Source organism: Streptomyces sp. NPDC024632, assembly GCF_055559175.1.
Genome location: NZ_JBVHLD010000001.1, coordinates 635,563 through 682,302 on the forward strand (window position 1 = coordinate 635,563; position 46,740 = coordinate 682,302).

General features: G+C 70.4%; 45 protein-coding genes, 1 tRNA gene, 1 other RNA gene and 2 pseudogenes (1 of these 49 only partly in view). 24 read left to right on the forward strand and 25 right to left on the reverse strand.

Going from position 1 to position 46,740, the window contains the following annotated elements:
* Positions 1-400: the 3' portion of a universal stress protein gene (locus ACZ37P_RS02790; RefSeq protein ID WP_467344633.1), read on the forward strand. The gene continues 80 nt to the left of window position 1, outside the view; only the last 400 of its 480 coding nucleotides appear in the window; its start codon lies off the left edge, out of view; the stop codon is at positions 398-400.
* Positions 401-531: 131 nt separating this feature from the next.
* Positions 532-2,301: a S9 family peptidase gene (locus tag ACZ37P_RS02795; RefSeq protein ID WP_467344634.1), complete on the forward strand. Its 1,770-nt coding sequence runs from the start codon at positions 532-534 to the stop codon at positions 2,299-2,301.
* A 229-nt stretch (positions 2,302-2,530) separates the two neighbouring features.
* Here the strand turns inward: ACZ37P_RS02795 and ACZ37P_RS02800 are convergent, their stop codons facing one another.
* The 10 genes from ACZ37P_RS02800 to ffs all read right to left on the reverse strand — a co-directional run bounded on the left by ACZ37P_RS02800 (position 2,531) and on the right by ffs (position 13,183).
* On the reverse strand, positions 2,531-3,436 hold the full coding sequence (locus tag ACZ37P_RS02800; RefSeq protein WP_467344479.1) for an SURF1 family protein: 906 nt from the start codon (positions 3,434-3,436) through the stop codon (positions 2,531-2,533).
* 207 nt (positions 3,437-3,643) lie between these two features.
* Positions 3,644-5,047 (reverse strand): hypothetical protein, encoded by a 1,404-nt coding sequence (locus tag ACZ37P_RS02805; RefSeq protein WP_467344480.1) that lies wholly within the window; start codon positions 5,045-5,047, stop codon positions 3,644-3,646.
* On the reverse strand, positions 5,044-5,673 hold the full coding sequence (locus tag ACZ37P_RS02810; protein ID WP_355336423.1) for a SigE family RNA polymerase sigma factor: 630 nt from the start codon (positions 5,671-5,673) through the stop codon (positions 5,044-5,046). The genes ACZ37P_RS02805 and ACZ37P_RS02810 overlap by 4 nt, the downstream gene beginning before the upstream one ends.
* Positions 5,674-6,037: 364 nt before the next feature.
* Complete coding sequence (locus tag ACZ37P_RS02815) at positions 6,038-7,099, reverse strand: aspartate-semialdehyde dehydrogenase (RefSeq protein WP_467344481.1); 1,062 nt, start codon at positions 7,097-7,099, stop codon at positions 6,038-6,040.
* Positions 7,096-8,418, reverse strand: a complete 1,323-nt coding sequence (locus ACZ37P_RS02820) for an aspartate kinase (RefSeq protein WP_355335948.1) — start codon at positions 8,416-8,418, stop codon at positions 7,096-7,098. Before ACZ37P_RS02820 ends, ACZ37P_RS02815 begins: the two co-directional genes overlap by 4 nt.
* A 172-nt stretch (positions 8,419-8,590) precedes the next feature.
* Positions 8,591-9,256, reverse strand: a complete 666-nt coding sequence (locus tag ACZ37P_RS02825) for a DUF5063 domain-containing protein (protein WP_355336422.1) — start codon at positions 9,254-9,256, stop codon at positions 8,591-8,593.
* 91 nt (positions 9,257-9,347) lie between these two features.
* Positions 9,348-9,947: a recombination mediator RecR gene (gene recR, locus ACZ37P_RS02830; RefSeq protein WP_355335946.1), complete on the reverse strand. Its 600-nt coding sequence runs from the start codon at positions 9,945-9,947 to the stop codon at positions 9,348-9,350.
* A gap of 55 nt (positions 9,948-10,002) precedes the next feature.
* Entirely contained in the window at positions 10,003-10,335 is a 333-nt protein-coding gene (locus ACZ37P_RS02835; protein WP_391042507.1) for a YbaB/EbfC family nucleoid-associated protein, read from the reverse strand.
* 340 nt (positions 10,336-10,675) lie between these two features.
* Positions 10,676-13,030: a DNA polymerase III subunit gamma and tau gene (locus ACZ37P_RS02840; protein WP_467344483.1), complete on the reverse strand. Its 2,355-nt coding sequence runs from the start codon at positions 13,028-13,030 to the stop codon at positions 10,676-10,678.
* Positions 13,031-13,086: 56 nt separating this feature from the next.
* An RNA gene (gene ffs, locus ACZ37P_RS02845) (signal recognition particle sRNA small type) lies at positions 13,087-13,183 on the reverse strand.
* Between the two features lie 73 nt (positions 13,184-13,256).
* On the opposite strand from ffs, the gene ACZ37P_RS02850 reads away from it, so the two are divergent.
* The 3 genes and pseudogenes from ACZ37P_RS02850 to ACZ37P_RS02860 form a co-directional block, all read left to right on the forward strand.
* Positions 13,257-13,344: transfer RNA gene (locus ACZ37P_RS02850), tRNA-Ser, on the forward strand.
* A gap of 460 nt (positions 13,345-13,804) precedes the next feature.
* Positions 13,805-15,787, forward strand: a complete 1,983-nt coding sequence (locus tag ACZ37P_RS02855; protein WP_401850949.1) for an AAA family ATPase — start codon at positions 13,805-13,807, stop codon at positions 15,785-15,787.
* 80 nt (positions 15,788-15,867) lie between these two features.
* Positions 15,868-16,824 (forward strand): annotated as a pseudogene (locus tag ACZ37P_RS02860) (mobilization protein); the annotation flags it as partial.
* Between the two features lie 87 nt (positions 16,825-16,911).
* On the opposite strand, the gene ACZ37P_RS02865 reads toward ACZ37P_RS02860, so the two are convergent.
* Entirely contained in the window at positions 16,912-18,195 is a 1,284-nt protein-coding gene (locus ACZ37P_RS02865; protein WP_467344485.1) for a transcriptional regulator, read from the reverse strand.
* 229 nt (positions 18,196-18,424) lie between these two features.
* On the opposite strand from ACZ37P_RS02865, the gene ACZ37P_RS02870 reads away from it, so the two are divergent.
* The 3 genes from ACZ37P_RS02870 to ACZ37P_RS02880 all read left to right on the forward strand — a co-directional run bounded on the left by ACZ37P_RS02870 (position 18,425) and on the right by ACZ37P_RS02880 (position 20,037).
* Positions 18,425-18,937: an ATP-binding protein gene (locus ACZ37P_RS02870; RefSeq protein ID WP_467344487.1), complete on the forward strand. Its 513-nt coding sequence runs from the start codon at positions 18,425-18,427 to the stop codon at positions 18,935-18,937.
* Between the two features lie 289 nt (positions 18,938-19,226).
* Positions 19,227-19,715, forward strand: coding sequence for a DUF6907 domain-containing protein (locus ACZ37P_RS02875; protein ID WP_467344488.1), 489 nt, complete (start codon positions 19,227-19,229; stop codon positions 19,713-19,715).
* Positions 19,716-19,788: 73 nt separating this feature from the next.
* Positions 19,789-20,037, forward strand: a complete 249-nt coding sequence (locus ACZ37P_RS02880; protein WP_467344490.1) for a helix-turn-helix domain-containing protein — start codon at positions 19,789-19,791, stop codon at positions 20,035-20,037.
* Between the two features lie 140 nt (positions 20,038-20,177).
* On the opposite strand, the gene ACZ37P_RS02885 is transcribed toward ACZ37P_RS02880, so the two are convergent.
* The 3 genes from ACZ37P_RS02885 to ACZ37P_RS02895 all read right to left on the reverse strand — a co-directional run bounded on the left by ACZ37P_RS02885 (position 20,178) and on the right by ACZ37P_RS02895 (position 22,643).
* A complete protein-coding gene (locus ACZ37P_RS02885; RefSeq protein WP_401850962.1) occupies positions 20,178-20,603 on the reverse strand; it encodes a hypothetical protein in 426 nt (141 codons plus the stop codon).
* A 263-nt stretch (positions 20,604-20,866) separates the two neighbouring features.
* A complete protein-coding gene (locus ACZ37P_RS02890) occupies positions 20,867-22,045 on the reverse strand; it encodes a helix-turn-helix domain-containing protein (RefSeq protein WP_467344492.1) in 1,179 nt (392 codons plus the stop codon).
* Entirely contained in the window at positions 22,014-22,643 is a 630-nt protein-coding gene (locus ACZ37P_RS02895; RefSeq protein WP_401850967.1) for a hypothetical protein, read from the reverse strand. The genes ACZ37P_RS02890 and ACZ37P_RS02895 overlap by 32 nt, the downstream gene beginning before the upstream one ends.
* Positions 22,644-22,979: 336 nt before the next feature.
* Here ACZ37P_RS02895 and ACZ37P_RS02900 point away from each other — a divergent pair, with 336 nt between their 5' ends.
* The gene (locus ACZ37P_RS02900) at positions 22,980-24,548 is read left to right on the forward strand and encodes a restriction endonuclease (protein ID WP_355335908.1); all 1,569 of its coding nucleotides are present in this window, start codon (positions 22,980-22,982) and stop codon (positions 24,546-24,548) included.
* Positions 24,549-25,571: 1,023 nt separating this feature from the next.
* Here ACZ37P_RS02900 and ACZ37P_RS02905 read toward each other — a convergent pair.
* Positions 25,572-25,749 (reverse strand): annotated as a pseudogene (locus tag ACZ37P_RS02905) (site-specific integrase); the annotation flags it as partial.
* 204 nt (positions 25,750-25,953) lie between these two features.
* Positions 25,954-26,445, reverse strand: a complete 492-nt coding sequence (locus ACZ37P_RS02910; RefSeq protein WP_467344494.1) for a hypothetical protein — start codon at positions 26,443-26,445, stop codon at positions 25,954-25,956.
* A gap of 71 nt (positions 26,446-26,516) precedes the next feature.
* Here ACZ37P_RS02910 and ACZ37P_RS02915 point away from each other — a divergent pair, with 71 nt between their 5' ends.
* From ACZ37P_RS02915 to ACZ37P_RS02930, 4 genes are all read left to right on the forward strand, one after another.
* Positions 26,517-26,681, forward strand: a complete 165-nt coding sequence (locus ACZ37P_RS02915) for a hypothetical protein (protein ID WP_467344495.1) — start codon at positions 26,517-26,519, stop codon at positions 26,679-26,681.
* A 258-nt stretch (positions 26,682-26,939) separates the two neighbouring features.
* On the forward strand, positions 26,940-27,146 hold the full coding sequence (locus ACZ37P_RS02920) for a hypothetical protein (RefSeq protein ID WP_355335889.1): 207 nt from the start codon (positions 26,940-26,942) through the stop codon (positions 27,144-27,146).
* On the forward strand, positions 27,125-27,520 hold the full coding sequence (locus tag ACZ37P_RS02925) for a hypothetical protein (protein WP_467344498.1): 396 nt from the start codon (positions 27,125-27,127) through the stop codon (positions 27,518-27,520). Before ACZ37P_RS02920 ends, ACZ37P_RS02925 begins: the two co-directional genes overlap by 22 nt.
* A gap of 824 nt (positions 27,521-28,344) precedes the next feature.
* On the forward strand, positions 28,345-28,731 hold the full coding sequence (locus ACZ37P_RS02930; RefSeq protein ID WP_467344635.1) for a nuclear transport factor 2 family protein: 387 nt from the start codon (positions 28,345-28,347) through the stop codon (positions 28,729-28,731).
* A gap of 107 nt (positions 28,732-28,838) precedes the next feature.
* Here the strand turns inward: ACZ37P_RS02930 and ACZ37P_RS02935 are convergent, their stop codons facing one another.
* Positions 28,839-29,267 carry a MarR family winged helix-turn-helix transcriptional regulator gene (locus tag ACZ37P_RS02935; RefSeq protein WP_467344500.1) on the reverse strand — a complete coding sequence of 143 codons (429 nt, stop codon included), beginning with the start codon at positions 29,265-29,267 and terminating at the stop codon, positions 28,839-28,841.
* A gap of 119 nt (positions 29,268-29,386) precedes the next feature.
* Between ACZ37P_RS02935 and ACZ37P_RS02940 the strand changes: the two genes are divergently transcribed.
* The 5 genes from ACZ37P_RS02940 (at position 29,387) to ACZ37P_RS02960 (ending at position 33,759) form a co-directional block, all read left to right on the forward strand.
* A complete protein-coding gene (locus ACZ37P_RS02940) occupies positions 29,387-29,518 on the forward strand; it encodes a hypothetical protein (RefSeq protein ID WP_401850976.1) in 132 nt (43 codons plus the stop codon).
* An 872-nt stretch (positions 29,519-30,390) separates the two neighbouring features.
* The gene (locus tag ACZ37P_RS02945) at positions 30,391-30,816 is read left to right on the forward strand and encodes a hypothetical protein (protein WP_467344501.1); all 426 of its coding nucleotides are present in this window, start codon (positions 30,391-30,393) and stop codon (positions 30,814-30,816) included.
* A gap of 23 nt (positions 30,817-30,839) precedes the next feature.
* Positions 30,840-32,261, forward strand: a complete 1,422-nt coding sequence (locus ACZ37P_RS02950) for a tetratricopeptide repeat protein (protein WP_467344503.1) — start codon at positions 30,840-30,842, stop codon at positions 32,259-32,261.
* Positions 32,262-32,304: 43 nt separating this feature from the next.
* A complete protein-coding gene (locus ACZ37P_RS02955) occupies positions 32,305-32,649 on the forward strand; it encodes an effector-associated constant component EACC1 (RefSeq protein WP_467344504.1) in 345 nt (114 codons plus the stop codon).
* Positions 32,650-33,759 carry a caspase, EACC1-associated type gene (locus ACZ37P_RS02960; RefSeq protein WP_467344506.1) on the forward strand — a complete coding sequence of 370 codons (1,110 nt, stop codon included), beginning with the start codon at positions 32,650-32,652 and terminating at the stop codon, positions 33,757-33,759.
* 261 nt (positions 33,760-34,020) lie between these two features.
* Here ACZ37P_RS02960 and ACZ37P_RS02965 read toward each other — a convergent pair whose 3' ends face one another.
* From ACZ37P_RS02965 to ACZ37P_RS02975, 3 genes are read right to left on the reverse strand one after another with little or no spacing between them, the layout of a single operon-like run.
* Positions 34,021-34,404 carry a RidA family protein gene (locus tag ACZ37P_RS02965; protein ID WP_467344508.1) on the reverse strand — a complete coding sequence of 128 codons (384 nt, stop codon included), beginning with the start codon at positions 34,402-34,404 and terminating at the stop codon, positions 34,021-34,023.
* Positions 34,401-35,528, reverse strand: a complete 1,128-nt coding sequence (locus tag ACZ37P_RS02970) for a mandelate racemase/muconate lactonizing enzyme family protein (protein ID WP_401718391.1) — start codon at positions 35,526-35,528, stop codon at positions 34,401-34,403. Before ACZ37P_RS02970 ends, ACZ37P_RS02965 begins: the two co-directional genes overlap by 4 nt.
* A complete protein-coding gene (locus ACZ37P_RS02975) occupies positions 35,515-36,399 on the reverse strand; it encodes a creatininase family protein (RefSeq protein ID WP_467344511.1) in 885 nt (294 codons plus the stop codon). The genes ACZ37P_RS02970 and ACZ37P_RS02975 overlap by 14 nt, the downstream gene beginning before the upstream one ends.
* A 41-nt stretch (positions 36,400-36,440) precedes the next feature.
* Between ACZ37P_RS02975 and ACZ37P_RS02980 the strand changes: the two genes are divergently transcribed.
* Positions 36,441-37,412, forward strand: coding sequence for an ROK family protein (locus ACZ37P_RS02980; RefSeq protein WP_355335832.1), 972 nt, complete (start codon positions 36,441-36,443; stop codon positions 37,410-37,412).
* A 74-nt stretch (positions 37,413-37,486) separates the two neighbouring features.
* Here ACZ37P_RS02980 and ACZ37P_RS02985 read toward each other — a convergent pair whose 3' ends face one another.
* From ACZ37P_RS02985 to ACZ37P_RS03005, 5 genes are read right to left on the reverse strand one after another with little or no spacing between them, the layout of a single operon-like run.
* Positions 37,487-38,311: an ATP-binding cassette domain-containing protein gene (locus ACZ37P_RS02985; RefSeq protein WP_355335829.1), complete on the reverse strand. Its 825-nt coding sequence runs from the start codon at positions 38,309-38,311 to the stop codon at positions 37,487-37,489.
* Positions 38,308-39,204 (reverse strand): ATP-binding cassette domain-containing protein, encoded by an 897-nt coding sequence (locus ACZ37P_RS02990; RefSeq protein WP_467344513.1) that lies wholly within the window; start codon positions 39,202-39,204, stop codon positions 38,308-38,310. The genes ACZ37P_RS02985 and ACZ37P_RS02990 overlap by 4 nt, the downstream gene beginning before the upstream one ends.
* Complete coding sequence (locus tag ACZ37P_RS02995) at positions 39,201-40,109, reverse strand: ABC transporter permease (RefSeq protein WP_391126532.1); 909 nt, start codon at positions 40,107-40,109, stop codon at positions 39,201-39,203. Before ACZ37P_RS02995 ends, ACZ37P_RS02990 begins: the two co-directional genes overlap by 4 nt.
* Complete coding sequence (locus ACZ37P_RS03000) at positions 40,106-41,110, reverse strand: ABC transporter permease (protein WP_355335820.1); 1,005 nt, start codon at positions 41,108-41,110, stop codon at positions 40,106-40,108. The genes ACZ37P_RS02995 and ACZ37P_RS03000 overlap by 4 nt, the downstream gene beginning before the upstream one ends.
* Positions 41,107-42,681, reverse strand: coding sequence for an ABC transporter substrate-binding protein (locus tag ACZ37P_RS03005; protein ID WP_467344514.1), 1,575 nt, complete (start codon positions 42,679-42,681; stop codon positions 41,107-41,109). The genes ACZ37P_RS03000 and ACZ37P_RS03005 overlap by 4 nt, the downstream gene beginning before the upstream one ends.
* Positions 42,682-42,735: 54 nt before the next feature.
* Between ACZ37P_RS03005 and ACZ37P_RS03010 the strand changes: the two genes are divergently transcribed.
* From ACZ37P_RS03010 to ACZ37P_RS03030, 5 genes are all read left to right on the forward strand, one after another.
* A complete protein-coding gene (locus tag ACZ37P_RS03010) occupies positions 42,736-43,674 on the forward strand; it encodes an IclR family transcriptional regulator (protein ID WP_467344516.1) in 939 nt (312 codons plus the stop codon).
* Positions 43,675-43,778: 104 nt separating this feature from the next.
* Positions 43,779-44,789: a serine hydrolase domain-containing protein gene (locus ACZ37P_RS03015; RefSeq protein WP_467344637.1), complete on the forward strand. Its 1,011-nt coding sequence runs from the start codon at positions 43,779-43,781 to the stop codon at positions 44,787-44,789.
* 122 nt (positions 44,790-44,911) lie between these two features.
* Positions 44,912-45,427, forward strand: coding sequence for a hypothetical protein (locus ACZ37P_RS03020; protein ID WP_467344517.1), 516 nt, complete (start codon positions 44,912-44,914; stop codon positions 45,425-45,427).
* A 99-nt stretch (positions 45,428-45,526) separates the two neighbouring features.
* On the forward strand, positions 45,527-46,096 hold the full coding sequence (locus ACZ37P_RS03025; RefSeq protein ID WP_355336418.1) for a SigE family RNA polymerase sigma factor: 570 nt from the start codon (positions 45,527-45,529) through the stop codon (positions 46,094-46,096).
* Positions 46,093-46,596, forward strand: a complete 504-nt coding sequence (locus ACZ37P_RS03030; RefSeq protein WP_467344519.1) for a PASTA domain-containing protein — start codon at positions 46,093-46,095, stop codon at positions 46,594-46,596. The genes ACZ37P_RS03025 and ACZ37P_RS03030 overlap by 4 nt, the downstream gene beginning before the upstream one ends.
* Positions 46,597-46,740 lie beyond the last annotated feature (144 nt).

The window sequence follows — 46,740 nt, forward strand, 5'->3', positions numbered from 1 at the left end:
CTGGGCCGCGCGGCAGGCGGCCCTGACCGGCGCCGCGCTGGAAGCAGTCATCGCGTGGGAGATGCCGTCGGCGTACGGCTGGGCCGGGCTGCCGGGGCTGCCCGACGACGTCGATCTGGAGGCCAACGCGGACCAGATCCTGGCGCGGGCCGTCGAGGCGGCCCTCACGCCGGAACAGGCAGCGACCGTCACCCGCCGTACCGTGCTCGGCAACCCGGCCCAGGCCATCCTCGACAGCGGCGAGGGCGCCGACCTGATCGTGGTGGGCGTGCGCGGCCACGGTACCTTCCGCTCCACCCTCCTCGGCTCGGTCAGCCACACGGTCACCGTGCACGCCTCGTGCCCTGTCGTGGTCGTACGCGGCACGGCGGGCACGACCCCCGCGGGCGGCGCGTCGTAGCGGCGGGGCGATGATCCGCGGCGGCCGGGGCACGGAGTTATCCACAGGCTGTGAAGAGTGGGTGCCCGAATGTGGTCGGGGCGGAGCATCATGGGGGCATGAACGAGATCACCGGATCCCCGGCGGGGTCCATGCCGGAGTGGGAGAAGCGCTTTCGGGCGCCGCGGGTCGGGCTGCCCGAGTGGGCCGAGGACGCCCCGGACCGCAGCCTGTTCGTGTCGAACGTGACAGGGACGTACGAGCTGTACGCCTGGGACCGGACGACGGGCGGGCGACGGCAGGTCACCGACCGGCCGAACGGGACGACGGACGGCACGCTGAGCCGGGACGGCGCGTGGGTGTGGTGGTTCTCGGACACGGACGGGGACGAGTTCGGGATATGGATGCGGCAGCCCTTCGCGGGCGGTGAGGACGTACCGGCGGCGCCCGGCCTGGAGGCGTCCTACCCGGCCGGTCTCGCGCTGGGCCCCGGCGGCCTGGCCGTGGTCGGGCGGTCCACCGACGACGAGGGCACGTCGGTGTACGTGGTGCGGCCGGACAGCGAGCCGGTCGAGGTCTACCGGCACGCGGAGTCGGCGAGCGTCGGCGACCTCTCGGAGGACGGCACGCTGGTCGTGATCGAGCACACCGAGCACGGCGACGCGATGCACAGCGCGCTGCGGGTGCTGTCGGTCGCGGACGGCTCGACGGTCGCGGAGCTGGACGACACCGACGGCGGCCGGGCCGAGCTGGGCCTGGACTGCCTGGGATTCGCCCCCGTCGTCGGCGACACCCGCCTCCTGGTCGGACACCAGCGGTCCGGCCGCTGGCTGCCGATGATCTGGGACACCGCGACCGGCGTGGAGACGCGGCTGGCCATAGACCTGCCCGGTGACGTGCACGCCGAGTGGTATCCGGACGGCTCGGCGCTGCTCGTCGTCCACGACTACCAGGCGCGCGGCGAGATGTTCCGGTACGACCTGGCGGCCGGCACCCTGGCGCGGCTCGACACCCCGCCGGGTTCGGTCAGCGGCGCCACCGCCCGGCCCGACGGGACGGTGGAGTACCTGTGGTCGTCGGCGCAGCGCCCGCCCGCGGTGCGGTCCACGACCGGCGCCGTCGTGCTGGAGGCGCCGGGGCTGCGGGCGCCGGAGTCGGTGCCGGTGGAGGACGCGTGGGTGGAGGGTCCCGGCGGCCGGATCCACGCGCTGGTCCAGAAGCCGGTCGGCGAGGGGCCGTTCCCGACCGTGTTCGAGATCCACGGCGGTCCCACCTGGCACGACTCGGACTCCTTCGCGGCGGGTCCTGCGGCCTGGGTCGACCACGGCTTCGCGGTGGTCCGGGTCAACTACCGCGGTTCGACCGGCTACGGCCGGGAGTGGACGGACGCGCTCAAGCACCGCGTCGGCCTGATCGAGCTGGAGGACATCGCGGCGGTCCGCGAGTGGGCCGTGTCCTCGGGCCTCGCCGACCCGCGGCGGCTGGTCCTGTCCGGCGGCTCCTGGGGCGGCTATCTGACCCTGCTGGGCCTCGGCACCCAGCCGGAGGCGTGGACGGTGGGCATAGCGGCGGTCCCGGTCGCCGACTACGTGGCCGCGTACGCCGACGAGATGGAGGCCCTCAAGTCCCTGGACCGCACCTTCTTCGGCGGCTCCCCCGAGGAGGTCCCCGACCGCTTCGAGGCGTCCTCCCCGCTCACCTACGTCGAGCGGGTCGCCGCCCCCGTCTACATCAGCGCGGGCATGAACGACCCGCGCTGCCCGATACGCCAGATCGACAACTACGTCGAGCGGCTGCGGGAGCTGGACAAGCCGCACGAGGTGTACCGGTACGACGCGGGGCACGGTTCGCTGGTCGTGGAGGAGCGGATCAAGCAGGTCCGTCTGGAACTGGCCTTCGCGCTGAAGCACGCGGGCGGGTAGGCGGCAGGGCGGTAGGGCGGTAGGGGGCCGGTGGTCGGCCGGGGTTGGACCAGCGCGGGTCCGGCCCCGGGCCGGCCCCGGGCCTCCGGGCCTCCGGCCGGGCGAGCGGGCGGATGCGCGTACGGCCGGACAGCTGGACACGCGCCTCGGCGGACGAAAGGCATCCGGACAGTCAGCCGGGCCAGCGCGCGGCTGGACGTGCAGCCAGGGTGCGCCTCGGCGTCCGGCCCTAGGCGTCGGCGGACGCCGACGCGGTGACCACAGCGTCCGCCCGGTCCGCGCCGGAGGCGTCCGGCCCTGATTCCGCCTTCGGCGCGGACCTCGGCTCGTCGTCACCGTCGTCGGGGACGAGACCCAGCTCGGCGTCGGCGCGTGTCTCGGCCTCGCGGCGGGCCAGTCGGAACCACATGAAGACGACGAAGCCGGCGAAGACGAACCACTCACCGGTGTAGCCGAGGTTCTGGAACGCCTTGATGTCCAGGCCGCTGTTGGGGGCCGCCGCCGGGGGCACCGCCTTCAGCGGCGCGGCGGGGTCGCTCGCGGTGATCCAGCCGCTGTAGACGGGGTAGGGCAGCACATTGACCAGCGAGGCGGCGCTGATCATGCCGAGCTGTCCGGAGGGCAGCGCGCCGTTGGACTGCACGCCGTCGGTGCCGGTGCTCTCCGGGTACTGGAGGGCACCGGTCACGGTGACCTCGCCGGTCGGCGCGGCCGGTACGGCACCGGTACGCGCGGCGGCGGAGGCGTCGCCCGGCAGCCAGCCGCGGACGACGGGCAGGGCGGCGCCGTCCGCGCCGACCCGCAGGGGGGTCAGTACGTAGTAGCCGTCGTGGCCGTCGAGGGTGCGGCCGGGGACCAGGAGCTGATGGGAGGAGTCATAGCGGCCGGTCGCGCTCACCGAGCGCCCTGAGGCGCCGTCGGGCACCTGGGTGCGCGGCTGCGGCAGCAGTGTCGCCAACGGCACCGCCGCCTCGGCGACGGCCTTGCCCTGGGCGTGCTCGGCGCTCTTGTGGGAGTCGACCCGCAGCTCGAACCGGCTCAACTGCCAACTGCCCATGAAGACGCAGAACGGCACGGCGAGCAGCGACAGCACGCTGACCGCCAGCCAGCGCGGGGTGAGCAGGAACCGGTACACACCACAACGGTACGGGGGGCTGTTCGCGGCCCCGCAACCGGGGACCCGCACCGGCCCGGAGCCGACGCAGGGCGCGCGGCCAGGCGCAGGGCTCGGCCCCCGGTGACCAGGAGCGCCGGTCCTGGTCCCGCGAGGTGCGGGGAGGGGGTCAGGGAGAGTTCCCCGAAGTCGCCGCAGTACCCGCAATACCCGCAGTGCCCGAAGGCCCTACGAGCCGGAGCCGGTCGCTCCCGAGTCGGTTCCGGTGCCGCCGCTCGTCCCCGTACCGGGGGTGGTGCTGCCGCTGGTGGTGCCGGGGAGCGCGGCCGTCGTGTAGAGGGTGCCCGCGCAGGCGTTCTGGATGACGGGGCCGTCGACGACGGGGGCGCCCGCGGCCGGGGTGTGGTTGAGGGCGACGCTGCCGGGGGGCGGGCTGGTCGGCGGGTCACCGCTGCCCAGCTGGGTGGAGGCGCCGTTGCTGCCGCTGCCACTGCCCGTGCCGGTGCCCGGGTCGGAGCCGGTGGGGCCGCCGGTGGTCGCGGGGTCGCTCGACGTCGGCGTGGGTGTCGGGGTGGTCGGCGGCGTGGTGGGCGTCGTGGGGCAACCGCCGGTGCCGTTGCCCGCGGGGATCCACGCGAACTGCACCTCGTAGGTGTCACCCGGTGCGAGCACCACGGGTCCGTCGACGCCGGAGGGCAGCCTGCTCGCCGGGTCGCCCGGGGTGTGGCCGACGACCTGGATACGGGAGGGGTCGGCCGAGCCCTCGGCGAGGACCTGCACCTGCCCGCTGCCGGGGACCGTACAGGGGACGCCGGAGACGTTGGCGACGCGGAACCAGCCGTAGACGCGGCCGGAGGAGTCCGGGGAGTCGGCGGAGCTGGTGCCCTGGCCGAGCTGGACGCTGGAGCAGTCGGGCGCGGAGACCGCCGCCGAGTCCGAGGGGGTGGTGGTCGCGGGCGGCGGATCGTCGGTGGGGCTCTTCGTCGAGGTGCCCGCGCCGCCGGTGCCGGTGGCCGCCTGGCCCGAGGAGGGGCCGCCCGCCCAGTAGTTGGTGTGGCCGTCCTGGCCGGGGGCGGAGGCGTGGGTGCTGGAGACGTTCGCCGGGAGGGCGTTGGTGCTGCTGGAGGTGTCGGCGGCGTGGATCAGCGCGGGCACCGCCATGCCGGCCAGGACCACGGCCGCGGCGGCACCGGCCAGCGCCTGCCGACGGTGCTGCCTGCGGGCCGGGACCGCGCGCCGCAGGTGGTCGAGCGCCTCGGGGGACGCCTCTATGCCCTGGACGGCGTTGTGCAGCAGCGCCCGCAGCGCCGCCTCCTCCGGGGTGTGCTCGACGCCGTCGGCACTGTCGAGGTCGAGTTCGAGACTGGCGAAGTCGAAGCCGCCGTCGAGGCCGAAGAGGCCGTCGGTACCGGAGCCGTAGCCGGACGCACTGTCGGAGCCCGAGGCGGAAGTGCGGTCGGAGCCGGAGCCCGAGGCGGAAGCGCCGTCCGAGCCCGAGGCGTCAGCGGCGTCGGGGGAGCCGAAGCCCAGGTCGCGGCCCCGGCCCTCGCCGTGGTCCGCGCCCTTGCCCTGGTCCTGATCCTGGTTCTTGTTCTGGTCTTCCATACCGTGCGCGTCGTCGGGGGTGGTCATGCCGTCGCCTCCATCGCGACGCGCAGCGCCGCGATGCCTCGCGAACCGTACGCCTTCACCGAGCCCAGGGAGATACCCAGGGTCTCGGCGACCTGCGCCTCGGTCATGTCGGCGAAGTATCGCAGCACCAGCACCTCGCGCTGCCTGCGCTGAAGCGTACGCATCGCGGCCTTGAGCTGGTCGCGCTCCAGGATCTCGTACGCGCCCTCCTCCGCGCTCGCCATGTCGGGCATCGGCTTGGAGAGCAGCTTCAGGCCCAGGATGCGGCGGCGCAGGGCGGAGCGGGAGAGGTTGACGACCGTCTGGCGCAGATAGGCCAGGGTCTTCTCCGGCTCACGGACCCGGCTGCGGGCGGAGTGCACCCGGATGAACGCCTCCTGGACCACGTCCTCGCAGGAGGCCGTGTCGTCCAGCAGCAGCGCGGCGAGGCCGAGCAGTGAACGGTAGTGCGCGCGGTAGGTCTCGGTGAGGTGGTCGACCGTGGTGCCTACTGCCATCGCCGAGTCAGAGTCCTCGCCTTCCGCGGCCGTGACCCGCACGACCGGCCAGGGCGCGATCACCGGGATGCCACCGGAGAGCGCACCGGACGCCGACGTGCGTGGACGCGGCAGCCGGGGCGGCGTGATCGTCCCGTGCCGTCCGAATGCCGTCTCGATACCCAGTGCCTCCGCCACGACTGTTGGACACGCATCCCCCCCTCAGGGTTGTACGCGCAAGACACGCCGCTCGACGGAGCGTCAAATATCCCCATGCGTACCAGCTCTTCCTCAACGCCCTGTTTGCACCGACGCTTCCCCCCGGACCACGCTCGGTGTGCAGCACCTTAGGGACCAGACCATAGGGCAGTGCGCTGACACAAAGACGCTCCCCCGAGCGAGTCGGTTCCCGCGGGGGAATGCAAAGTCTCCAACGTTCGGGTACGTGAGTTCAAGTGGTCCAGACCAGCAACTTCGTCCCCGGGCACATTGCCGAGGACACGCCCGAGCGGCCTCAGACGGCGATGTCCGCCGCCACCACCTCGGCGATCTGGACGGCGTTCAGCGCCGCGCCCTTGCGCAGATTGTCGCCGCAGACGAACAGTTCGAGGGCGCACGGGTCGTCGAGCGAGCGCCGTACGCGCCCCACCCACGTGGGATCGGTGCCGACCGCGTCCGCGGGCGTCGGGAACTCACCCTGCCCCGGGTCGTCGGAGACCACGACACCCGGCGCGTTCCGCAGGATCTCGTGCGCCCGCGCGACCGTCACCTCGTTCTCGAACCGCGCGTGCACCGACAGCGAGTGGGTCGTGATCACCGGCACCCGTACGCAGGTCGCCGTGGCCCGCAGACGGGGCAGCCCGAGGATCTTGCGCGACTCGTTGCGTACCTTCATCTCCTCCGACGACCAGCCGTCGGCGCCCGCGAGCGAGCCCGCCCACGGCACCACATTGAGCGCCAGCGGCGCCGCGAACGGCCCGAAGTCGCCCACCGTGCGGCGCAGATCGCCCGCCTGCGTGCCCGCGTCCGTCCCCGCGACCTTCGTCATCTGGTCGCGCAGCGCCGCGATCCCGGCCTGCCCGGCGCCCGAGGCCGCCTGGTACGACGAGACGATCAGCTCGGTCAGCCCGAACTCGGCGTGCAGCGCGCCGACCGCCACGATCATCGACAGCGTCGTGCAGTTGGGATTGGCGACGATGCCGCGCGGGCGCATCCGTACCGCGTGCGCGTTGACCTCGGGCACCACCAGCGGCACCTCGTCGTCCATCCGGAAGGCGCCCGAATTGTCCACCACGACCACGCCCTTGGCCGCCGCGATCGGCGCCCACCGCGCGGCCACCTCGTCGGGCACGTCGAAGAGCGCGACATCGATCCCGTCGAAGGCCGCCTCGTCGAGCGCGACGACCTCCGCCTCGGTGCCGCGCACCAGCAGCAGCCGCCCGGCCGAGCGCGCGGACGCGACCAGCCGGATCTCCCCCCACACGTCCTGGCGCGTGCTGAGGAGTTCGCGCACCACCGTGCCGACCGCTCCCGTCGCCCCCACCACGGCGAGCGACGGTCGCGGCGCGGCGCTCATCGCCCGGTCCCTCCGTAGACGACCGCTTCGTCGCTGTCGCTGTCCAGGCCGAACGCCGAGTGCACGGCCTGCACGGCGGGCTTCACGTCGTCGACCCGGGTCACCACCGAGATACGGATCTCGGATGTCGAGATCAGCTCGATGTTGACGCCCGCGTTGGACAGCGCCTCGAAGAAGGTCGCCGTGACACCGGGGTTGGTCTTCATGCCCGCGCCGACCAGCGAGATCTTGCCGATCTGGTCGTCGTAGCGCAGCGAGTCGAAGGCGATGACCGTCTGCGCCTTGGTCAGCGCCGCCATCGCCTTCTGGCCCTCGGCCTTGGGGAGCGTGAAGGAGATGTCGGTGAGCGCGGTGGCCGCGGCCGACACGTTCTGGACGATCATGTCGATGTTGATCTCGGCGTCCGCGATGGCCCGGAAGATCGTCGCCGCCTCGCCCGGCTTGTCCGGCACACCGACCACCGTGATCTTGGCCTCGGACGTGTCGTGCGAGACGCCGGAGATGATCGCCTGCTCCATCGGACTGTCTCCCTGTGCTGACTCGTACGCGGCACGCGCTTGCTGCGGTCGCGGAAGGTTCGCGGGCCGTTCGCTGCTCACCCAGGTGCCGGGCAGCCCGGAGAACGACGACCGTACGTGGATCGGGATGTTGTAGCGGCGCGCGTACTCCACACACCGGTGCAGCAGCACCTTGGAGCCGGAACTGGCCAGCTCCAGCATGTCCTCGAAGGCGATCCAGTCCATCTTGCGGGCCTTCTTGACCACCCGCGGGTCGGCCGTGAAGACGCCGTCGACGTCCGTGTAGATCTCGCACACCTCGGCGTCCAGCGCCGCCGCCAGCGCCACCGCGGTGGTGTCGGAGCCGCCGCGCCCGAGCGTGGTGATGTCCTTCTTGTCCTGCGAGACGCCCTGGAATCCGGCGACGATCGCGATGTTGCCCTCGTCAAGCGCCGTACGGATACGGCCGGGCGTGACGTCGATGATCCGCGCCTTGTTGTGCACCGAGTCGGTGATCACCCCGGCCTGGCTGCCGGTGAACGACTGCGCCTCGTGCCCGAGGTTCTTGATCGCCATCGCCAGCAGCGCCATCGAGATGCGCTCACCGGCGGTCAGCAGCATGTCGAACTCGCGCCCCGCGGGAATCGGTGACACCTGCTCCGCGAGATCGATCAGCTCGTCCGTCGTGTCGCCCATCGCGGACACCACGACGACCACTTGGTGGCCCGCCTTCTTGGTGTCGACGATCCGTCGGGCGACGCGCTTGATGCCTTCGGCATCGGCGACGGAGGAGCCGCCGTACTTCTGCACGACAAGGCCCACGTGCGCTCCTCGCTCAGGGATTCCCAGGGGGTGCCGGGGGATTTCCAGGGGTTGTTGCGGTCGGCCCAGTTTAACGAGCAGGCACGATCCGCCCCGCACGTATCGCATGGTGAGATACGTCGCCCGAGGCGTGATCAGCCGCAAGTTTTACGGCCGGAGGCGCGGGGGCGTCCTACGTCGCCGGGCGCAGCCCCAGCGTCCCCAGCTCGGCCTCCATGACCTTGCCCGCCTCCTCGGCCAGCTCCTCCTCGTCGTCCCCGTCGCCGCCGGTGTCCAGGCCGTCCAGCTCGTCCAGCGGGCTGTCCAGCCGTACGTGGGCCACGAGCGACTGGAGCGCGCGCAGGCTGGCACTGGCCGTGGAGCCCCAGTTGGACAGGTACGAGAACTGCCACCACCACAGCGCCTCGGAGATCCTCCCGGCCCTGAAGTGCGCGAGGCCGTGTGTGAGATCGGCCACGACATCGGCCATGTCGTCGGAGATACGGCAGGCCACCGGCGTCGACCGCGGCACGTACGGGTCGAAGACCTCGGAGTAGACGTCGATCGGTTCGAGGAGCGCCGCGAGCCGCTGCCGCAGGTCGTCCTCGTCCGGCTCGGGACCGACGTCCGGCTCGTACCGCTCGTCCGGGACGATGTCCTCGTGCGCGCCGAGCCGGCCGCCGGCCAGCAGGAGCTGCGAGACCTCCAGCAGCAGGTACGGGACCGCGCTGTCCGGATCGTCGCCCTTGGCGACCTCGCGGACCGAGAGGATGAAGCTCTCGATCTGGTCCGCGATCTGTACGGCGAACTCGTCCGGTTCCTGCTCCGTGCCCGCCACGTCCTGTGCCCGACCCCGCATCTGGTCCTGCTTCTGCTTCCGGTCCTGCCTCTGGCCCTGCGCCTGAGCCTGCTTCTGGCCCTGGTCCTGGTCCTGCTTCTTCGTCACGGTCTCAGACATCCAGCAACCGCCTCCCTTCGAAGGCCCGCCCCAGCGTGACCTCGTCCGCGTACTCCAAGTCACCGCCCACAGGGAGGCCGCTGGCCAGTCGCGTGACCCGCAGTCCCATGGGCTTCACCATCCGGGCCAGGTACGTCGCTGTCGCCTCGCCCTCCAGATTCGGGTCCGTCGCGAGGATCAGCTCGGTGACGGTGCCGTCCGCGAGACGGCTCAGCAGCTCCCTTATCCGCAGGTCGTCGGGGCCGACGCCCTCGATCGGGCTGATCGCGCCGCCGAGCACGTGGTACTTCCCGCGGAACTCGCGGGTCCGCTCGACCGCCACCACGTCCTTCGGCTCCTCGACCACACAGATCACCGAGGGGTCGCGGCGCGGGTCACGGCAGACCCGGCACTGCTCGTCCTGCGCGACATTGCCGCACACCCCGCAGAACCGCACCTTCGCCTTCACCTCGGACAGCACGTGCGCGAGGCGCCGTACGTCCGCCGGATCGGCCTGAAGGATGTGGAAGGCGATCCGCTGGGCGCTCTTGGGACCCACGCCGGGCAGCCTGCCCAGTTCGTCGATCAGGTCCTGGACCACGCCTTCGTACACGCCGACGAGCCTTCCTCACGGTTTCCGCGGTTCTCCGGTGGGGTTTCCGGAGGGGTCAGAACGGGAGGCCGGGCATGCCGCCCAGCCCCTGGGCGAGCGGGCCGAGCTTGGCCTGCTGGATCGCCTGCGCCGCCTCGTTCGCGTTGTGCACCGCGGCGACCACCAGATCGGCGAGCGTCTCGGTGTCGTCGGGGTCGACCGCCTTGGGGTCGATGACCAGGCCGCGCAGCTCACCGGCGCCGGTCACCTTCGCGGTGACCAGGCCGCCGCCCGCGGAGCCCTCGACCTCGGTCTCGGCCAGCTCCTGCTGGGCCGTGGCGAGGTCCTGCTGCATCTTCTGGGCCTGCTGGAGCAGCGCCTGCATGTTCGGCTGACCACCGGGAATCACGGTTTCACTCCTGACTGGCGTCTGCGGTGCGGTGCCACCTTTTTCGTGACAGGGCGAGCCTACGTGTTCGTACGGCCCAGCGCCCTACGCCGTACGGAGGATCGGAACCGGACGGAGACCACCCGACGGGAGTACAACGCGTCCACCAGCGGTGGGGTGCCCGAATCCGGTGGTGAACTCGGCCGGGGACGGGTCGGGTCTTGGGCCGAGCCCTGGGCCGAGTCGTGGGCCGAGTCCTGGGCCGCGGACGAGGTCGGGCCCCGCGCCGTGCGTTCAGCCGTGCACCCGCGCCGTGCCCTGTGCGCCGCGCTGAGGGCGCCGCGCCCTGTGCGCCGCGCCCTCAGTCGTGCGCGATCTCCTCTATGACCGTGGCCCCCAGCTCCCGCACGAAGAGGTCGTGGCCGCTGAGCGCGGAGTCGACGAGATCCGGGTCGTCGTCCTCGGGGACGTCGTCCTCCAGCGGAGGCGGCATGTCGTCCATGGGGGGTGGCCCGGACTGGTAGGACGCGGACGGCGCCTGGGACGAGGAGTGGGACTGGTACTGACCTTGGCCCGGCCCCTGGTCGTGCCCGTATCCCTGTCCCTGGCCCTGGGACGAGGGGGGTCCGGCCTGGAAGTCCGGTCTCGGGGCGCCCTGGGGCCGGTCCTGCCCCTGGCGACCGGCCGGCGGCTGCGGCGGGCCCGAGGGGCGGGGGGCGCCACCGCCGCCTCCGTAACCGCCGCCTCCGCCCTGCCCGCCCGCGCTCCCGGCGCCGCCGCCCCCGTTCGGGGCCACGATCGCCTCGATCTTCCACTGCACGCCGAGCGCGTCGCTGATGGCGGCCTTGAGTACGTCCTCGCTGCCGCTGTTCGCGAAGCTGTTGCGGGCGCCGGGGTTGTCGAAGCCGACCTGGAGGGTCTCCCCGTCGAAGCCCGCCACCTGGGCGTTGTTGAACAGCAGCATCCAGGTCAGGCGGCGGCGGTTCTTGACCGCCTCCAGGATGTCCGGCCACATCTGGCGCACCCGGCTGGGGTCGCCGAGCGAGGCGGTCGGGGCGGGGGCCTGCGCCTGGGTCTGGGCCTGGGCCGGTGGGGTCTGCGGCGCGGCGGGCGGGGGCGCCTGAGCCGGGGGCTGCGCCGGGGTCCGGTTCTGCGGCTGGCCGGGCGAGGCGGCGGACGGCCAGGCGCCGGGGCGCTGGGCGGGGGGTGCCTGGGCGGGCGGCACCTGGGCCGGGGGTGTCTGGGCGGGGGGCGGCGGCACGGGCGGTGCGGCGGGCGCGGCGGCCTCGGCGCCGGGTGCCTCGGAGGGTACGTACGCGGGTACGGCGGGGGCCGGGGGCTGGGCCTGCGGTTGGACCTGGTGCGGGGGCGGTGCCTGGGCGGGGGCGTACGCCGTACCGTTCTCGCCCGAGGTACGGCCGCCGCCGAGTGCGGCTCTGGCGGCGGCGGGTCCGACGGCCTGCGGCGCGCCCGCAGCCGGACCCGTACCCGTACCCGTGCCCGTACCCGTGCCGCTGGACGGGCCGCCGCCCTGGGCGAATCCGGCGGAGACCCCGGCGGCGACGCCGCGCTCCAGCCGTTCCAGGCGGGCCTGCAACGAGCGCTCGTCCTCGTAGGCGGCGGGCAGCAGCACGCGGGCGCAGATCAGCTCCAACTGGAGGCGGGGCGAGGTGGCGCCGCGCATCTCCGTCAACCCCGTATTGACCAGGTCGGCGGCGCGGCTCAGCTCTGCGGCGCCCAGCACGGAGGCTTGCGCCTGCATCCGCTCCACCACGTCGCGCGGCGCGTCGATGAGGCCCTTGTCCACGGCGTCCGGGACGGCCGCGATGATCACCAGGTCCCGTAGCCGTTCCAGCAGGTCGGCGACGAAACGGCGCGGGTCGTGCCCGCCCTCGATCACCCGGTCGACGATCTCGAAGACCGCCGCCCCGTCCCCCGCAGCGATCCCGTCCACCACCTCGTCGAGCAGCGCGGCGTCCGTGTAGCCGAGCAGCGCGGTCGCCATGGCGTACGTCACGCCGTCGGCCGCCGCGCCCGCCAGCAACTGGTCCATGACCGACATCGAGTCACGTACCGACCCGGCCCCGGCCCGTACGACCAGCGGATACACCCCGTCCTCCACGGCGATGGCCTCGCGCTCGCACACCTGCGCCAGGTAGTCGCGCAGCGTGCCGGGCGGCACCAGCCGGAACGGATAGTGGTGCGTACGCGACCGGATCGTGCCGATGACCTTCTCCGGCTCGGTGGTCGCGAAGATGAACTTCAGGTGCTCCGGGGGCTCCTCGACCACCTTCAGCAGGGCGTTGAAGCCCTGCGGGCTGACCATGTGGGCCTCGTCGATGATGTAGATCTTGTACCGACTGCTGGCCGGGCTGAAGAACGCCTTCTCCCGCAGATCACGGGCGTCGTCCACACCGCCGTGCGACGCCGCGTCGATCTCGATCACGTCGATCGACCCCGCGCCGCCCCGCGCCAGGTCCACGCACGACTGGCACACCCCGCACGGCGTCGGCGTCGGCCCCTGCTCGCAGTTCAGGCACCGCGCCAGGATCCGCGCGCTCGTCGTCTTCCCGCAGCCTCGCGGCCCGCTGAACAGATACGCGTGATTGACCCGGTTGTTCCGCAGCGCCTGCTGCAACGGGTCAGTGACGTGCTCCTGTCCGATGACCTCGGCGAAGGACTCGGGACGGTAGCGGCGGTACAGAGCAAGGGACACGCCTACGAGGTTATCCGGGCCCACCGACATCCGGCCCCGTCATCCCTGCCGGCCCACGCAAAGACCCCCCACGCACCCGCCAGAGCCCACCTACCCTTGCTGCCTTCCGGCCCTGGGGGAGTTCAGCGAGATAGCGCCACGTGAGGGGCTGCCGCCCACCCTACCCGATCCCCCACCCCCCCATCGAGTTCGCAACCACCCCCCCACGCCCTGTACTGTTCCTCCCGGAGGATTCGCCTAGTGGCCTAGGGCGCACGCTTGGAAAGCGTGTTGGGGGCAACCCCTCACGAGTTCGAATCTCGTATCCTCCGCCAGTGCCTCACCGGGCACGATGTCGAAGGGCCCCCTCGTCCGCGAGGGGGCCCTTCGACGTCGTGGTCTCAGTTCTGGTCTCAGTTCGGGACAGGGCAGCCCATTCAGGCGCGTCTCCGGCATGTCCAACACATGATCACTCAACAACGCGGTGTGCTGAGAAATGACCGGTCTGGACCCAGGCGCCGCGGTCGTCTCACCACCTGCGGCATCCCCGTCCGACCGGCCGCACCAACACGCGGGCACTGGCTAGCTCCGTTCTGGATCGCCGACCAGAACCCCGCCCAGGTGACAGGTCCGTACGGCCTGGACTGCGCTGCAACTGCCGGCATGAGGTAATGCGAAGGCAGGCACGACAAAAAGCACGTCCTGGCTGTCGGTGCGTCGCGTCATACTGGCGGATCAGGTTGTTAGACCGCCTGCTGAACGACCAGGGCAACGTCGCCCAGGGAGGGAGCGCCCATGCTGGTGCTGTCCGTACGGATCGACAAGTTCCGAAACTTCACGAACGAGCAGACCATGATCGTCGACGCCGACGTCACCTGCCTGATCGGGAAGAACGAGTCGGGGAAGACCACCGTCCTCAAAGCCCTCCACCGGCTGAATCCCGCGAACAACCGGGACACGTTCGATCTCACAAAGGACTACCCGCGCCGGCATCTGGCCCGTGACCGCCGAACGAACAGTCTCCCCGAACTCGCACCCGTGACGGCAACATTCGCCCTGGAGGACCGCGACCTCGACGTTATCGAAGACCAGTGGGGCGTGCGCCCCCCGGCCGAAACCCTCATCGAGGCTGCCCGGACTTACGACGACGTGCTTGAAGTCAGGATCGCCTGCGCCCTGCACCACGTTCTCGAGTTGGTCTTCGACGAGGCCGGCATCGATGACCCTGACGACCGCGCTTACCTGACGGAAGGCCACACGAGCGCCACGGAGGTCGTAGCCGCCGCGAAAGCGCGCTCCAAGGAGCTGAAGGACGAAAAGAAGACTGCCCGCGCCAAGGTCATCGACAAGGTCCCCGCCGAGTTCAAAAAGTACGAGCTGTTCCTCGACAGTGAACTGGACGAGGGCCATCACCAAACGCTGGTGAACCTCCTCCCGAAGTTCTTCTACTTCTCCACCTACGAACTCCTGCCCGGCGAATGCGATCTCCACAAGCTCGCCGACCGCGCCGGCAGTGGAAAGTTCCTGCGCGGCGACGCAACCATGCTCGCCCTCCTGCGCACCGCCGGTGAGGACCCTGCGGACTTCCTGGACGAGGACTACGACAGCCGCAAGGCTGAGCTGCAGGCGGCCAGCCTAGAGCTCAGCACGCAGGTCTTCGAGTACTGGAAGCAGAACGACGCGCTCACCGTCGTCTTCGACACCGACCTGGTCCCTATGCCGCTGGACCCCGAAACTGGGGAAGCCCAGCCACACCACCGCATCCTCAAGATCGAGCTGCGCGACGAGCGCCACGGCGTGGAGACTAACTTCTCCACCCGCTCGACCGGCTTCCAGTGGTTCTTCTCCTTCCTCGCCGCGTTCAGCGCCTACCGCGATCGCGCGGAGCGGGTAGTGGTCCTGCTCGATGAGCCCGGTACGAGCCTGCACGGCGAGGCTCAGGGCGACTTCCTGCGCTACATCTACGGCGAGCTCGGCACCAAGCAGCAGGTCCTCTACACCACCCACTCCCAGCACATGATCGACCCGACGCGGTACGAAACCATGCGCGCCATCCACGACCAAGCGACCCGACAAGACCCAACCCTGGGGGTCGTCATCACCCCGGTGAGTCTGTCCGCCGATCCCAAGACGATCCTCCCCGTCGAAGCAGCCCTTGGGTACACCGTCGCCCAGCACCTCTTCCTCGGCTCCGGCCCGCTCCTGGCGGTCGAGGGCAGCAGCGACTTCGTCTTCCTGCTGCGCATCTCGGACTACCTGATCAGCAAGGGCCGTACCGGCCTCGGCCCACGCCTGGCCATCATCCCGGTGGGGGGCGTCGGCAACATGCCGGCCTTCATCGCGGTCATGGGCCGCCGCCTCAGCGTCTGCGCCATCATCGACGGTGCGGAGACCACCAAGGTGACCGCCAAGGTCTACAGCGCTGCCCAGGCCGCAGACGTTGACCCGTCCAACATCATCGTCATCGGCCAACTCGATGGCCTGCCCGACACCGCCGACATTGAGGACCTGTTCACCACCAAGGACTACCTCTGGCTCTACAACAGGGCTACGAGCAGCAACCTCACCGAGACTGACCTGATCACCACGGCAAAGCCCACCCCGATCCTGATGCGCCTCAAGATCGCACGTGAGAAACAGGGCAAGCCCGGCGTCTTCGATCACGTCGGACCCGCTCACGAACTCACCCGTGACCGGGACGAGTTCTTCAAGCAGGTGGATGACCAGACTCTCGACCGGTTTGAAGAAGTGTTCAAGAAGCTGAAGGCCGCCGCCTGATCCCCTTTCAACGCCTGCGGCCCCGTTCGCCCGAACGGGGCCGCAGGCGTTCGTGAATGGCGACAAGCGGGTCGAGCCCCCACTCCGGAGGGAAGATCGCCCCCGACCTCACCCTGCCCAAACTGCGCGCCCGCCTGGAAGCCAGTGCCCCCGAGGAACACCCCACCGCCCGCCGCAACCGGCCGGACACCCCCTGGCAGCACGCCACCGAAGCCCTCGACACCCTCCACCCCGAGTTCACCGGCACCGATTCAGGCGAAGCCGGCGACAGCGCGACCCAGGCCCGCATCGCCGCGCTCGGCGAACTCATCGAAGCCACAGCCCAGGCCGCACCGGCGGAACTACGGGCCGAACTCCGCTCAGCATCCGGGACGTTCGCCCACGCCCAGCGCTCTCGGCTCCGCGCCGAACACAGCGCCGCCGCCGGGTTGCGCACAGCCGCACGCGACCTCGTCAACGCGGGCACCGGCAAGGACGGCAGCGCCCTCGCCGTACTGCTCGCCGCCCTCGTCTGGTCCGCGATCCTCGCCGGTCGCTGGCACACCGCCCGAGGCCACGCCCAGCAGGCCGCCGCCGCCCGTCAGAGCGTCCAGCACCTGCAAGCCGCCTACGCCCAGGCAGTCGACCCCCAACTCGCCGCCCTCGCAAGGCGCCAGCCCAAGCCGGACACCCGCACCACCCTCGCCAACGACCGACGAACCGCCGTCCCCGACCACGCCGCCCGTATCCTCGCCGACCCCGACTGGCCCGCCCTCGCCACCGTCCTCGCCGACGCCGAAGCAGGCGGCCACCAACCAGCCCGCCTCCTCAAAGAAGCCACCGAGCAACGCGAACTCCGCACCGCCCGCATGCCGGTCCGTGTCCTGCTCGGCCGCATCCAGCACACGAGCCGCAACCCCGCGCCCAATCCCCGAGCGGAAGCCGCCCGCCTGCGGTCCCCAACGACCGGAGCCTGGGGTGCAGTTCAGGGGCACACTCCCGAGCCTGCGGCTCCCATCCCGTTGTCTGATGCTGCTGGGTCCGGCCGTCGACGGTGACACCGTCCACCGACACGCAATCCGCGGACAGCGGCAGCGCGCAGCGACGTCGGTTCGCACGCCGCGAGACGGCCCACCACGCCGAGGTCAGCTCGCCAGCGCCTCGCCGAGCCTGGCGTGCGCGGCGCCTGGGAGTGCCTGGTGCAGGGCTTCGGCCCGCGAGCGGACGAGCCCCTCGCGGTACGCCTGCGGCAGCCGCGCCCAGATGCCGACCGCCTTGTCGGCTGCTGCTGCCGAGTCGCCGTCCGCGTTCAGGCAGACGGCGGCGTCCATCTCCAGCAGCGCCCGCGTCATCACGGAGGGCGACGTGGTGAGGGCCAGCGCCGCCTCCTGCTCGGCGTATGCCTCGCGCGTACGCCCCATGAGGGTGAACGCCTGCGATAGGTGGACGTGGTGCTTCTGCAGCGGGTACCCGAACCACGTGTCGGCGGCCTGGCTCCCGTCGATGCGCTCCGCGATCAGGCGAGCGTCGGCCACAGAACGAAGCGCGCCTTGGTGGTCCCCGGCGGACGCAAGCGCCCGAGCGGTGACGGCCGCGGCGAGGGCGGCAGCCGCTGACGGCTTCTGGCCGGCCTCGGCGCGGGCGCGCATGGCAAGGTCGGCCGCGGAACGCGGGGCACCGTAGTTGAGGGGGACCATCGCATGCCGTGCCAGCGCCCAGGCGAGCATCTGCCGATCGCCGGATTCGCGGGCTGCCTGCTCGGCGGTCGCGAACCAGCCGTGCGCGTCGCGCTGGTCACTGCGGTCGTGTTGGATGATCGCCACCAGCCCGGTGATCCCGGCTGCCGTACGGGCCAGGTCCGCCTGGGTCCCGGCCGCATGAGGGCGGCTGAGGACGTCTCTCAGCAGGCCGAGGTCGCCCCGCATCTCCGCGAGAACGACCGCCGGCGGACGACCGCGGTAGCCCCCGCGGTGACGTTCGAACGCCCCGTCCAGGTAGGCGAGATCACCGGCGTCGGAACTGGAAAGAGCCGCGTCGATGCCCTGTCTGGCCTCCGCGAGACCGGGCAGCGCGACCACGCTGGTCGTAGCGACGGCCGCCGCGCCGAGGAAGCGTCGTCGATCCACTTCCGTGCCCTCCTCTCCTTCACTGGAATCAGCCCCGTCGAGACGCTGGAGCCTGCGCCGCTGCCTGCTGAGTCTCACGGCCTTGGCGATCTCCTCGACCGGCGTCCCGTAGACGTCGGCAAGAAGCGCGTGCCAAGCGGGAACCGGTAAGCGGCGCTCGGTCTCCCAGCGCTTCAGGTTCTCCGGATCGAACCACCGCCCGTCCTGCGCGTCTTGCAGGACGAGCGCTTGTTCCTCGCGGGTGCGTCCGGCCGACTCGCGCGCCGCCCGCAGCATGGCGCCGATGCCATCTGGTGCCATCATGCCCGCCTCTCCAGTGTCTCAAAGTCCCGCGCCCGATCCTGGCCCCGCAAAGCGGCCCCCCGCCGGGAAACGCACCCCCTGCCGGCACCCGCCATCATCGACGGCCGCCGGTTGACTGAGGGCTCGAACCCCAACTACAGCACGCGATCGGACGACATCCCATAGTGCCCCTCGCGCGCCCCTCCCACTCCTCCGATACGGCCACATCTCGGTCGAAGGGCCATCCGTCATGCGCGCCTACAACACCTGCTTCTCCATGAACAGCGACCCCGCATCGGTCCCGGCAGCCCGCCGACGCGTCGATGAATTGACCACCGGCTGGGGCCTGAGCCTGGACGAGGACAGCACAATCGCGCTGAGGACGGTCGTATCGGAGATGGTCACCAACGCCCTGCAGCACAGCGGCGGGCGGGAGTTCACCATCCGACTGAGGGCCAGCCCCGCCGCACGACGCATTCTCGTCGAGATCCGCGACTCCTCCGCTGCCCTCCCGCGCATGCTCCCGCCCACGGACGATGCGGAGGACGGGCGGGGCATGTGGCTGATCCAGCAGCTGGCCCTGGCCACCGGAGCCGAGCCCACCCGGCGCGGCAAGCGCGTCTGGGCCACGATCGCGATCCCCAAACAGCCGCTGAGCTGCCGCCAGTTCCTCTTCCGCCCCGGCCGAGTTACGCGAGCCGCCACCGCCCGGCTCACCGGCCTACGACGCCGTCCGATATCCGTCGACGCTCACACCAACTGACCCCCGCAAGCAGCAGGCGCCGATACATCGCCGCATGCACGCGTACCAAGACTCCGCTTCCCACGCGAAGCGTGACCGCCCAGCGCTCCGCGTCCCTCAGCCCGCAGGCCCTCCACCGTCCAGCACCGCACGGGACGGCGAACGAGTCGAACGTGGGCAGGCTTTCGGCCTTCAGCCCGATGCTGCGGGGCCGCACCCACCAGCGCACACCCATCCCCTCAAGGAGACCGCAATCAACGAGGAGCACGCCACCCAGGCTCCACAGCCTGCGGACGCAGTCGAGCAGCCGATGCCGTGGAGTACACCGGGTTCGTGGACGATCACCACGACGTCCGGTTTCGCGACGTCCGGCTACCTGCCCGACTGGGCGGAGGACGACCCCAGCGAGGCCGGCGTGCCGCTCGACCAGCTGCCGCTCCGGCTCGGCGGTATCAACCACAGGAACTTCTTCGAGGGCCCGCTGATGCACCTCACCGCGACGGACAGCAGGGACGACGCGGAGGAGGACGTGATCTTCGCGGGAAGCATCGACTGCAACCCCTTCGACATCGACACCCGCCTGCGCGTACCCGTCGCGAACATCCAAGTCAGTCCCCACCACTGGATCCTCAGCCTCGACCCGGGCGAACTCGCCGACGTCGCATCGAAGCTGCGCGCCCAGGCCGACTTACTCCACAACGAAGTCCTGCCCGCACTCATCGCCGCTCGTGAGGACTGGTCCGCCCACCATCCGGAGCGACCGCCCACCACATCCGCCATGCCACCGGGGCCAACCTAGGCAGAGGCCACCGCACGGCCCTCATTGCCGCCCCACCCTGCCGGTCACACTGACCACCCCGAGGGACGCTGAGATGCCCGCCCGCCGCCGGACCCGGCCAGGCAGGCTCCGTCAAGAACCCGGGGCAGTCACCTGGGCATGCGAGAAGGCTGGCCTGACCGAGCGGGCACTCGCCGACACGATCGGCATCAGCGAGCAGTTGATGGGTGAGATCGAGTCCGGCTGGCGCAGCGCCACCCCAGCCAACCTGATCAAGATCGCCGCCGCGCTGAACTGTCCGCTCGTCGTGCTGGAGCGCAAACGCACGGCGGCCGTTGACTGAGTACGCCTCGGGTTCTGCCACAGTTCCGGGGCCGAACGGGCCTCGGCTCCGCACCCGCGGTAAGAGAAACCTCATAGGGCCAGCGGCTGCAGAGACGTACCGCAGTGGCTCCGCGGGCACCGCACAGGAATGAGAGGCGCTTAGGCCGCGGCTTCGCCGGGGTCTTCTTCTTCCGAGGCCACATCCAGGTACATCCATCGGCGAACCACGGTGTAACCGGGCGGGAGTTCGTTGCCCGTGAGTTCCCTGTACCTCTCCTTGGCCGCCTCGCTGGCCCGATGCCCAGGGGGGAGCCTCCGAAGGAAGGGGTCGCGGTCAGGGTCGAGGGAGGATTGACGGGGCTCCTTGGGCTCGCTGCTGGACTCCGGCTCGGGGGAATCCCCGATCTCCTCGGCGTCGTAACTCTCGCCGTCCTGCCGCAGGTAGAGATGGGCGACCACGACCAGGCCCACGGTCAGGGTCACGCCGAAAGCGACACGAATCTTAGGCTCGTACTTCTTGTACCAGACCTTCGTCTTCTGACCGAAAGAGATCGGTTCGTCGCCTTCGGGCGTAGAGTCCTTCACGCGTACATATGTACCGGAGGCATCCCCCATCTGTCAGGCAATCAGCCCAGATCGCCAGGGCGGCAAGCAGACCCCGAGCGGAAAGGGTGGCGCTCGGGGGAAGATCAGGGAAAGACGAGCTGCACGTCGAGAAGCAGGAGGATCGTGGAGGCAGTGTGGAGGCGGGCGTCGTGGACGCTGGCCTCTGAAGCAGTTCCTTCCAGCGGTGGTAGTCGGTGTTGGGGATCAGCGGTTCGGCCGCCGGTGAGACGAAGACGTGTAGTTCAACGCACCTGAGCGTCGGATTCGTCATCGAAGGAGGGGGGACCGGGGCGGCGGCGGAAAGCGACTACTCGTCCTTCGGACGATTGCTCGGTCAACGAGGTCCGCGAGTCCGGCTGAGGCGCGATCGAGCGAAGCACAGCTGGCTGGATCGCTAGCTCTTCTGCTGCTGGAAGGTACGGCTTGTCGCCGAACTGCGCGGACAGCAATTTCCAGAGCAGCAGAGGCGACTCGTGCCCTACTGTCACAGGCTCGTTCTTACGCCATCCTCGCTGGGTGACCTGAACGTAGAGAGACCGCTTACGACTCTCGTCGATGGTGCCCACCGCAGCACCTCGCATGATCAAAGCCTGGATCGACACTCCCCAAGTGGCCTTCAGCCGGGCGTAGCCTTCAAGCGTCAGTCGATCGGTGATCTCCTGCTCAGCGCGGCCCTCCGGGACTAGGAGGCTGCCGGCGAACCAGTTGGCCTCGGTCTCAGGGTCGGTCGCCTTGGGCCGGAATGAGTGCAGGACCATGTGCCCGAGTTCGTGAGCCAGGGTGAAGCGATCACGGTCGCCCTGCTGACCAGGGAAGTAAGCGATGAGGGCAGTTTCTCCGATGCCTGCCCAGTAGGACACTCCGAAGTGCTTGTTCGTCGTGCTTGACGTCTCCCCGTTGGGGTCCGGGAGAACGATGGGTGCGACAGCTACGCCAGCCCGTTCCAGAGCACGGGTCAGGTGGGGAATCGGCTTGTCCGGGGCCAAGCGCAGAGCAACCCGTGTCTGGGCGGCCAGTTCTTCGACGTCGCTACGGCTGATTTCGGCGCTGGTGGCGAAAGGCAGTGGTGGAGCCGGGTAGCGCGATCGGGTCGTGACCTCTTCCGTGACACGAAAACTTTCGCCGTAGAACGCACTGATGCGACGGGTGAGCGTTCGGCTCGCCGACGCCATCTTCCGGAACCGAAGGGAGTCCAATGGGACTGAAGAGGGCTGAGCGAAGAAGAACGACATCGGGGTGTCCGTGGCGTCAGCGATCAAGCGGAGACGTTCCTCAGAAGGCTCTCGTGCCCCCGTCTCCACTTGGGAGATCCAGCTCTGGCTAACACCGGACATCGCAGTCAGACTGGCGCCTGTCAGTCCGAGGAGGTCTCGAAGGGTACGGAGCCGCTCACCGGGGGAAGCCTCCAGCGCGGTCGGCATCGAGTGTCTCCTCGTTGGGAAGTTGAAGTTCCAGACCTTCGTCCTGCGGCTCGAACCGCAGCTCACGGAGGTCCTCAGCAGTGGCAAGCAGGGGGAAGTCTAGATCGACCTCCGCCATCTTCCCGAAGGCCCACGGCCTTGTCGTCCGAACGACCCGGAAGAGTGGGGCGCCCATCTGGTCAATGCGCCAGAGGATGAGCAGCTTGTCGTGCGTCGGCCCTGACAGGGGTTCCTGCTGTACCGCGGGCAGTCGCGGGTTGTAGTAGTAGGCCCTTCGCTCGTGATTCAGGCCCGGGGCGGGAACGTGGTCGTCCCGGAAGCCGTGGAGAAGGCGCACCCGGTAGTCGCCGCCGGTCAGCCAAAGCTCACCGTTGCGAGCGTGGTTTCCGCTCAGAGTCCAAGCTCCGAGACCGAGCTCGCACAGCCGGCTGTGGGCAAGTCCTCGGATCAGGTGTGTCCTCAACCAGCCGTACTGCGGGCTGAGGAGCTCCGGCAGCTGCTTGCGCTGGCGCTGATGCGCCCAGGCGAAGGCGTCATGAAACGGCTCACAGAGCTCTGCTGTGGCGTCGCGGATGAGTGCGACCTCAGGCTTAATCACGGGTGTAAAAATATCACAGGAAAAATTAAGGGTGCAGAGGTTCCTCCAAGTCGCCCAGTGAGGCCAGCACGGTCGCTGCCTCGCTCCGGACGCGGTCATGAACGTTGAGAACATCGGCGACCTGGCTCCGGGGCTGTCCAGGAACTGGCGAAGGACTGCGTCGTCCCCGGCCAGAAGCGTCAGCGAACTGCAGACCACGCGGAGTCCAGTCGCTGCTTCACCAGGGCTGTCCATGACCAGCGAGCGCGTCAACAGGGGCCTACTGACGCGATCGACCTGGTGCGGGATACTACGGAACGGCTCCAATTTGGGGATCACACAGAGCTGGGGGAAGCGGTGGCGGGGGCGAACGACCCATACGCACGGGAGGTTGCGCGGCAGGCCAGAGAGCAGGAGAGGGCCCGCAAAGCAGCCGAGACCGAGGCCAAGCGGAAGGCACGCGAGGAGAAAGTTGCGTACGAGGCAGCCCGTGCGCAGGAAGCTGTCGACCGGACCAGCGTCACCGAGCACGACGTCGAACAGTTGTCAACGCTGCTGCGCGCGGCGGTGCTGGACGGAGAGCCACTGACGTTCGAGCGACTGCGGCAGGAGTTCGTCCCCGCTCCGTTCGTCCCACCCGTCGGACGTACCAAAGCTGCACCAACACCTCGTTGGGAAGAGTTCGAACCAGAGGCGCCACGCGGGTTGCGGGGGGCACTCGGGTTCGGGCGGCGTGGATACGAGGCAGAGGTCGAAGTGGCTCGCGAGCGCTTCGACAGGGCGCTGCGGGATCACGCACGCGACGAGAAGAAGCGCGGTAAGAAGCTGCAGGAGGCGCGCGCTCGGCACGCTGAACACAATCGGGACGAGGCCGCGCGGATCGGGGCGTGGAATGACGCACTTGAGCAGCGTCGCAACGCCTATCGTGACCGGGATGTCGAAGCGGTCGAGTGGTTCGTCGACCAGGCCCTCGCTGCTTCCGCGTACCCCCACGGCTTCCCGAAGGCGCATAAGGTCTCCTACCAGGCAGACACGGGTGACCTCCTCGTTGAGATCGACCTCCCCCTGGAAGACGTGGTCCCCGCTGCTCGTGCCTACCGCTACGTCAAGACGCGCGATGAGATGACGCCCGTCCCGCGCCCTGAGAAGGAGCGGAAGGAGCTGTACGCGTCGGTCCTGGCCCAGACGGCTCTGCGCACGGTGCACGAACTCTTCGCGGCCGATACCGACGGCGTGGTCCAGTCGATCGCACTGAACGGGCATGTAGCCACGATCGACCGGGCTACAGGACGAAAGGTGCACCCGTGCTTGATCACGCTTCAGGCGGAACGCACCGAGTTTAGCCAACTGGTGCTGACCCAGGTCGACCCACGGGCTTGTCTGAAGCGGCTTCGCTCGCTCATCTCGCCTAACCCGTATGAGCTCGAACCGGTGCGCCCGCTCGTCACGTTTGACTTGTCCAAGTTCCGGCTCATGGACAGTTTGGACGTCGTGGCTGGCCTGGACAGCCGACCCGTGCTGATGGACCTGAAGCCCACGGAGTTCGAACACCTCATCCGGCAGCTGTTCGAAGCTATCGGCCTCGACAGTGTGAATACTCAGCCTTCGAAGGACGAGGGCGTCGACGCAGTCGCGATGAACACCGACCCGGTCATGAAGGGCCTGTGCATCATTCAGGCCAAGCGCACCAAGAACGTAGTGCCCTTCGAGACCGTCTCCGCGCTCGCCGGCGTCGTGGAACACAAGCGAGCAGCCAAGGGCATCCTGGTGACCACCTCCTGGTTCGGCCGGGCCAGCGAGGCGTTCGCCAACGAGCACGGGCGCCTCGAACTCCTCGACGGAGCCAACCTGGTGCACCTGTTCAAGGAGCACATGAATCTCGACGTCATCCCCGGGCCGGTGCCACCGAAACGGCGCCCTCGGTAGCTGCGGAGTCGCACCCGACATCCTCGCGAGGCACGGGGCATGGTCTCGGCTCCGGCCTCATTCGCCCCCATCGGGCCCCGTCCGAACAAACCCGACGCAGACCGGGCGTTACCACCAGCCGTTACGGGAACGCCAGATCGGCGTGTGCTGACCCGCAACCTTTCGATGCACCAGTACCCCAGCGATATAGAGGGGCTTCAAGGCCCACCAGCACAGCCACAGTTCGCCTAGCAGCAGGTATCCAAACAACTTAAAGCCGCCTGCGATACAGCCCGGCCCCCCGCTGTTGCTTGTCCCGCGGCGGCGTGACCTACCGCCGACGTGGCCGCTGATCGAGAACGGACCAGGGAGCGGGACACGCCAGCTTATGCGCACTGAGCCTCCCCCCTCGCGCGGACGGCAGCTAACGCAGACAAGGCGGTGCAACAACGCATGGATCCCCCCAGAGCGGGCCGTAACAGCCGGATATACCCGACCGAGGCGTTGCATTTTGCCATACTGCGCAACCCGGAGTGTGCGGATTCGAGCTGACTCGATGCCGCCGACCCACCTTCCCCCAGACAGATTGCTTTGGGGGGCGCCCGGTCTTCTCCCGCGCTGCGTCGAGGAGACCGAAAAACCACTGCTGTTGTCCGTCTCGTCCCGCCGTACGTTCGACCTCGCACCGCTAGGCGCTGGCCGTCGTGGTGGCACGCGGCCATGCGCCCCCTCTGGCCGGCAAGAACGTATGGTTCGCTGGTCTCAGTTCTGGTCTCATTCAGCCGCGTTCGGGTCCGTCCGCCACCCGCCCATGCGTCGGATCGGCCGCAGGTCAGACCGCCTCCGCTTCCTCCCGCACGGCCTCGTGACCCGTTGGAAAGCGTGTTGGGGGCAACCCCTCACGAGTTCGAATCTCGTATCCTCCGCCATTGCTCTCACCGGGCAATATGCCGATGGCCCCCACCGTTCGCGGTGGGGGCCATCGGTGTCTTCCCAGCCCCCGTTGTCCTGGTTTTTGCCCACAGCGGGCACGGCGGGGCGGCCCCAGACGGCACCGGCGATCTTCCGCGCCACGTCCTTGAGCATGGCGTCCGGCACATGCAGGTACCGCGCCCGCATGCTCGCCGACGTGCCCGGCTCCCACCAAGGGCCGTTTCCAGTCGTGGTAGTCCGTGTTCGGGCTCAGCGGACCGCCCAGCGGTTTGATGAACACGTAAGTTGACCCTCACCCTGGCCAGGGTCAGAGCGTCGGCCCCCGTTGATATCCATGGCGCGTGGACGATGCGACGTCGAGTGCGACCGCCCTCCTGGCCGAGATCTTCCCAGCCCGACGAAGGCGGTCTGCTGCCCCTGGGAGAGAACCCGGACAGCTGGTTCGTCTGGGAGGCGGACTGTTGGATGAGCCCCGAGCCGAGGGACGTTGAGGTCACGCGATACGCCGTGCGGCTCCCGTCGGCCAGATGACGGTGACAGGGATGCCGAGGGCGCGGGCCTCTTCGACGACGTCGGCGGTGCCGCCGCCTTCGGTGCCAGGCGGCATGCCGTTCCAGACGGCGACAAGACGGTCGGCCCGGCGCAGCAATTCGCTGTTGGCGGCTTCGTACGCGTCGCGACCGGCGGTGGCGTGGTCCATCACCACTGCCTCGGTGGCGGCAGCCAAAAGCCGGTCGAATTGGGCGGCGTGCGCATCCTTGACCTTCGTCTCGCGGTAGTCGCGGGAAGGGATCACGGCGACGAGGCTTCCGCCGGCGTCGAGGACGGCTTCGGCGAACAAGGAGTCCGCCCCGGCGGCGATGCAGGAGACGCCGACCAGTTCACCGTCCGCCACGTCACTCATCAACTCGCCGAGGGCTGCGCGAACCAGGGGGACAGAAGCATCGGTGAGGTCCATGTGGCCGGTCACGGCGAGGATGGTCACAGCGTTCCTTGTCAGTCGGCGAGTTGCTCGCGGAGCCTAGCGCGCGCTTCCCGTACGGGTGCCGACGTTCCGTGACCCACCGTGTAGGCGTACAGCTCGGCCATGCCCTCTCGCACGCGTCCGGAGTGGACGCGCTCGGCGACGTCGCAGGCTGCGTGGGTCTCGGCAACGGCTGCAGTGAGGTCGCCGGAGAGGAAATAGACCTCGGCCAGGCCGAGGCGGTCCAACGCGTGTGATCTCCCGGCCTCCGGTCCTCGACGGGTGAGTGCGGTGCGGATCTGTTCCTCGGCATGCCCGGCGTGGAGCCGAGGGTCGCGCCGGGCGAGTTCCAGCAAGCGACCGCCGGTGACACCGGCGAGTTCTGCTTGATCGAAGTAGCCGATCTAGTACGGCTCGTCGAGACCGGCGGCTGCAAGCACGTGCCGAGCTTGCTCCGTAGCGAGGTTGAACGCGGCCGTCCTGCCCAGCGCGGCCAATGCCCATGCCTCTCGCGTGTGGAGCATCGCGCGGAGCCGGGGTCCGGCTTCGTCACGGACACCCTCTGTGCGGAGGGGTGGATCACCACTCCCGAGGTCGAGGCCGTGATGCGCGCCGTCTCCCGGCACGCGTTCACCCCCGAGGTGAGCGTGAGGAAGGCGTACGAGCCGTACGCGGCGGTGCCGACGGCCAGGTCACCCCGGTGGACATCGATCCCGTCGTGACCGACCGGGCCCGCCCGCTGCTGGACGCGCACGGCTCGGCCGGGTCACGTCGTCAGGCCGACGCCGCCCAGCCCATCCCCGACCTGGGGAAGGTCGACGTCCTGATGGTGACCGTCGACGCCTGGGACGTCCCGCCGACGTGGATCGACCAACTCATGCCCGGCGGTCGCCTGGTGGTGCCGTTGCGGATGCGCGGCCTGACCCGGTCCGTCGCCTTCACCCGCGTCGGCGACCACTTGGAGAGCGAGTCCGCGAAGATCTGCGGTTTCGTGCCGATGCAGGGCTCCACCGCGCACAACGAGGAGTTGCCGCTGGTCAACGGCACGCCGGAGATCCGGCTGCTCATCCCCGCGGGCGCGGGGAGCGGTATTTGATCACCGCGCTGTGCAGGGAGGTGGCGGGCCCATCCCCGCGGGCGCGGGAGCAGCGTCGCCGTTGCCTGGCGGAAACTCCAGATCGGGGTCCATCCCCGCTCGCGCGGGGAGCCGTTGTGAACGGTGACGTAGGTGACCATCGCGCCGGGTCCATCCCCGCTCGCGCGGGGAGCCGGCTGCCTGACCTGCAGTCATTGCGTGGACGCAGGCCGCACAGAACCAACTTCAGAGAAAGCCGCAAAACATGTATTTCCGCCCTCGGGCCGACATCGCCCAGCCTACGGCCACCAAGAGGGGCCCGGCTACGCGAACCTGGCCGCCCTGGCCGCACCAACGTCCAGACGGCCGAGCCACGAGCGCAGCCGGCAGAAGCAGCAGGGATGAGACCCACGCTCCCCCAGACCCAGATTGCTGAACCCAGCCCACCACACGACACACCGGCTTGACAGGGCCAGCGCCCGCACCCCCGAAGGTTGCAGGTCGGGGGCGTTCGCCCCCGTCCACGAGCGTCCAGCAAGCCCTGGAGCCACCACCCCGGCCCAGCTCAGACCATCCACGCCCCGGCGCACACCAAAGCAGAACGTCGGAGAGCGTGTTGAAGGCAACCCCTCACCGGTTCGAAACCCATATCCTCCAGAAGGCTCGCCGGCCACGACGCGAATCGACCGGGATCAGGCTGGGGCGGATCTCGTACGGCGGCGGTGACCGTTCCAGCAGTCTCCGCCAGCCCCTCGATGTTGGAACCGCTGAATCCGGCGAGGTGGGTACCGTCGCGATCGGCGGAGGATTCGCAGGTCGGCAAGGCGAGGAGGATGGGGATGGGGATGGATCTGGTGGCTCTTGAAGCCGCTCTTCACGATGCCGAGCAGAGGTTGCAGGCCGCGGTTCGATCAGGTGATGCGCGGGCATTGGACGTGCTCCTGGACGACCGTGTCGTCTACACGGGGCCGGACGGCAGCACCGTGACGAAGGAGGAGGACCTGGGGGCGCACAGGTCCGGGGCCCTGGCTGTCGAGGTCTTCGAGCAGCAGGACCTGGACGTGACCGTGGTGGACTCCACCGGGATCACCCGCGTACTGGCCGGGCTTGAAGGCACCGCCGGCGGACATCCGTTCAAGGCGCGCCTTCGCTACACCCGCACCTGGATCCACGTTGACGGCACCTGGCGCGTCCTGGCCGCCCACGCCAGCGCCGTACCGGATCTCGGGTAGAGGCCTCCACGAGTTCGGATCTCGTGTCCTCCGCCATCGCTCTCACCGGGCAATACGGCGTCGGCCCGTCATGGCGGCGGGGGGCAGCGGAACCGCGCGGCGGGTGGTCAGTCGGTGACGTTCGAGGCGAGGCGGTCGAGGGCCGCGGAGACGGCGGCGAGTTCGGCGGGGGTGAAGCCGAGGTGGAGGCGGCGGTCGAAGTCGACGGCGGCGTCGCGGAGTTGGAGGAAGAGCGCGTGGCCGGTCTCGGTGAGTTCGACGACGTGGACGCGGCGGTTGTCGTCGGCACGTCGACGGGTGAGGAGGCCGTCGCGTTCCATCGCGTTGAGGTGGTGGGTCAGGGTCGCGCCGTGGATGCCGATGGCGGCGGCGAGGCCGCGCTGGTTGCCGAACCGTGTCGTCTCCAGCGACATCAGGATCAGCCACACCGGCAGCGACCCACCGGCAGCGGTGAGCGCCGCGTCGAACTGTCCTGAGACGACCTTCGCCACCCGGGTGAGATGCGTCCCGAACGGCGGCCCCTGCGGCGCTGGCATGGCCGCGAGTCTACAACGGATCCTTGCTGACCTAATCGTTTGACCTCCAACGCTTAGAGATCCTAATCCCGCCCGGCGGCGTCCACGGCTTCCGCAACGACTCCGGCGAGGCCGCCTCGATGCTGCTGCTGTTCTCACCGGGCGCTCCGCGCGAGGAGTACTTCGAGCGGCTGGCCACCCTGGCCGAGGACCCGATGGGCGACGCGGAGCGCGACGAGTTCATGCGCCGTCACGACACGTACTGGCTCTGACGGCGTCCGTCACCGACCCGTCGACGCCGCGCCCGCGCCCACGCCCGTACCCGTACCCGTACCCGTACGAAGGAGAGTGCCATGACGACCGCAACGGGCGACCCCGCCGCGTCGCTCACCGAACTCACCGAACTCACCGACCGCTGAGCCGAAGTCGAACGTACCGGCGACGCCGACGCCCTGGCGGCGCTCGTCACCGACGACCTCACGATGGTCGGCCGTTCGGATTCGTCCTCGACCGCGGGCAGTGGCTCGATCGCTACGGCGGCGGCGACCTCGTGACGTACGCGTTCGGCTGGACGCTCGACTCCATCCGCGTCCACGGGGACACCGTGATCGGAATCGGCCACGCCCGCCACGACTGCGCGCACCGCGGCCAACACGCCGGGGGCGACTTCCGCGTCACCGTCGTCGCCGTGGACGCCGACCGTGACGCCGGCGATAACGGCGGGGACAGCCAACTGCGTCTGGCGGCAGTGCAGTTCAGCCCGATCGCCGACCCGCGCGGCAGCGGTGACGGCAAGCGCACGAACCGCACCACGACACCACGGAGGACGCACCATGAGGGAGCTGCCCCCCCACCGGCACGCGCGGCAACACGATCGGTTCGAACGAGCTGCGCCGCCCGGTCATCGGCATCCGCGACGGCGCCACCTGGCTGGTCCGCCCACCGACGAGCAGCGAGAGCGGATCACTACCGCGACCGACGATGCGCGACCTGGTCGCCGCGTGCAGCAGCACCGCACGGGACCGGATGACCGGTGCAGGGTCACGGCCGTGAGCCGGTGGAGGTCTTCACCGCCCCTTGCGGCCTTACACCTGACGTGCTGTCATCAAAAGCAACGCAGTCACCCGGGCCTCAGGGGGAAGCCATGGTGGGACGCCGCCTCAGAGAAGAAATACGTCAAGCCGAGCGAATGGCCCGCGCCGTCCCGAATGCGCGGCAGAGAGCAGCCGCCCTGACCGACTTGGCCGTTCAGGTGGCCATCGGTCCGGGCGACATCGCCGAGGCCGAACGCATCGCGAACTCCGTCACCTACGAAGACCACATCGTGCAGAACGGTCGGGACTTCTCTGTCCGCGTCCTGGCCGAGCAGTTGGTCGCCGTCAACGCCCGTGAAGCCGAGCGCATTGCGCTGACCATCAGGACGGATCACGAACGGGACGGCGCGTTCGCCAACATGGCGAGGACGCTGGCGACGACGGACAAGCGCACCGCGAAGCGCCTGATCGAGCGCATCGGCCTGGCACCCGTGAAGAAGAGCATGCTGGACGATCTCGCCAAAGGCCGCCTTTGAGCCGCCGCGACGAACGGGACCCGATGGAAGAGCAGGCGGAACAGCAGTACGACGAAGCCGCAGAGGGCGGCGACCCGGACGCGATGATCCAGTTGGGCTGGCTGTTCCAGAAGCGGGAGAACCGCTCAGAAGCCGAGCGGTGGTTTCGGCGAGCAGCCGAAGCCGGGCATGCAGAGGGCATGTTCCGCTTCGGAGGGATCCTCCAGGAGCGCGGGGAGTCCGCGGAAGCGGAGCGTTGGAGCCGTCAGGCCGCTGACGCGGGGAACGTGCCCGCGATGGGCAACGTGGGATCCGCGCTGGAGCAGCGCGGTGAACTCGCGGACGCCCAGGACTGGTACCGCAAGGGGGCGGATCGTGGTGACGTCTTCTCCATGTGGCGCGGTGGACTGCTGCTGGAGCAGAGCGGCCGTCTCGACGACGCGCGAGAGTGGCTGCGCAGAGCGGCGGGTTCTGACGACGCGGGCCAGGTTCTGGCGCGGTGCGACGCGATGAGGGATCTCGCGCGCATCGCGGTACAGAGCGGTGACTCGGCGGAGGCGGAGCGGCTTCTGCGGGAAGGCGCCGGGGCTTTGGCGAAGGCGGACGACCTGCCCGAGAAGCAGGGGCGCACGCTCATGGCCGATCTGCTCACCCTGCTCGCCTCGCTGCTGTGTGAGCGCGGTGAGTTGGCCGAGGCCGAGAAGTTCCTGCGGTGGGCCGCCGGCGAGGGACACGTCCCCGCGATGCTCAGCCTCGGGAACGTGTTCGATCAGCAGGAACGGCTCGTCGAGGCCGAGGAGTGGTACCGGCGAGGGGCTGAGACCGGTCACCTCCGCTCGGCGCTGATGCTGGCGTCGCTGCTGGCGGAGCAGCAGCGGCCGGCCGAGGCGGAACCGTGGTTCCGGCACGCGGCAGAGGAGGGAGTGCCGACGGCGATGCACTTCCTGGGCACCCTGCTGGAACAGCGAGGCGACGTGGCCGAGGCGGAACAGTGGTACAGGGAGGCGAGCGAAGCCAGGATCGACGATTCGATGCCACGGCTGGCCTATCTGCTCGAAAAGCGCGGTGCCACGGCCGACGCGCTTTTCTGGTACCGGAAGTCCGCTGCCACCGGGAACACCTTGGCCATGGTCAAGGCGGGGTCGCTGGCGAGGCAGCAGGGCGACGTGGACGAGGCCGATCGGTGGTACGAGCGAGCCGCCCAGGCCGGTAACGAATTCGGCATGTACCTCGTGGCCAACCTGCGCATGAATCGGGGCGAGTTGGAGGATGCCGAGATGTGGCTCCGCCGGGGATCCGCCGTCGGCAACGGCAGTTGTATGGCGATGCTCGGTATTCTCCTGGCCACGCAGGGGGACGTGGTCGCCGGGGAGCGGTGGTGCAGAAAAGCGGTCGACGCCGGAGTACCCAATGCCGTGACAGATCTCAAGGCCGTACTGGAAGCACAGCACGGGCCCGGGAATTGAACCGCGGAAGTCCTCAACAGGGGACGCCCTGGAGGGGAGAGCGATGCAGGCGTACATACGGCTGACCGGTGAAACGGCCCGGGCGGAACTGACAGGGCTGGCCGACTGGCTGTCGCGCGAGGACGAGCTCCGGGGCTGCTCCGCGATCGAGCCGCCCGAGGCGAGCCCCGGCCACATGGGCGGGATCTCCGAAGTCCTGATCGTGGCCCTCGGCGCTCAGGGAGCCGGGACTGTCCTGGCGGCGTCGGTGTCCGTGTGGATCAGGCATCGCCGGCCCTCGGCGGACATCGAGGTGACCGGCCCCAGCGGGCAGAACGTCAAGATCTCCTTGCGCGACGTGCCGGCGGCGGATCTGGAACCCTTGCTCCGACGCGTCCTGGAGCGGTGAATGCGCCTGCCCGACCCGCTGCGGTCCCGAGCGGTGCTACTGGGTTTCGACACGTTCACCGATCCCGCGCTGACGGACCTGCCCGCCGTGACACACAACATCGACGACCTGGCCGAGGTGCTCACCAGCCCGTGGGGGACAGCCCTCCCGGACGAGCACTGCGCACGGCGCGGCAAAGCGGAGCCGACCGCCGGGCTCGCTGACGCACCATCCATCGGAGCCCGATTGGCCGCCGCCGCCGATGAGGCCGAGGACCTCCTGCTCGTTTACTACGCCGGTCACGGCCTCATCGGCCCGGACGGCGAGCTGTATCTGTCCCTGCCCGGAACCTCCAGCGAACCGGATCTGGTGGCGTGGACGGGAATACCGTTCACTCTGATACGCCGTACGCTGGCGAACGCGCGGGCGAACAACAGAGTCCTCATTCTCGACTGCTGCTTCTCCGGCCTGGCCATTGGCGCGATGGCCACGACCAGCTCCGTAGTGGCGGGCCACCTGGAGGTGGCCGGCACCTGCACCCTGACGTCCTCGCCGGCGAATCGCCCTTCCAACGCTCCTGTCGGCGCACGCCACACCGCATACACCGGCGAGTTGCTGGATCTCATGAGGCACGGGACCACCGACGCCGCAGAATTCCTCACTCTGCAGGCCATTCACGAGCACCTCGCCAGGGTTCTGCCCAGCAAGGGGCATCCGCGGCCCGAGCTGCGCAACACCCATACGGTCGGCCGTCTCGCACTGGCCAGGAACCGGGCACACTCGGGCATCTCCGATCCGGCCGCGATGGTCAAGGAGGCCACCCGACTCGAGCGGCTCGGTGACAGCGACGGCGCCGTTCACTGGTACCGCGAGGCGGCGCGCGCCGGGCGACCCGACGCGATGAGGGAACTTGGGCGGTTGCTCGAACGGGACGGGAATCGCGTAGAGGCGGGAATATGGCGGCGCAAGGCCGCCGAATCCGGGGATCCCGCCACCATGCACGAGCTGGGAGTCAGCTCATGGCACACCGGGGATCTCGCTCAGGCCGAGAGCTGGCTCAGGAAAGCCGCGGACGCCGGGCTGCCCGAAGCGGCGGAAGACCTGGAAAGGCTGCTGCGGCGTCGGAAGTAAGAGCCATCCGGTGGCGGCCCCCGCCCGCCGACCGAGCGCCGTGCCGGTCCGTGCTGGGCGACGTACGCCGTTACCTGTACGCGGTGCTGAGCTGCGCTGTCCGGTGGGGAGTCGAACCCCGCGTCGCTCTTCACGCGGACCACCGCTCAGCGCGACGCGTACGGCTTCGGCCGCCGGCGCCCCGGACGGTTCGCCGCGGCCGGGGGGAGGGATCCCCGTACAGGCCGCGACGGACCGCGGAGAACCGTCGGAGCGGGCGGCTCAGGCGGTCGGGAGGAGGGCGACGACGTCGATTTCCACGAGGATGTTCATGAGGTCGGAGCCGACGGTGGTGCGGACGGGGTAGGGGGCGGTGAAGAAGGGGCGGTAGGCGGCGTCGAAGGCGGCGAAGTCGCGGTGTAGGTGCTGGAGGTGGACCGTGACCTTGACGACGTCGTCGAGGGTGAGGCCGCGCTCGGCGAGGACGGCTGTGAGGTTGCGGAGGACCTGGCGGGTCTGGTCGCCGACGAGTTCGGGGACCTCGCCGGTGAGGGGGTCCTTGGGGCCGAAGCCGGCCGTGTAGAGGAAGCCGCCGGCGACGACGCCCTGGCTGTAGGCGCCGGCGGGCTGGGGCGCGTGGGCGGTGTGTACCGATTCCTTGGTCATCCGGTCAGATCCCCGTCCCGCTCGTTGGCCTCGGCGAAGTGGCGCAGCTTGTCCTCGTCCACGCTGACTCCCAGGCCGGGCCCTGTGGGTACTCGCAGACGGCCGTCCGCGAGGTGCAGCGGCTCGATGATGTCATCGGCGTGCAGGTAGTACATGCTGTCGATCGCGCGGGAGAGCACGGGCGTGCTGGAGACGACCGCGAGATGCGCGGCCGTGGCGATGCCCAGCTCACCGCCGCTGTGCAGGTTCATGCCGAGCCCGAACGTCTCGCAGTGGGCGGCGAGCGCCTTGGTGGCGGCGATACCGCCCCACTTGTAGACGTCGCCGTGGATGACGTCGACCGCGTTGAGCCGCATCGCGGGGGCGAAGTCCTCGAACCGTACGACGCACATGTTGGTGCACAGCGGTATCCGGACCTTCGCCTTCACCTGGCTCATGCCCTCGATGCCGACGCAGGGGTCCTCCAGGTATTCGAGGTCCAGCTCCTCGAGGGCGATCCCGGCGCGTACCGAGTCCGGTACGGACCAGGCCGCGTTCGGGTCCACCCGCAGATTGATGCCGGGCAGGGCGGTGCGCAGCGCCCGCAGGATGGCCACGTCGCCCGCGACATCGGTGGTGCCCTTGAGTTTGACGGCGCTGAAGCCGCCCTCCTCGACCACCCGCGTCGCGTGCTCGGCGAGCTGTCCCGGCAGGGCGGCGGGGCTCGCGCCGGGCGCGTCGGCGCGGGTCACCAGGGCGGTGATCGGCACCTCGTCGCGTACGGGACCGCCCAGCAGGTCGGTGAGCGACTGGCCGGTGGCCTGGCCCATGGCGTCCCAGCAGGCCACGTCGAGGGCGGCGATCGCCGCGTACCCGAGGTAGCCGTGGAAGAAGGGCACCATGTGCTGCTTGCGGTGGAAGCTCTCCAGGGCGAACGGGCTGGTGCCGATCAGATCGTCGGCCATCGCCCGGACGATCGCCGCGACGGGCCGGCCCCACATCGTCTCGCCCCAGCCCTCGACACCGTCGTCGGTGCGGATCCGCACGACCGTCCTGGTCTCCCCGGTCTTGGTCTCGAAGGAGCTGGTGAACGGGTTGAGCAGGGGCAGATTGACCACCCATACGTCGACGTCAGTGATCTTCATTCTTCTCCTCAGCTCGGATGGTGGCCGCGTCGGGGACAGCGGTGGCCGCGTCGGCCCTAGGTACGGTGACCGCGTCAAAAGGCCCCGCGGTCGCCGCGTCAAAAACCCCCGCCGTCGCCTCGTCAAAAGCCCTGATCGCCCGCGCGAGCCCCACCGCCCGGTCGGCCAGCAGCCGGCGCCCGGCCCCCGCGTCCGCGCCGGAGGCGTCGTCGGTCGATCCGCCGACTCGCGCCCACTCGCCGTGGCGCTCCACGGTCAGGCCCGGATACGGCGGGTTGTCGAAGAGCGGCGGCGGATCGACCGGGGCTCGGGCGGCGACCGGGGTACGGACGAGCTCCGGGTGGGCGGCGAGCATCAGGGAGGTCTCGAACCAGCCCGCGTGCCCCGGAGTCACCTCGGGCCTGCCCCCGTCGGGCTCGCCGTCACCGGACGTGACCGTCCAGTACGAGCAGGCCGCGACGGTGACGTCGGCGCGCAGCGCGAAGCGCTTCACGGCCAGCCGCATGATCTCGTCGTTGCCGCCGTGCCCGTTGACGACCATGATCCGCCGGTAACCGCTGGTCACCAGGGAGTCCAGGACGTCGTCGAGTACGGCGCCGAGCGTGGCGGCGGACAGCGAGACGGCGGCGGCGAACAGGTGGTGCGGGCTGTGGCCGAACGGGAGGGCGGGCAGCCGTACGAGCTCCGAGGGCGTCGGCTCCCGGTCGAGCAGCGCGGCGGCGGCGTCGAGGACGGCCTCGGCGAGGAGCGTGTCGGTGCCCATCGGCAGGTGGGCGGCGTGCTGCTCCTGCGATCCGATGGGCAGCAGGGCGATTCCGGTCGCCCCGGCCCCGCGGACTTCGCGCCAGGTCAGCCGGGTCAGATCTCTCACAGCGCTACCTCCCGGAAACCGTGTCGTGGCAGAGTCGGCGCATGGTCCATGAAGGTTCTCCGTTGCGGCTGGTGCCCGAGCCCGCGCCGGGGACGGTCGCGCCCCGGCCGCCGCGGACGCTCGGAGCTGTCGAACTGGTGCCCGGACGGGTCCGGGCGGCGGTGCTGACGATGTCCGGCGCGGTGCTGCGCCGGGCCGAGGCGTCGTACGACGCCGCCACGGCCCTGCCCGCCGACATCGACGCGGCGCTCGCGCTGGCCGCCGAGGTCTTCGCCGGGTACGAACCGGTCGGGGTCGGCGTGGCGGCGGCCGGGATCGTCGATCCCGGCGCCGGTCTGATCACCGAGGTCAACGACGTACCGGCGCTGCACGGCTATCCGGTGACCGCCCGGCTCGCGGCGCTGACCGGCGCCCCGGTACGGGTCGAGCACCGGGCCAGGCTCCAGGTGCTCGGCGACCGGTGGTTCGGCGCCGGGCGTGGCCGCCGTACGTTCGCGTCGGTGTCCACCGGTGAGGTGCTGGGCGTCGGCATCCTGTACGACGGCCAGGTGCTGGCCCCGGCCGGCGGGCGCAGCGGCGCCCATATGACGGTGTCGGCCAGCGGCGAGGCGTGCACCTGCGGCGGGCGCGGCTGCTGGAAGACGGTGGCCACCACTCGCTGGCTGCGCGAGCGCGCGCGGGCGGCCGGGCTCGGCGACGGCGCCACCCTCGCCGCGCTGGTGGAGCGCGACGACGAGGCGGCCCGCCGGACGGTCGAGGAGTACGCGGAGAACGTCGCCCTGGGGCTGATCAACGTCCAGCACTTGTTCGCGCCCGGGCTGTTCGTCCTGCACGGCGAGGCGCGCGAGGGCGGTGAACGGTTCCGGACGCTGATCGAGGAACGGCTGCGCTCCGACGTCGCCTCGGCCGGAGCCTCCGCGGGGGCCGAGCTGCCGCAGGTGCTGGTGAGCGGCGCGGCCGTGGACGATGTGGCGCTGCTGGGCGGCGCGGGGCTGGTGCTCTCCCACCTCTAGGCCCGGCCCCGTCGCCGAACCCGCCTCCGGACGCACCACACGCCGCACCTCAGGTCCCGCTTCGGACCCCACCTCTAGACCGCCTCCGTACGGGGGCGGGACCGCGTACGGCGGGCGCGGCGCGGGTCGGGTACGGGCACGGCGTCCAGCAGCTGCCGGGTGTACGGGTGCTGCGGATCGCCGAAGACATCGGCCGCGGCGCCGACCTCCACCAGCTTGCCGTGCCGCATGACGGCGACCCGGTCGGCCACCTGCCGGACGACGGCGAGGTTGTGCGAGACGAAGACATAGGTGAGGCCGAGGCGCTGTTGCAGCTCCGCCAGGAGGTCGAGCACCTGCGCCTGCACGGAGACGTCGAGCGCGCTGGTGGGTTCGTCGAGCACCACGAGCCTCGGTTCGAGGGCGAGCGCGCGGGCGATCGACACGCGCTGGCGCTGACCGCCGGAGAACTCGTGCGGGTAGCGGTCCTGGATCGTCGCGGGCAGGCCCACCGACTCCAGCAGCTCGCCCACGCGTTCGCGGGTACGTGCCCGGCCGCGTCTGCCGCGGGCGTCCGGATCGTGGGTGATCAGCGGCTCGGCGACGATGTCGGAGATCCGCATGCGCGGGTTCATGCTGGAGTACGGGTCCTGGAGGACGACCTGCATCTGGCGCCGTACGGACCGCAGTTGGGCCGGGGAGAGGGCGGCGAGATCCTGGCCGTCGAACCGGACGCTTCCGGCGGTCGGCTCCATCAGCCGGAGCAGCAGCCGGGTCAGGGTGGTCTTGCCGCAGCCCGACTCGCCCACCAGGGCGAGGGTTTCGCCCTCGGTCACGGTCAAGGAGACGTCGTCGACCGCCACATGGACCGGCCTGCCGCCGAACTCCTTGCGCAGTCCGTCGAGTTCGAGCAGCGTCATGCCGACTCCAATCGTGGGGTGGCGTCCAGCAGCCGCCGTGTGTAGTCCTCGGCGGGGTGGTCGAAGACGTCCATGACGTCCCCGCTCTCCACGACCCGGCCCGCGTTCATGACCACGACCCGGTCGGCCGTCTCCGCGACGACTCCGAGGTCGTGGGTGATCAGCACGACGGCCATGCCGTGCTGTTCCTGGAGTGCGACGAGCAGGTCGAGGATCTGCCGCTGCACGGTCACGTCGAGCGCGGTGGTCGGCTCGTCGGCGATGAGCACGCGCGGCCGTCCGACCAGCGCCGTCGCGATCATCACGCGCTGGCGCAGGCCGCCGGACATCTCGTGCGGATACTGCCGGTAGCGCCGCTCGGGGTCGGGGATGCCGACCTCGTCCAGCGCGGCGACGGCCGCCTCCTTGGCCTCGGCGCGGGAGACGCCCCTGTGGTGCCTGAGCACTTCGGCGACCTGGGCGCCGACCCGCTGGAGCGGGTCGAGGCTGGTCATCGGGTCCTGGAAGATCATGGCGATGTCGTGGCCGCGGACCGCGCGGAGTTCCTTCTCGCTCACGGCGAGCAGGTCGCGTCCCCCGAAGCGGATCTCACCGCCCGCGTACACGCACGGCGGCTCGGGGTTGAGGCGGAGTACCGACAGCGCGGTGGCCGTCTTGCCGCTGCCCGACTCCCCCACCACGGCGAGGGTTTCGCCCGCGCCGACCTGGAGGCTGACGCCCTGGACGGCGTGCACGGTGGAGCTGTCGAGCCTGAAGTCGACGCTCAGATCGGTGATGTCGAGTACGGGTTCGGGGCGGGCGGGTGCGGCCCCGGCCCGTGTCGTACGGTCGCTCGGCCTCGTAGGGTCGCTCGGCCTCGTGCGGTCGCTCGGCCTCGTGCGGTCGGTTGTCATCGGCGGTACGCCTTCGGGTCCGCGACGTCGCGCAGGGCGTCGCCGGTGATGTTGACGGCGAGCGAGGTGACCATCAGGGCGATGCCCGGGAACACCGCGACCCACCAGGAGGTGCCGAGGTAGAGCTGGCCGTCGGCGAGCATCGAGCCCCAGGTGACGGTCTCCTTGGGCACGCCGAGTCCGAGATAGCTCAGCGACGCCTCGGCGACGATGGCCGCCGCGATGTGCAGCGTGCCGATGGTGGCCAGCGGCGCCATCACGTTGGGCAGCAGGTGGCGGCGCATGATCGCGCCGTCGGTGACACCGATCGCGCGGGCCTCGGTGATGAAGTCGCGCGAGCGCAGCGACATCACCTCGGAGCGCACGACGCGGGCGTACGAGACCCAGCCGGTGAAGCCGAGCACGAGGATCACGTACCAGAGCCCGGAGCCGAGGAAACCGACGACGGCCAGGGCCAGCAGGATGGAGGGGAAGGCCAGTTGGACGTCGGCGAGCCGCATGAGCACCCGGTCGAGCCAGCCGCCGAAGTAGCCGGAGGCGAGTCCGACGGCGGTGCCGATCACTCCGGCGAGCAGCGCCGCGCCCGCGCCGACCAGCAGCGAGATCCGGGTGCCGTAGATGACGCGGGAGAGCATGTCGCGGCCGAGCTGGTCGGTGCCGAGCAGATGGGCGCCGCTGCCCCCGGACTGCCAGGCGGGCGGCTTCAGCCGGAGCAGCAGGTCCTGGGCGTTGGGGTCGTGCGGGGCGATCAGCGGTGCGAAGACCGCGAAGACCAGCATGACCGTGAGTACGGCGAGCGCGACGACGGCGAGCTTGTTGCGCAGCAGGGTCCGCAGGGCGGCGGCGCGCGGGCCGGGCCCCGCCGTCGTCGCCGGTGCGGCGACGGCCGGTGATGTGACGGTCATCGGGACGTCCTCACCCTCGGGTCGAGGAAGCTGTAGGAGAGGTCGACGAGCAGGTTCACCACGACGAAGGTGGCGGCGAAGAACAGCACGGTGGCCTGGACGAGCGGGAAGTCGCGGTGCGAGATGGCCTCGATCGTCAGCTGTCCGACGCCGGGCCAGGAGAAGACCTGTTCGGTGAGGATCGCGCCGCCCAGCAGGCTGCCGACCTCCAGGCCGACCACGGTCACCACCGGCAGCGACGCGTTGCGCAGGCCGTGGGTGAGCACGACCTTGACCGGGCCGAAGCCCTTGGCGCGGGCGGTGCGGATGTGGTCGGAGGACAGGACGTCGATCAGCGAGGAGCGCAGCAGCCGCGCGACGACGGCGACGGAGTACACGGCGAGGGTGACCGCGGGCAGCACGAGGTTGGCGAACGTGCCGTAGCCGGAGGCGGGCAGCGCGTGCAGTCCGACGGCGAAGACCAGGATCAGCAGGATGCCGACCCAGAACGGCGGGGTCGACTGGCCGAGCAGCACGCCGGTCATCACGGTGCGGTCGGAGGCCCGGCCGCGGCGCATCGCCGCGAAGATGCCCGCGGGGACCGCGACGACGAGCGTCACCACCAGTGCGGCGGCGGCCAGTTGGAGCGTGGCGGGCAGCCGGTCGGCGAGCACGGTGCGTACCGGCTCGTTGTAGAAGAGGGAGTTGCCGAAGTCCAGGCGCGGCAGCCCCCACAGGAAGTCGAGGTACTGGGTGAACAGCGGCCGGTCCAGGCCCAACGACCCGCGCAGCACGGCTTCTTGCTGGGCCGTCGCGTCGGGCGGCAGCAGCAGCTTGACGGGGTCGCCGGAGAGCCGGACGAGGAAGAACGAGACGGTCGCCGTGCAGAGCAGGACCAGCAGCGCGGTGCCGAGCCTGAGCAGGACGGTGCGCAGCAGCCGCAGTCCCGCGCGGTCGCGGGTGCGTTCCCGCGGCTCGCCGTCGGCGGCGGACGGCCGCCGCTGGAGGGAGATGTCGGTCATCGGGAGACCTCCGCGCTCGACATGTCGAGGACGCCTGCGGGGCCCGGCTTCCAACGCGGCCGTCGGTTGCGGGCGTAGATGTTGTCGAGCTGGTAGAGGAAGACGAACGGCGCTTCTTGCTGCATCAGCCGTTGCAGGTCGGCGAACGCCTGGGTGCGCTTGGCGGGATCGACGGAGAGTTCCTCGATGTCGACGAGGCGGTCCGCCTCCTTCGAGTGCCAGCGGCTCTGCCTGCGGTCGCTGCGGACGTTCGACTGGATCATGCTCTCGCCGTCCAGCGTCCAGATGGTGCTGGCGGCCAGGTACATCGGGCCGAGCGCCGAGTGGTTGGTGGAGGTGAGCCGGCTGGCGTACGTGCCGGGGTCGAGAAGGCTGACCTTGGCGCGTACACCGGCCTTGGAGAGGAGTCCGGACAGCGCCTCGGCGACGTTGGAGTCGTTGTTGGAGGCGGTGAGCGTGGTGCTGAAGCCGTGCGGGTATCCGGCGTCGGCGAGCAGCGCGCGGGCGGTCTCCACCGAGCGGGTGAACGGCTTGACCGAGGGGTCGAAGCCGAAGGCGCCGTGCGGGATCATCGCGGGCACCTCGCGCGCCTTGCCGCCGAGCACCGCCTTGATCAACAGGGGTACGTCGATGGCGTGGTTGAGGGCCTGGCGCACCCGCCGGTCGCTGAGCGGCCCCTTCTCCAGGGTGTTCAGGGACAGGTACGAGGTGCGGATGCCGGTGTAGGCGTCCAGGGTGACGCCGGGGTAGCCGTCGAGCTGCTGCGCGGCGTCGGGGGTGAGTCCGGCGACGAGGTCGACGCCGCCGCTCTGGAGGGCGGCGAGCGAGGACGAGGCGTTGGGCGCCGGGCGGAAGACCAGTTCGTCCACGTGCGGGCGGCCTGACCAGTGCTTCGGGTAGGCCCGCATGCGCAGTTCGTGGTCGCGCTGCCAACTGACGAACGTGAAGGGCCCGGTGCCGACGGGGTGGGCCGCGAAGCCCCGGTCGCCGACCTCCGCGAGGTAGCGCGGCGGCACGACGACGCCGCCGAACAGGGAGAGTTTGTCGGGCAGGATCGGGTCGTGCAGCGTGGTGTGGACGTCGACGGTGAGCGGGTCGACCACCGAGACGCTCTTCACGTACCGCAGTTCGACGATCGGTGACTTGGTCTTGGGGTCGAGCAGCCGCTCGATGGAGAACTTGACCGCCGCCGCGTCGCACACCTCGCCGTTGTGGAACGTCACGCCGGGGCGGAGCGTGAACCGCCAGGTGCGCTCGTCGCGCGCCGTCCACGTCAGCGCGAGCCGCGGGTGGAGGGTGTTGTCCTGCCCGCGGGTGGTGAGGGTGTCGAACATGTTGATCAGGGCGTTCATCGAGACCATGTCGCCCTGCTTCTGCGGGTCCATGGTCACCGGGTCCCCCGGCTGCGAGACCCGCAGGACGTTGCCCGCGCCGCTCGCCGGGTTGGCGCCGCATCCCGTCAGCAGCCCGGGCGCGGCGATGGCCGGCACGAGCAGGCCGCCGAGGCGCAGGACGTCGCGGCGGCGCGGACGGCTGCGGTCCACGGCCCGCCCTTGACGTATTCGTTCCATTGAACAACACATCCGTTCCGGCAGATGGAATGCGGTTGGGTTAAGCTAAGCGACATGTCGAAAGCGGTCAACACCCGAGCCAGCGAGCAAGAGCCCGCGAAGGGTCCCGTCGACAAGGCGATGGAGGTGCTCGAAGCGCTCGTACAGACCGGTGGCCCGCACCGGTTGGGCGATCTCGCACGACGCACAGGACTGACCAAACCGACCGTCCACCGCCATCTGAGAACGCTGGCCGAGTACGGCTTCGCCCAGCCCGCCGAGGGCGGCAGCTACCGCGCCGGACCCCGGCTGCTCGGGCTCGCCGCCGCCGCGCTGCACGACAGCCGCGACCTCGCGCTCGCCCGCCCGGTCCTGGCCGACCTGCGGCGGCGCACCGGACTGCTCGCGCAGTACGCCGTACGCCACGGCGACGAGGCCGTCCTGCTGGCGGAGTCCGCGCCCGCCAGCGAGTACCGGATGAGCGGGCGGCCGGGCGGCCGGGTCCCGCTGCACAGCAGCGGGGTGGGGCTCGCGATGCTCTCCGCGCTGCCGCCGCACGAGACGGCGGCGCTGCTGGACGCCGGGCCGCTGGCCGCGCGCACCCCGCGCACCCTCACCGAGGCCGCGGAGCTGCGCGCGCTGCTGCGGGACGCGGCGAGCACCGGTTACGCCGTGGACGACGAGTACGACGAGCCGGACGTACGGTCGGTGGCCGCGCCGGTCCTCGACGGTGAGGGGCGGGTGGTGGGCGCGATCGGCGTGCGCGGGCTGACCTTCACGCTGGACGAGCGGAGTGCGGAGATGTTCGGTCCGATGGTGCGGGCGGCGGCGCGGACGGTGTCGGGGGGGCTGGGCGGTGTGGGCGGCTCGGGGCGCGTGGGCGGCCCGGGTCGCGTGGGCGGCTCGGGCGGTGTGTCGGGCAGGGGCCCGGTCGGCGCGGCGGGAGGCATCTTGGGCAGCGTGCCCGCGACGCCGTTTCTTGTGGTGGACACCGAGGCGGGTGAGCTGGCGTGAGCGGGGTCGGGGACGAGTTCGGGGGCGGGGCTGACGCCGGAGTCGGGAGCGGGGCTGGGGTCGGGAGCGCGCTCGGGGCTGGCGTCGGGAGCGCGCTCGGGGAGATCGTCGCCGCCGGGCGTACGCGCCGCGCGTACTCGGGCGCCGCCTGGTCCGTCGGTACGGCGGCGGGTCCGCTGGACCGCGGCTGGACCGGCACCCGCGCCTGGGACGGACCCGCGCTCACCGGCAACGAATTGTGGGACCTGGCGTCGGTGACGAAACCCGTCGTCGGCCTCGCCGTGATGGCCCTGGTCGACCGCGGGGCGCTGGACCTCGCGGGCACCGTCGGACGGTATCTTCCGGCCTACCGGGGCGGCGACAAGGCGGACCTCACCGTACGGCAACTGCTCACGCACACCTCGGGGTTGCCGGGCCAGGTCCAGCTCTACCGCGAACACCCCACGCGCGAGGGCCTGTTGGAGGCGCTGCGCCTCCTGCCGCCGCGCTCGGCGCCCGACACCCGGGTCGAGTACTCCTCCCAGGGCTTCATCCTGCTCGGCCTCATCGCCGAGAGCGCGGCGGGCGAACCGCTGGACGCACTCGTGGACCAACTGGTCTGCGCGCCGCTCGGGTTGAAGGACACCGGCTTCAACCCGGACGAGGCGGGCCGCGCGCGGGCCGTCGCCACCGAGGACTGCCCCTGGCGCGGACGCGTGGTGGCGGGCGAGGTGCACGACGAGAACGCCGTGGTCATGGGCGGAGTCGGCGGCCACGCCGGGCTGTTCGCCCCTCTCGCGGACGTGGAACGGCTCGGCCGGTCGCTCGCGGGCGGCGCGCGCGAACTGCTGCGCCCCGAGACCTTCGCCGAGATGACGGCCCCCCACACCGACCACCTCGCCCTGCGCCGCGGCCTCGCCTGGCAGGGCCAGGACCCGGTCGGCTCCCCCGTAGGCCCCTCCCCCGGCCCCGACTCCTTCGGCCACACCGGCTTCACCGGCACCAGCCTCTGGATCGACCCCGCCACCGCCCGCTACGCCGTCCTCCTCACCAACCGCGTCCACCCCTCCCGCACCGCCGACGGCATCACCGCTGTCCGCCACGCCTTCCACACGGCGGCGGCCGCAATGGGGTGACGGGCCGTCAACTCCCTGCACGGCAGGCGCGATACGGACGGGCGGCGGGAAACCGACGGCCAACGGGTCCGGTCCCGGCGTCCCCTGGCGCCGCCGTCACGCGATGGCCCAAGGTGGCCCGCATGGACTGGTTGCCACTGCTCTCCACCCTGGCCGGCGCCGCGATCGGCATCGTCGCCACCCTCATAGCCGACCGGAACCGCTGGAAGCGCGAGGACGACAGAGAAGCCCTCCGGCTGCGGCTGGACATCTACACGCAGTACACCAGCACCGTGAAAGTGCTCGGCGAGACCCTGCGGGCCCTGGCCGGACGGGACCACCCCTCCGACGACGCACGGGCGTTCGCGCTGCGCGAAGCCTTCCGGGAATCAGGCATCGCCACCGCCTCGGAACGCATGTGGCTCATCGCACCCGAACCCGTCGTCAAAGCCTCCAACAACGTCTTCCACTGCCTGCGCCGCATCTGCGACGGCTACGCCGCCGGCACCGCCCTCGGCAGCACCGAAGACCGCGCCCGCTGGGAAGCACGCGGCAAAGCCGCCGCCGACATGCGCAAACTCATGCGCGAGGACCTCCGCGTCGGCCCCCTCACCGAACGCCACACCAACACCCTCGACGCCGACACCCCCGCCGCGTAGGACCCACACGTCTGTGGTCCAGGTCACACCGGGGCCGTGCAGCAGACGGGGCCGCTTCCACGTCAAGGAGGGGTGACAGGAAGGGAGGAGCGTGTGGATCTGGAACTGGCAACCGAGCGGATACCGCGTACGGAACTGAGCGGACCCGAGCCGGTGGAGAACGACTTCCACGCCTTCGTCGTCGCCCGGTCGGCCGTACTGTTCCACGGCGCGCTCGTCTTGACGGGAGACCGGCAGACGGCGGAGGACCTGGTCCAGGAGACTCTGGAACGGGCGTGCCGCAAGTGGCGCACCATCGCCGCCAAGGACTCCCCGGACGCGTACGTACGGCGGATCATGGTGAATCTGGCCAACGACAGATGGCGCAGATTCCGCCGTACGGTCCCGTATCAGGACGGCGTCGACAGGGCCGCTCCGGGGGACCAGTACGGACAGGTGGACACCCGGGACCAGTTGGTCCGCGCTCTTCAGGGTCTGCCGATGCGCATGCGGACGGTCGTGGTGCTGCGGTATTTCCACGACCTGTCGGACGCCCAGATCGCAGCCGATCTGGGGATCTCGCTGAGCACCGTACGGTCCCAGCTCACTCGCGGAATCGACAAGCTCAGAGGCCGGTTCCCCGCGCCCTCCGCCCCTTCGCCGCCGCAGCCCACGGAAGGAACACGATGACGTCATACGGTTCGCGGCCTTCCGGCTGCACGGGTTACACACCCTTCGAGCAGGAACTGGTGAACTCCATGAACGACTTCGTCAACGGCGCCGAGGCGCCGCACTTCGACACCGCGGCCATCGCGCGCGGGGCCCGTCGCAAGCGGGCCACGGCCATCGCCGGTATCGCCACCGCCCTCGTCGTGGCCGGCACCGGCACCGCCCTGGCCATCGGCACCACCGGCGGCTCGCACGACTCGCGGCCCGCCGCCCACACGTCCGCCACGACCGACAAGAACCGCACCACCGTGCAGTACGGCGAGATCCCCATCCAACTGGCGGGCTTCACGCTCGACTTGGCCAGGCCCGTCCTGGTGGACAAGGCCCAGCTCAAGATCGGCCGGGTCATCAAGACGGCCTCCCCCGGCTGCAAGCCGGGCACCGTCATCGCCGTCTCCCCGCACGCCCCGACCGTCGTCCACAAGGGCGACACCGTCAATCTGACCCTCTGCGCGGGGTGACCTGACGGATCGTCACAGGGGTGGGGGGGGGGGGGGGGGGGGGGGGGGGGGGACACGGCCCCGGTGCACAGGTGGAAGCGATCGCACGCGGGATGGGAGAAAGAGGAGGGTAAGCTGGTATGGGACAGAGGGAGGGGGGAGGTC

Excerpts from the sequence above, each read along its gene's own strand:
- ACZ37P_RS02795 (WP_467344634.1), top strand. The coding sequence starts at position 532 with ATGCCGGAGTGGGAGAAGCGCTTTCGGGCGCCGCGGGTCGGGCTGCCC.
- ACZ37P_RS02945 (WP_467344501.1), top strand. The coding sequence starts at position 30,391 with ATGGTGGGACGCCGCCTCAGAGAAGAAATACGTCAAGCCGAGCGAATG.
- ACZ37P_RS02990 (WP_467344513.1), bottom strand. The coding sequence starts at position 39,204 with ATGACAACCGACCGCACGAGGCCGAGCGACCGCACGAGGCCGAGCGAC.
- ACZ37P_RS03005 (WP_467344514.1), bottom strand. The coding sequence starts at position 42,681 with ATGGAACGAATACGTCAAGGGCGGGCCGTGGACCGCAGCCGTCCGCGC.
- ACZ37P_RS02875 (WP_467344488.1), top strand. The coding sequence starts at position 19,227 with ATGCCGTGGAGTACACCGGGTTCGTGGACGATCACCACGACGTCCGGT.
- ACZ37P_RS02940 (WP_401850976.1), top strand. The coding sequence starts at position 29,387 with ATGCTGCTGCTGTTCTCACCGGGCGCTCCGCGCGAGGAGTACTTCGAG.
- ACZ37P_RS02805 (WP_467344480.1), bottom strand. The coding sequence starts at position 5,047 with ATGACCACCCCCGACGACGCGCACGGTATGGAAGACCAGAACAAGAAC.
- ACZ37P_RS02955 (WP_467344504.1), top strand. The coding sequence starts at position 32,305 with ATGCAGGCGTACATACGGCTGACCGGTGAAACGGCCCGGGCGGAACTG.
- ACZ37P_RS02960 (WP_467344506.1), top strand. The coding sequence starts at position 32,650 with ATGCGCCTGCCCGACCCGCTGCGGTCCCGAGCGGTGCTACTGGGTTTC.
- ACZ37P_RS02825 (WP_355336422.1), bottom strand. The coding sequence starts at position 9,256 with ATGCGGGGTCGGGCACAGGACGTGGCGGGCACGGAGCAGGAACCGGAC.
- ACZ37P_RS02980 (WP_355335832.1), top strand. The coding sequence starts at position 36,441 with ATGGTCCATGAAGGTTCTCCGTTGCGGCTGGTGCCCGAGCCCGCGCCG.
- ACZ37P_RS02935 (WP_467344500.1), bottom strand. The coding sequence starts at position 29,267 with ATGCCAGCGCCGCAGGGGCCGCCGTTCGGGACGCATCTCACCCGGGTG.
- ACZ37P_RS02855 (WP_401850949.1), top strand. The coding sequence starts at position 13,805 with ATGCTGGTGCTGTCCGTACGGATCGACAAGTTCCGAAACTTCACGAAC.
- ACZ37P_RS02930 (WP_467344635.1), top strand. The coding sequence starts at position 28,345 with ATGGATCTGGTGGCTCTTGAAGCCGCTCTTCACGATGCCGAGCAGAGG.
- ACZ37P_RS02865 (WP_467344485.1), bottom strand. The coding sequence starts at position 18,195 with ATGATGGCACCAGATGGCATCGGCGCCATGCTGCGGGCGGCGCGCGAG.
- ACZ37P_RS02995 (WP_391126532.1), bottom strand. The coding sequence starts at position 40,109 with ATGACCGTCACATCACCGGCCGTCGCCGCACCGGCGACGACGGCGGGG.
- ACZ37P_RS02965 (WP_467344508.1), bottom strand. The coding sequence starts at position 34,404 with ATGACCAAGGAATCGGTACACACCGCCCACGCGCCCCAGCCCGCCGGC.
- ACZ37P_RS02880 (WP_467344490.1), top strand. The coding sequence starts at position 19,789 with ATGCCCGCCCGCCGCCGGACCCGGCCAGGCAGGCTCCGTCAAGAACCC.
- ACZ37P_RS02950 (WP_467344503.1), top strand. The coding sequence starts at position 30,840 with ATGGAAGAGCAGGCGGAACAGCAGTACGACGAAGCCGCAGAGGGCGGC.
- ACZ37P_RS02985 (WP_355335829.1), bottom strand. The coding sequence starts at position 38,311 with ATGACGCTGCTCGAACTCGACGGACTGCGCAAGGAGTTCGGCGGCAGG.
- ACZ37P_RS02815 (WP_467344481.1), bottom strand. The coding sequence starts at position 7,099 with ATGAGCGCCGCGCCGCGACCGTCGCTCGCCGTGGTGGGGGCGACGGGA.
- ACZ37P_RS03000 (WP_355335820.1), bottom strand. The coding sequence starts at position 41,110 with ATGACCGACATCTCCCTCCAGCGGCGGCCGTCCGCCGCCGACGGCGAG.
- ACZ37P_RS02890 (WP_467344492.1), bottom strand. The coding sequence starts at position 22,045 with ATGCCGACCGCGCTGGAGGCTTCCCCCGGTGAGCGGCTCCGTACCCTT.
- ACZ37P_RS03030 (WP_467344519.1), top strand. The coding sequence starts at position 46,093 with ATGACGTCATACGGTTCGCGGCCTTCCGGCTGCACGGGTTACACACCC.
- ACZ37P_RS02870 (WP_467344487.1), top strand. The coding sequence starts at position 18,425 with ATGCGCGCCTACAACACCTGCTTCTCCATGAACAGCGACCCCGCATCG.
- ACZ37P_RS03020 (WP_467344517.1), top strand. The coding sequence starts at position 44,912 with ATGGACTGGTTGCCACTGCTCTCCACCCTGGCCGGCGCCGCGATCGGC.
- ACZ37P_RS03010 (WP_467344516.1), top strand. The coding sequence starts at position 42,736 with ATGTCGAAAGCGGTCAACACCCGAGCCAGCGAGCAAGAGCCCGCGAAG.
- ACZ37P_RS02970 (WP_401718391.1), bottom strand. The coding sequence starts at position 35,528 with ATGAAGATCACTGACGTCGACGTATGGGTGGTCAATCTGCCCCTGCTC.